Source organism: Rhodococcus sp. P4_E4 (assembly GCF_056401575.1).
Window position 1 is genome coordinate 228,438 of the sequence record NZ_JBFUJB010000006.1, and the last position, 56,832, is coordinate 285,269.

At 63.1% G+C, this 56,832-nt stretch carries 58 protein-coding genes and 1 riboswitch (2 of these 59 running past the window's edge); of the genes, 23 read left to right on the forward strand and 35 right to left on the reverse strand.

Annotated elements, in window-relative coordinates:
* Positions 1–1,027, forward strand: the 3' portion of a protein-coding gene (locus tag AC1DVN_RS09845) for a serine/threonine-protein kinase (protein ID WP_477993761.1). It extends 512 nt beyond the left edge of the window; the window shows 1,027 of its 1,539 coding nt (coding positions 513–1,539); its start codon lies off the left edge, out of view; the stop codon is at positions 1,025–1,027.
* Between the two features lie 13 nt (positions 1,028–1,040).
* Here the strand turns inward: AC1DVN_RS09845 and AC1DVN_RS09850 are convergent, their stop codons facing one another.
* Positions 1,041–2,339 carry a deoxyguanosinetriphosphate triphosphohydrolase gene (locus tag AC1DVN_RS09850; protein ID WP_019748992.1) on the reverse strand — a complete coding sequence of 433 codons (1,299 nt, stop codon included), beginning with the start codon at positions 2,337–2,339 and terminating at the stop codon, positions 1,041–1,043.
* A gap of 5 nt (positions 2,340–2,344) precedes the next feature.
* A complete protein-coding gene (locus AC1DVN_RS09855; RefSeq protein ID WP_007731109.1) occupies positions 2,345–3,034 on the reverse strand; it encodes a YdcF family protein in 690 nt (229 codons plus the stop codon).
* A gap of 69 nt (positions 3,035–3,103) precedes the next feature.
* Between AC1DVN_RS09855 and AC1DVN_RS09860 the strand changes: the two genes are divergently transcribed.
* Both AC1DVN_RS09860 and AC1DVN_RS09865 read left to right on the forward strand, forming a co-directional pair.
* Positions 3,104–5,170, forward strand: a complete 2,067-nt coding sequence (locus AC1DVN_RS09860) for a TPM domain-containing protein (RefSeq protein ID WP_477993762.1) — start codon at positions 3,104–3,106, stop codon at positions 5,168–5,170.
* 99 nt (positions 5,171–5,269) lie between these two features.
* The gene (locus AC1DVN_RS09865) at positions 5,270–6,007 is read left to right on the forward strand and encodes a polyprenol monophosphomannose synthase (RefSeq protein WP_003944487.1); all 738 of its coding nucleotides are present in this window, start codon (positions 5,270–5,272) and stop codon (positions 6,005–6,007) included.
* Here AC1DVN_RS09865 and AC1DVN_RS09870 read toward each other — a convergent pair.
* Positions 5,982–6,788, reverse strand: a complete 807-nt coding sequence (locus AC1DVN_RS09870) for a helix-turn-helix domain-containing protein (RefSeq protein WP_477993763.1) — start codon at positions 6,786–6,788, stop codon at positions 5,982–5,984. The genes AC1DVN_RS09865 and AC1DVN_RS09870 overlap by 26 nt on opposite strands.
* A 137-nt stretch (positions 6,789–6,925) precedes the next feature.
* Between AC1DVN_RS09870 and AC1DVN_RS09875 the strand changes: the two genes are divergently transcribed.
* Positions 6,926–7,291 (forward strand): nuclear transport factor 2 family protein, encoded by a 366-nt coding sequence (locus AC1DVN_RS09875; protein ID WP_477993764.1) that lies wholly within the window; start codon positions 6,926–6,928, stop codon positions 7,289–7,291.
* A 48-nt stretch (positions 7,292–7,339) separates the two neighbouring features.
* Positions 7,340–7,801 carry a MepB family protein gene (locus AC1DVN_RS09880; RefSeq protein WP_477847009.1) on the forward strand — a complete coding sequence of 154 codons (462 nt, stop codon included), beginning with the start codon at positions 7,340–7,342 and terminating at the stop codon, positions 7,799–7,801.
* Here the strand turns inward: AC1DVN_RS09880 and AC1DVN_RS09885 are convergent.
* Both AC1DVN_RS09885 and AC1DVN_RS09890 read right to left on the reverse strand, forming a co-directional pair.
* On the reverse strand, positions 7,776–8,357 hold the full coding sequence (locus AC1DVN_RS09885; RefSeq protein WP_019748997.1) for a dihydrofolate reductase family protein: 582 nt from the start codon (positions 8,355–8,357) through the stop codon (positions 7,776–7,778). The two genes, AC1DVN_RS09880 and AC1DVN_RS09885, sit on opposite strands and share 26 nt — an antisense overlap.
* A gap of 92 nt (positions 8,358–8,449) precedes the next feature.
* On the reverse strand, positions 8,450–9,841 hold the full coding sequence (locus AC1DVN_RS09890; RefSeq protein WP_003944491.1) for a glycine--tRNA ligase: 1,392 nt from the start codon (positions 9,839–9,841) through the stop codon (positions 8,450–8,452).
* 198 nt (positions 9,842–10,039) lie between these two features.
* Between AC1DVN_RS09890 and AC1DVN_RS09895 the strand changes: the two genes are divergently transcribed.
* Positions 10,040–10,423, forward strand: a complete 384-nt coding sequence (locus tag AC1DVN_RS09895) for an ArsR/SmtB family transcription factor (protein ID WP_003944457.1) — start codon at positions 10,040–10,042, stop codon at positions 10,421–10,423.
* An 11-nt stretch (positions 10,424–10,434) separates the two neighbouring features.
* On the forward strand, positions 10,435–10,866 hold the full coding sequence (locus AC1DVN_RS09900) for a Fur family transcriptional regulator (protein WP_020908177.1): 432 nt from the start codon (positions 10,435–10,437) through the stop codon (positions 10,864–10,866).
* A gap of 5 nt (positions 10,867–10,871) precedes the next feature.
* Here AC1DVN_RS09900 and AC1DVN_RS09905 read toward each other — a convergent pair whose 3' ends face one another.
* Genes AC1DVN_RS09905 through recO form a run of 3 tightly spaced genes read right to left on the reverse strand, consistent with a single transcriptional unit; the run spans position 10,872 to position 12,881 of the window.
* Positions 10,872–11,294 (reverse strand): YbjN domain-containing protein, encoded by a 423-nt coding sequence (locus tag AC1DVN_RS09905; RefSeq protein WP_019749000.1) that lies wholly within the window; start codon positions 11,292–11,294, stop codon positions 10,872–10,874.
* Entirely contained in the window at positions 11,291–12,109 is an 819-nt protein-coding gene (locus AC1DVN_RS09910; RefSeq protein WP_019749001.1) for an isoprenyl transferase, read from the reverse strand. The genes AC1DVN_RS09905 and AC1DVN_RS09910 overlap by 4 nt, the downstream gene beginning before the upstream one ends.
* The gene (recO, locus tag AC1DVN_RS09915) at positions 12,066–12,881 is read right to left on the reverse strand and encodes a DNA repair protein RecO (protein ID WP_029255636.1); all 816 of its coding nucleotides are present in this window, start codon (positions 12,879–12,881) and stop codon (positions 12,066–12,068) included. The genes AC1DVN_RS09910 and recO overlap by 44 nt, the downstream gene beginning before the upstream one ends.
* A gap of 96 nt (positions 12,882–12,977) precedes the next feature.
* Between recO and AC1DVN_RS09920 the strand changes: the two genes are divergently transcribed.
* A complete protein-coding gene (locus tag AC1DVN_RS09920; RefSeq protein ID WP_007731095.1) occupies positions 12,978–13,727 on the forward strand; it encodes a TetR/AcrR family transcriptional regulator in 750 nt (249 codons plus the stop codon).
* Here AC1DVN_RS09920 and AC1DVN_RS09925 read toward each other — a convergent pair.
* Positions 13,724–14,713 (reverse strand): AurF N-oxygenase family protein, encoded by a 990-nt coding sequence (locus tag AC1DVN_RS09925; RefSeq protein WP_019749004.1) that lies wholly within the window; start codon positions 14,711–14,713, stop codon positions 13,724–13,726. The genes AC1DVN_RS09920 and AC1DVN_RS09925 overlap by 4 nt on opposite strands.
* 104 nt (positions 14,714–14,817) lie before the next feature.
* On the reverse strand, positions 14,818–15,258 hold the full coding sequence (locus tag AC1DVN_RS09930) for a DoxX family protein (RefSeq protein ID WP_020908179.1): 441 nt from the start codon (positions 15,256–15,258) through the stop codon (positions 14,818–14,820).
* Positions 15,259–15,396: 138 nt separating this feature from the next.
* A riboswitch (TPP riboswitch) is annotated at positions 15,397–15,490 on the forward strand.
* A gap of 17 nt (positions 15,491–15,507) precedes the next feature.
* On the opposite strand from AC1DVN_RS09930, the gene AC1DVN_RS09935 reads away from it, so the two are divergent.
* Both AC1DVN_RS09935 and AC1DVN_RS09940 read left to right on the forward strand, forming a co-directional pair.
* The gene (locus AC1DVN_RS09935) at positions 15,508–16,272 is read left to right on the forward strand and encodes a 3-oxoacyl-ACP reductase (RefSeq protein ID WP_029538325.1); all 765 of its coding nucleotides are present in this window, start codon (positions 15,508–15,510) and stop codon (positions 16,270–16,272) included.
* Positions 16,272–17,552 (forward strand): LLM class flavin-dependent oxidoreductase, encoded by a 1,281-nt coding sequence (locus AC1DVN_RS09940; protein WP_477993765.1) that lies wholly within the window; start codon positions 16,272–16,274, stop codon positions 17,550–17,552. Before AC1DVN_RS09935 ends, AC1DVN_RS09940 begins: the two co-directional genes overlap by 1 nt.
* Here the strand turns inward: AC1DVN_RS09940 and dinB are convergent.
* On the reverse strand, positions 17,549–18,847 hold the full coding sequence (gene dinB, locus AC1DVN_RS09945; protein WP_477993766.1) for a DNA polymerase IV: 1,299 nt from the start codon (positions 18,845–18,847) through the stop codon (positions 17,549–17,551). The genes AC1DVN_RS09940 and dinB overlap by 4 nt on opposite strands.
* A 121-nt stretch (positions 18,848–18,968) precedes the next feature.
* On the opposite strand from dinB, the gene AC1DVN_RS09950 reads away from it, so the two are divergent.
* Together AC1DVN_RS09950 and AC1DVN_RS09955 are read left to right on the forward strand one after the other, a co-directional pair.
* Positions 18,969–19,430, forward strand: coding sequence for a MarR family winged helix-turn-helix transcriptional regulator (locus tag AC1DVN_RS09950; RefSeq protein WP_141488778.1), 462 nt, complete (start codon positions 18,969–18,971; stop codon positions 19,428–19,430).
* Complete coding sequence (locus AC1DVN_RS09955) at positions 19,427–20,407, forward strand: zinc-binding alcohol dehydrogenase family protein (protein WP_205906358.1); 981 nt, start codon at positions 19,427–19,429, stop codon at positions 20,405–20,407. The genes AC1DVN_RS09950 and AC1DVN_RS09955 overlap by 4 nt, the downstream gene beginning before the upstream one ends.
* 23 nt (positions 20,408–20,430) lie before the next feature.
* Here the strand turns inward: AC1DVN_RS09955 and AC1DVN_RS09960 are convergent, their stop codons facing one another.
* From AC1DVN_RS09960 to kdpF, 6 genes are read right to left on the reverse strand one after another with little or no spacing between them, the layout of a single operon-like run.
* A complete protein-coding gene (locus AC1DVN_RS09960) occupies positions 20,431–21,111 on the reverse strand; it encodes a response regulator (protein ID WP_069146814.1) in 681 nt (226 codons plus the stop codon).
* A complete protein-coding gene (locus AC1DVN_RS09965; RefSeq protein ID WP_020908184.1) occupies positions 21,108–23,648 on the reverse strand; it encodes a sensor histidine kinase in 2,541 nt (846 codons plus the stop codon). The genes AC1DVN_RS09960 and AC1DVN_RS09965 overlap by 4 nt, the downstream gene beginning before the upstream one ends.
* Positions 23,649–23,655: 7 nt before the next feature.
* Positions 23,656–24,306, reverse strand: coding sequence for a potassium-transporting ATPase subunit C (locus tag AC1DVN_RS09970; protein WP_019749013.1), 651 nt, complete (start codon positions 24,304–24,306; stop codon positions 23,656–23,658).
* Positions 24,307–24,312: 6 nt separating this feature from the next.
* Positions 24,313–26,418 carry a potassium-transporting ATPase subunit KdpB gene (gene kdpB, locus AC1DVN_RS09975; RefSeq protein WP_477993767.1) on the reverse strand — a complete coding sequence of 702 codons (2,106 nt, stop codon included), beginning with the start codon at positions 26,416–26,418 and terminating at the stop codon, positions 24,313–24,315.
* On the reverse strand, positions 26,415–28,100 hold the full coding sequence (kdpA, locus tag AC1DVN_RS09980) for a potassium-transporting ATPase subunit KdpA (protein ID WP_113683712.1): 1,686 nt from the start codon (positions 28,098–28,100) through the stop codon (positions 26,415–26,417). The genes kdpB and kdpA overlap by 4 nt, the downstream gene beginning before the upstream one ends.
* Positions 28,100–28,198: a K(+)-transporting ATPase subunit F gene (gene kdpF, locus AC1DVN_RS09985; RefSeq protein WP_007731078.1), complete on the reverse strand. Its 99-nt coding sequence runs from the start codon at positions 28,196–28,198 to the stop codon at positions 28,100–28,102. Before kdpF ends, kdpA begins: the two co-directional genes overlap by 1 nt.
* Before the next feature lie 329 nt (positions 28,199–28,527).
* Here kdpF and AC1DVN_RS09990 point away from each other — a divergent pair, with 329 nt between their 5' ends.
* Entirely contained in the window at positions 28,528–29,946 is a 1,419-nt protein-coding gene (locus AC1DVN_RS09990) for an amidase (protein WP_042450174.1), read from the forward strand.
* 4 nt (positions 29,947–29,950) lie between these two features.
* Positions 29,951–30,505, forward strand: a complete 555-nt coding sequence (locus AC1DVN_RS09995; protein ID WP_256064289.1) for a TetR/AcrR family transcriptional regulator — start codon at positions 29,951–29,953, stop codon at positions 30,503–30,505.
* Between the two features lie 49 nt (positions 30,506–30,554).
* Here the strand turns inward: AC1DVN_RS09995 and era are convergent, their stop codons facing one another.
* From era to AC1DVN_RS10020, 5 genes are all read right to left on the reverse strand, one after another.
* On the reverse strand, positions 30,555–31,472 hold the full coding sequence (gene era, locus AC1DVN_RS10000; protein ID WP_019749018.1) for a GTPase Era: 918 nt from the start codon (positions 31,470–31,472) through the stop codon (positions 30,555–30,557).
* Between the two features lie 24 nt (positions 31,473–31,496).
* The gene (locus AC1DVN_RS10005) at positions 31,497–32,801 is read right to left on the reverse strand and encodes a hemolysin family protein (protein WP_256064288.1); all 1,305 of its coding nucleotides are present in this window, start codon (positions 32,799–32,801) and stop codon (positions 31,497–31,499) included.
* A gap of 21 nt (positions 32,802–32,822) precedes the next feature.
* Positions 32,823–33,365, reverse strand: a complete 543-nt coding sequence (gene ybeY / locus AC1DVN_RS10010) for an rRNA maturation RNase YbeY (protein WP_003944525.1) — start codon at positions 33,363–33,365, stop codon at positions 32,823–32,825.
* Between the two features lie 48 nt (positions 33,366–33,413).
* Positions 33,414–34,502: a PhoH family protein gene (locus tag AC1DVN_RS10015; protein ID WP_019749020.1), complete on the reverse strand. Its 1,089-nt coding sequence runs from the start codon at positions 34,500–34,502 to the stop codon at positions 33,414–33,416.
* Positions 34,503–34,614: 112 nt separating this feature from the next.
* Positions 34,615–35,310, reverse strand: coding sequence for a TetR/AcrR family transcriptional regulator (locus AC1DVN_RS10020; RefSeq protein WP_256064286.1), 696 nt, complete (start codon positions 35,308–35,310; stop codon positions 34,615–34,617).
* 128 nt (positions 35,311–35,438) lie between these two features.
* On the opposite strand from AC1DVN_RS10020, the gene AC1DVN_RS10025 reads away from it, so the two are divergent.
* Positions 35,439–37,043 carry an MFS transporter gene (locus tag AC1DVN_RS10025; protein WP_019749022.1) on the forward strand — a complete coding sequence of 535 codons (1,605 nt, stop codon included), beginning with the start codon at positions 35,439–35,441 and terminating at the stop codon, positions 37,041–37,043.
* Here the strand turns inward: AC1DVN_RS10025 and AC1DVN_RS10030 are convergent.
* The 5 genes from AC1DVN_RS10030 to hrcA all read right to left on the reverse strand — a co-directional run bounded on the left by AC1DVN_RS10030 (position 37,035) and on the right by hrcA (position 42,248).
* Positions 37,035–37,811, reverse strand: a complete 777-nt coding sequence (locus tag AC1DVN_RS10030; RefSeq protein ID WP_021333395.1) for an alpha/beta hydrolase family protein — start codon at positions 37,809–37,811, stop codon at positions 37,035–37,037. The two genes, AC1DVN_RS10025 and AC1DVN_RS10030, sit on opposite strands and share 9 nt — an antisense overlap.
* Before the next feature lie 14 nt (positions 37,812–37,825).
* On the reverse strand, positions 37,826–39,064 hold the full coding sequence (locus tag AC1DVN_RS10035) for a L,D-transpeptidase (RefSeq protein WP_020908192.1): 1,239 nt from the start codon (positions 39,062–39,064) through the stop codon (positions 37,826–37,828).
* A 143-nt stretch (positions 39,065–39,207) separates the two neighbouring features.
* Positions 39,208–39,969: a 16S rRNA (uracil(1498)-N(3))-methyltransferase gene (locus AC1DVN_RS10040; RefSeq protein ID WP_021333396.1), complete on the reverse strand. Its 762-nt coding sequence runs from the start codon at positions 39,967–39,969 to the stop codon at positions 39,208–39,210.
* Between the two features lie 2 nt (positions 39,970–39,971).
* On the reverse strand, positions 39,972–41,123 hold the full coding sequence (dnaJ, locus tag AC1DVN_RS10045) for a molecular chaperone DnaJ (protein ID WP_019749026.1): 1,152 nt from the start codon (positions 41,121–41,123) through the stop codon (positions 39,972–39,974).
* An 81-nt stretch (positions 41,124–41,204) separates the two neighbouring features.
* Positions 41,205–42,248, reverse strand: a complete 1,044-nt coding sequence (gene hrcA / locus AC1DVN_RS10050; RefSeq protein ID WP_019749027.1) for a heat-inducible transcriptional repressor HrcA — start codon at positions 42,246–42,248, stop codon at positions 41,205–41,207.
* A 157-nt stretch (positions 42,249–42,405) separates the two neighbouring features.
* On the opposite strand from hrcA, the gene AC1DVN_RS10055 reads away from it, so the two are divergent.
* Positions 42,406–42,729 carry a type II toxin-antitoxin system VapB family antitoxin gene (locus tag AC1DVN_RS10055; RefSeq protein WP_003944521.1) on the forward strand — a complete coding sequence of 108 codons (324 nt, stop codon included), beginning with the start codon at positions 42,406–42,408 and terminating at the stop codon, positions 42,727–42,729.
* 26 nt (positions 42,730–42,755) lie between these two features.
* Here the strand turns inward: AC1DVN_RS10055 and AC1DVN_RS10060 are convergent, their stop codons facing one another.
* Positions 42,756–43,376, reverse strand: coding sequence for a CG0192-related protein (locus tag AC1DVN_RS10060; protein ID WP_080910114.1), 621 nt, complete (start codon positions 43,374–43,376; stop codon positions 42,756–42,758).
* Positions 43,377–43,411: 35 nt separating this feature from the next.
* Positions 43,412–44,638: a radical SAM family heme chaperone HemW gene (hemW, locus tag AC1DVN_RS10065; RefSeq protein ID WP_378669536.1), complete on the reverse strand. Its 1,227-nt coding sequence runs from the start codon at positions 44,636–44,638 to the stop codon at positions 43,412–43,414.
* A 503-nt stretch (positions 44,639–45,141) separates the two neighbouring features.
* Here hemW and AC1DVN_RS10070 point away from each other — a divergent pair.
* The 7 genes from AC1DVN_RS10070 to AC1DVN_RS10100 all read left to right on the forward strand — a co-directional run bounded on the left by AC1DVN_RS10070 (position 45,142) and on the right by AC1DVN_RS10100 (position 52,413).
* Positions 45,142–46,872, forward strand: coding sequence for a nitrite/sulfite reductase (locus AC1DVN_RS10070; protein WP_019749031.1), 1,731 nt, complete (start codon positions 45,142–45,144; stop codon positions 46,870–46,872).
* A complete protein-coding gene (locus AC1DVN_RS10075; protein WP_021333398.1) occupies positions 46,869–47,612 on the forward strand; it encodes a phosphoadenylyl-sulfate reductase in 744 nt (247 codons plus the stop codon). The genes AC1DVN_RS10070 and AC1DVN_RS10075 overlap by 4 nt, the downstream gene beginning before the upstream one ends.
* The gene (cysD, locus tag AC1DVN_RS10080; RefSeq protein ID WP_020908199.1) at positions 47,609–48,544 is read left to right on the forward strand and encodes a sulfate adenylyltransferase subunit CysD; all 936 of its coding nucleotides are present in this window, start codon (positions 47,609–47,611) and stop codon (positions 48,542–48,544) included. Before AC1DVN_RS10075 ends, cysD begins: the two co-directional genes overlap by 4 nt.
* Positions 48,544–49,830: a sulfate adenylyltransferase subunit 1 gene (locus tag AC1DVN_RS10085; protein ID WP_020969973.1), complete on the forward strand. Its 1,287-nt coding sequence runs from the start codon at positions 48,544–48,546 to the stop codon at positions 49,828–49,830. Before cysD ends, AC1DVN_RS10085 begins: the two co-directional genes overlap by 1 nt.
* A gap of 4 nt (positions 49,831–49,834) precedes the next feature.
* Positions 49,835–50,590 (forward strand): sirohydrochlorin chelatase, encoded by a 756-nt coding sequence (locus tag AC1DVN_RS10090; protein WP_020969974.1) that lies wholly within the window; start codon positions 49,835–49,837, stop codon positions 50,588–50,590.
* 94 nt (positions 50,591–50,684) lie between these two features.
* Positions 50,685–51,461, forward strand: coding sequence for a DUF998 domain-containing protein (locus tag AC1DVN_RS10095; RefSeq protein ID WP_256064280.1), 777 nt, complete (start codon positions 50,685–50,687; stop codon positions 51,459–51,461).
* Positions 51,462–51,516: 55 nt separating this feature from the next.
* The gene (locus AC1DVN_RS10100; RefSeq protein ID WP_019749037.1) at positions 51,517–52,413 is read left to right on the forward strand and encodes a universal stress protein; all 897 of its coding nucleotides are present in this window, start codon (positions 51,517–51,519) and stop codon (positions 52,411–52,413) included.
* 126 nt (positions 52,414–52,539) lie between these two features.
* Here AC1DVN_RS10100 and AC1DVN_RS10105 read toward each other — a convergent pair whose 3' ends face one another.
* The 6 genes from AC1DVN_RS10105 to AC1DVN_RS10130 form a co-directional block, all read right to left on the reverse strand.
* Positions 52,540–53,589: a sulfate/molybdate ABC transporter ATP-binding protein gene (locus tag AC1DVN_RS10105; protein WP_269577833.1), complete on the reverse strand. Its 1,050-nt coding sequence runs from the start codon at positions 53,587–53,589 to the stop codon at positions 52,540–52,542.
* The gene (cysW, locus tag AC1DVN_RS10110; RefSeq protein WP_003944503.1) at positions 53,586–54,392 is read right to left on the reverse strand and encodes a sulfate ABC transporter permease subunit CysW; all 807 of its coding nucleotides are present in this window, start codon (positions 54,390–54,392) and stop codon (positions 53,586–53,588) included. Before cysW ends, AC1DVN_RS10105 begins: the two co-directional genes overlap by 4 nt.
* Positions 54,389–55,237: a sulfate ABC transporter permease subunit CysT gene (gene cysT / locus AC1DVN_RS10115; RefSeq protein ID WP_003944556.1), complete on the reverse strand. Its 849-nt coding sequence runs from the start codon at positions 55,235–55,237 to the stop codon at positions 54,389–54,391. Before cysT ends, cysW begins: the two co-directional genes overlap by 4 nt.
* 7 nt (positions 55,238–55,244) lie before the next feature.
* A complete protein-coding gene (locus AC1DVN_RS10120; protein ID WP_003944569.1) occupies positions 55,245–56,276 on the reverse strand; it encodes a sulfate ABC transporter substrate-binding protein in 1,032 nt (343 codons plus the stop codon).
* Between the two features lie 196 nt (positions 56,277–56,472).
* The gene (locus AC1DVN_RS10125) at positions 56,473–56,562 is read right to left on the reverse strand and encodes an Ms4533A family Cys-rich leader peptide (protein ID WP_309599318.1); all 90 of its coding nucleotides are present in this window, start codon (positions 56,560–56,562) and stop codon (positions 56,473–56,475) included.
* A 123-nt stretch (positions 56,563–56,685) separates the two neighbouring features.
* Positions 56,686–56,832, reverse strand: the 3' portion of a protein-coding gene (locus AC1DVN_RS10130; protein WP_003944489.1) for a hypothetical protein. 60 nt of this gene lie beyond the right edge of the window; 147 of the gene's 207 nt are visible here — the last part of the coding sequence; its start codon lies beyond the right edge, outside the window — the gene reads right to left on this strand; its stop codon occupies positions 56,686–56,688.

A 56,832-nucleotide genomic window follows, 5' to 3' on the forward strand; every position in this document is an offset into this window, starting at 1 on the left:
GAAGATCACCACCGAGGGAAGCGCAGTCGGTTCCTATGCGTACATGGCGCCGGAGCGGTTCGGAATCGAAACGCCGACGGCCGCAGCGGATGTCTATTCCCTGGCTTGTGTCCTCTACCAATCACTCACCGGAACAACACCTTTCAACACCACAAGCATCGAGCATCTGGTCAATTCGCACCTGAACGCTCCGCCGCCACGCCCCACGCTGACGGTTCCATCGCTCCCGCAAAGTTTTGACGCCATCGTGGCTCGCGGCATGGCAAAGGATCCCGCACACCGCTATCCGACTACGGGAGCGCTCGCACTCCAAGCGCGGCAGGCCCTCTCGACGACCGACACCCCCGGTGCCGCCGGCAAATTGCACCCCACGATCGTCGCGCCGCCCATCTACACCACGGCGAATCCCGCTCACGGGAACTACACGCACATCGCGACAAAGACCAAGCGAAACCGAGCCCCGATCGCGATCGGTGCGGCTGGAGTTGCACTCGTTCTGGCCGCAGGAGGCACGGCGGCCTGGGTGATGCGGGGGAACTCGGGACCCGAATCACCCACCACTGCAGCAGCTTCCATCGCCACGTCGGCACCGGCACCCACTCAGGAGCCGGCCAGAACGCCGAAGCTCGAGCCGCTACCCACCGCCGGACTGCAGGCGACCACGACCACCCGGGCGTCGAACCCGGGCGCGAGAAATGGCGACCTCGGGGTCAGCAAGCCGATCACCGTCCCCTCGTGCAAAGGAACCGGAATCGTGGTGTTGGCCAATGCCACCGATCCGGCAACGTACGCCAGCGAGATCCAGAACTACCTCGACGCGTTCCCCGGCTCGAAATACCTACGCACAGACCAGTCCTGCCCGTCACTGCGTCAAGTCTCCGATTCGGGGACGGCGATCTACACGGTGTATCGCGAATCCGGGAACACCGAGTCGAAGATCTGCAAGGACGTTCGCGCAGCAGGCGGCGACGCTTACGGCAAGTGGCTCGATACCACTACCGACCCGTCGACGCGGATGACCTGCTGAAGGCGTAAGCGGCTCAGCCCCAGCTGGCCTGCGCGCCCAGGCTCGCTTTGTCCACCCGTTCCAGCCGACTCTCCGTGTACGACGCGATCTGATCCACCACTACCCGGACCCGAGCACCGTCGTCCGCGGCGCGTTCCCACGCGGGCAGCAGGATCGGATCGAGCCCGGCCGGCGCAGTTGCCAGCAGCCATTCCGCGACGCGATGAACACGATCACGCTGCCGATCCTGACGCGCCTTGTGTCCGGCGTCGGACATCACGTAGTACAGCGCCACGGTCTTGAGCAACGCCACCTCGGATGCGACGGCCTCGGGTATGTCGAGGTCGGCTTGATACCGCGAGAGGGGTCGGTCACCGTGTGTCAGCCGGGTGCTGGCGATCGCCGCGGTGGCGAAGCGACCCACCAATTCACTCGTGAGATTCTTCAACGCGACGGAACTTCCGAGTGTGCCGTCGAAACTTCCGACCCCGCGTACGACGGGGAGTTCGGACAACCGTTGAGCGGCGTCGATCAGATCGTCGACTACCAATCCCCGAAACTCGGAGGCCCCCAGTTCTGCCAGTGCGCGCTGCTCGGACGGATCGGCAAGCGAGCGAAGGTCGATACGGCCTGCGATCACCCCGTCCTCCACGTCGTGCACGGAATACGCGATGTCGTCGGCCCAGTCCATGACCTGAGCTTCCAGGCATTGCCGACGCTCGGGCGCCCCCTCTCGAACCCAGGCGAGCACCTCTGCGTCGTCGTCGTATGCCCCGAACTTCGCGCCGGGCTGCGGCCGGGTCCAGGGGTACTTGATGGCTGCGTCGAGTGATGCCCTGGTGAGATTGAGGCCGGCACTCAGACCGTCGGGGCGCAGGATCTTGGGTTCGAGGCTGGTCAATATCCGCAGATTCTGCGCGTTGCCCTCGAAACCTCCGCAGTCCTTGGCGACTTCGTCCAGGGCCTTCTCGCCGTTGTGACCGTACGGCGGGTGCCCGATGTCGTGCGCGAGACCGGCGAGGTCCACCAGGTCCGGATCGCAACCGAGTCCGTCGGCGATCCCTCGCCCGATCTGTGCGACCTCCATCGAGTGCGTCAACCGCGTGCGAGGTGTGTCACCGTCGCGCGGGCCGACAACCTGGGTCTTGTCGGCCAAGCGCCGCAAAGCCGCGGAGTGTTGGACACGCGCCCGATCTCGCGAGAAGTCCGAACGATGCTGCGCCGCTGCGATCTGCGAACCCGGCAACCCCGCACGCTTCGGCGCCTCGACGACACGACGTTCGAGGTCGTGTTCGGAGTAGGTGCCGCCTCCGTAGGTGGTGTGAGCTGTCATGGTCTCTATTGCCCTGCCGTGTAGGGGAAGTCTGCGGAGAAGTGCGTGAGCTGATACCAGAGCAGCGCGCCGGTTTCGCGAGCGATTCCGTGCAACTGGGATTCGCGGGTGAAGACAGCCGGGCCCTGACGAGTAGGTGCGGTCCACGCCTGGAGTCCTGTGTCGCGGGCCATCGTCCGCGTTCGCAAGGAGTGCCACGGGTCACTGACCAGGACAGCGGAATTGATTCCCTGCGAGGACATCTCGGCGCTCACCGCGTCGATACTGAGCAGTGTGTCCGAACCGGTCTCCACAGCAGTGATCGCACTCGACGGAATTCCGCGATCGGTCAGATACATCTTTCCCGACGCCGCTTCGGTGTACTCGTCACCTTCTTGTTTACCGCCGACGGTGATGATCTGCGGCGCCACTCCGCGCTTGTACAGCTTGTACGCCTGCTCGAGTCGGGCCTCGAAGACGGACGACGGAGTGCCGGAATACTGAGCCGCGCCCAGAACGACTATCGCGTCGGCCGGCCGCGTGTCGTCGATGCGCGCCACCTGCCACACCCGGAACGCAGTACCCCCGACCAGAACCACGGCCATCAACACGGCACCGGCGATCAGTCGGCGCGTCCAGCGAGCCAATCCTGCCCCGAAGCCGCCCGCCCGTGAGGGTGATGGGTCGTGGGGGCGGTTACCGAAAGCAGGTTTCACTCCCGCAATTCTGCCAGTTCGCGGCGATCACCTCCGATGCCGACGCGCCACAACGGATAGATTTGCGTCATGGCCCTCGCACCACACTTCTCGCAGTTGTCCTCGGTAGAGCAGAGTCGGACAATCACCCGACCCGTTCGCCGTCGGGGAAGCGCCGCCGCCGTCGCTGCGATTTTCGCTTTGCTGGCGCTCGTCTTCAGTCCTGCGCTCGCCTCGGCAGACGCCCCGATGGTGTTGCCGAATCACATCACCGACACCTCCGGGGTTCTCGACGCCGGGCAACGCAGCGACATACAAGCCGCGATCGATCAACTCAGCGAGGACCACCAGATCGATCTGTGGGTCGCGTTCGTCCCCGATTTCAACAACCTGGGTGGCCAGGCGTGGGCACAGCAGACAGCCACGAAGTCGACGCTGAGTACCAAGTCCGTCCTGCTTGCAGTTGCCACGGCGGAGCGTGCTTACTACCTCGACGTCCCCGCTGAGCTGAGCAACATCACCGATTCCGACATCGAATCGATCAATTCCGACGCGGTGGAACCGGCTCTCGCCGAGGATGATTGGACCGGCGCGGCAATTGCCGCAGCTGGAGCACTCGGCGACGCGAACAACACGAGCGGCGGAATGGGAGTCGGAACACTCCTCATCGCGGGCGGCGCTGTGGTGGTCGGGACGGGCGGCGTGGTCCTGTACTCACGTAAGCGCAAGAACGACAAGAACAAGGCAAGCGTCGAAGCCGCGAAGAACATCTCCCCCGACGACATCGCCAGCCTCAACGCACTCCCGCTGCCGACGCTCGACGAACGCGCGAAGGAGATCCTCGTCGAGACGGACAACGCGATCGCCGGCAGCCAGGAGGAGCTCGATCTGGCCCGCAGCGAGTTCGGAGATTCCGCCGTCGCACCCTTCTCGGCAGCATTCGACAAGGCCAAGGCCACCCTCGCCGAAGCCTTCGCGATCAGGCAGCGACTCGACGACGCCATCCCGGAAACTCCCGATCAACGCCGCCAGATGCTGATCGACATCATTTCCTCGTGCGGTCGAGCCGACCAAGAACTCGAAGCTCGCGTCGAGGAGTTCGACGGGCTTCGCGACCTTCTCATCAACGCCCCCGCACGTCTCGATGCGTTGACGCAGAGTGTTGTTTCTCTCAGCGTGCGCTTGCCCGAATCCGAGGCGATTCTGACCAAATTGAAGGATCAGTTCCCCGCGCCGACGCTGGCATCTGTCGTGAACAACGTCACGATGGCCAGCGAACGCCTGACGCTCGCCGAGAAGTCGATCGAGGAAGGCCGCGATGCCACCGCGCTGCCGGCTGGTAAGCAAGGCGCTGCCGTCACCGCGATTCGCACTGCCGAAGCGGCTCTCGATCAGGCACGCAAACTACTCGACGGCGTCGATCACGCCGCCGACGACATCCGAAACGCCATCGCGACTCTTCCGTCCGCGATGGACGACGTCCAGCAGGGCATCACTGCTGCGGACGCTTACCTGGCGCAGGGCGGGCAGAAGTTGGCGGACGCGAAGGCCGCAGCCCAGGCAGCGTTGGCGAATGCTCAGACGTCGAAGGACAGCGATCCGCTGACAGCCTTCAACCAGATCGTCGCGGCCGACGCCCAACTCGACGCGCTGCTTGCCGACGCTCAGGAGCAGAAGCAGCAGCTCGAACGTGCACAGCAGCGCCTTGCCCAGGACATTCTGGCCGCACAGGCTCAGGTGACCGCTGCAGGCGACTTCCTCGGAACCAGGCGCGGCGCGATCGGGGCGGAGGCGCGCACTCGCTACGCAGAGGCTCAGCGGCACCTGCAGGCGGCCCAGCAATTGCAGGCTGCGGATCCGTCCAAGGCACTGCAACACGCCCAGGCCGCGACCACCTTGGCGACGCACTCACTTCGCGCCGCGCAGAACGACGTCAACACCTGGGAAGCAAACCAACGACCCCGCGGTGGCGGCGGAGATGCGACGGGAGCGATCCTCGGCGGCATCCTGATCAACAGCATTCTGCGAGGTGGCGGCGGGCCCCGCTCGTACGGCGGACCAAGCAGCAGTGGACGCTCCGGTCGCGGTGGCGGCGGCGGTGGTTTCGGCGGTGGCGGCGGCGGCCGAACCAGTCGAGGCGGCGGCGGCCGGTTCTGACGGATCCCGTCGAGGTAGTAAAATCCCTACTTTGTTCACGACCGCACTCGTCGTACGCTTCATCCGGCAAGTCGGGATCACAGATCATACGAAGGTGTTATGGAAAGCGTCGCCCCGCAGATAACCGTCGTTGTACCTACATACAACGAGCGTGAGAACCTGCCAAAGCTCGTCGATCGCCTCGCCGCGTTGAAGATCCCGAACCTGCACGTCCTCGTGGTGGATGACAACTCCCCCGACGGCACGGGCGAGGTTGCGGACAAGTTGGGTATCGATGGACCCATCCCGGTCGGAGTGCTTCACCGCACGGTCAAGGACGGACTCGGCCGTGCTTACGTCGCGGGTATGAGCCGGGCTCTGGCGGAGAACGCCGACATCGTCATTCAGATGGACGCGGATCTCTCCCATCCGTCCGAAGCGATCCCCGCCATGATCGAGATCCTCACCACTACCGATGCGGCAGTCGTTCTCGGCTCCCGTTACGTCGAAGGTGGCGCAGTTGCCGGCGACTGGCCGTGGCATCGCAAGGCTTTGTCCGCCTGGGCGAACTTCTACGTCAACGCTATTCTGCGACTGCACGTCAAGGATGCAACTGCAGGCTTCAAGGCGTGGCATGCAAAGACCTTGCGCGACATCGACGTCGAATCGGTGCAGAGCAACGGCTACGCGTTCCAGGTCGAGATGAACTACCGAGTTGTTCAGCGCGGCATGAAGATCGCCGAAACGCCAATCCGCTTCGAGGAACGCACCGAAGGTGTCTCCAAGATGAGCCTCTCGGTTCAGTTGGAGTCCGCTCTGGTGCCGTGGAAGCTCAAGTTCGGCAAGAAGTCTCTCTGACCTGCGCGGCTGATCGAAAATAATCGGCGGTCTGCGTGTCCGACGGGTAGAACGACTCTATCGCGATCTCTGCAAGCGTGACGTCGCGCGGCGTACCGAACACGGTGGTGGTGCTGAACATCGCCAATTCGGTATCGCCCGCGCGTACGCGCAACGGAACCAGCAGGGAATTCGCGCGGTCGTCGTGCCAGTCTCCGCCGCTCGGATAAGTGCGCAACTCGTCGAGCAACGACGCCAACTGCGCATCCGCACTGACCTCCACTTCCCGCGCCAACCTGGCGAGCAGGTGGGTCCGCCACTGCGCGAGGTTCACGATCCGCGGCGCCATGCCCGCGGGATGCAAGCTCAAACGCAATACGTTCACCGGTGGTTCCAGGAGGAATTCAGCGGCCCCCTCGGTCAGGATTCTCACGGCCTGGTTCCCGGCGATCATCTCCCATTGCTGATCGACCACCACGGCCGGATAAGGGTCATGCGCGTCGATGATGCGATCGATGGCCTCGCTCACCGCTGACATCGGCGCTTCCGCCAACGATTTTTGCGAGTACTCCGGCGAGTGGCCACTTGCCAGCAGAAGCGCATTCTGTTGTCGTAGAGGAACATCCAGGCATTCGGACAAGTGAAGGATCATGTCCCGGCTAGGTTTGGAGCGGCCGGTTTCGATGAAGCTCAGGTGCCTGGTCGACACTCCTGCCGCTGCCGAGAGGCCCAACTGAGTGAGCCTTCGCCGCTCCCGCCACCGCTTGAGTTCGGTGCCAACGTCCATCGTCTCGAAGGTCATTCTTTCAAGTTAGCGACCCGAGGTAGCCGAGACCATGACCTCGGAGGTAATCGACCCGAAGCAGTTTCGGAGGAACAGTGGTCTCAGCCGGCGAGACCGCCGGATGTTCACCACCGGAACTGATCAAGGGAGCGACCATGAGCGACTTCGACGCAATCACCGACGCCTATATCGACATGTGGAACGAAACAGATACCACCGCCCGTAGAGCACGGATCGAGCAATTGTTCGCACCCGGCGGCCGCTACACCGATCCGCTCGCGGACGTCACCGGACACGATCAGATCGACGCGATGATCAACGCTGCGCAGCAACAGTTTCCGGGCATGCACTTCACCCTCGTCGGGCCGGTGGACGCGCACCACCGACAGGCTCGATTCGGTTGGGCTCTCGGCCCGGCGGGGGCCGAGTCACTGATCGACGGGTTCGACGTACTCGAACGCGACGACGACGGCCGGGTGACGCTTGTCCTCGGGTTTCTCGACAAGGTACCTACGGCCTGAAGTGCGTCTACAACCGACAGCCTTCGCCACGAAGGCTGTCGGTGGTCCGTGGAATCATCGTTGCCGATGAACGCCGACGGATTTACCTGGTCCACACCGATTCCCGAGTCCGAGGGTGCTGAATACAGCGCTCACACGCTGACCGTCAACGGCCTTCCCTCCGTCTATCGAACCGCCAAGACGACGCCGACCAAGCTCGGTCAGTTCGTCACCCTGTGGCGCCGTTCCGAGGCCGGGCCCATCCGCCCATTCGACACCAGCGACGGCGTCGCGCTGTTTGTGGTGAAGGTCTGCGACGAAGAATATCTGGGTCACTTCGTCTTTCCCACCGAAACTCTCGTCGAACACGACATCGTGTCGACGAACTTCTCGGGCGGCAAGCGCGCTATCCGGGTCTATCCGCCCTGGGTCACGCCGACCAGTGTGCAAGCCGTCAGAACCCAGCGCTGGCAGAAGCAGCATTTCGGCGAGTTCCCTGATGTATTCAACTCACCTGATACGTCGCGATGATGACGCCTGTTGTCGTAGGAACACTTTCGGTGAGGGTAAACTGAGCGAGTGCAGCACCGTCGGGGAACAATCTGCGCCCGGTTCCGAGAACCAGCGGATGAATCAGCAGAGTGTAGGTGTCGACGAGACGCCGTTCGGCCAATGACGTGATCAGGTCGCCACTGCCCAGAATCACCAGATCCGGGCCATCGCTTTCCTTCAGCGCGGCGACCGCGTCGGCGGCATCGCCTTTCAACACAGTCGAGTTCTTCCACGGCAGCGGTTCACCCAAAGTCCTTGACGCGACGTACTTCTGCGTGTTGTCGAGCACCTCGGTAAACGGATTGTCCGTCTGAAACGGCCAGTACGAGGCGAAGTTCTCATAGGTTCGGCGTCCGAAGAGCAACTCTGATTTCTTCGCCATCCCCTCCCCCATTTTCTGTGCCATGACGGAATCGTTGAAGGGTGCCGCCCATCCACCGTGCTCGAATCCGCCACGACGATCTTCGTCCGGCCCGCCAGGTGCCTGCATGACACCGTCGAGAGTCACGCTGTTGGTCACGCTGAGTTTTCTCATAGCTTCGATCCTGCGCCTGAAGATCCACCATGGAAAGAGAAAACGGGCGGTCCTTCTCGAATGAGAAGAACCGCCCGTCAGCTTCGAACGAATCAGGAACCGATCAGCCGTGCAGCCAGGTAGCTTTCCACCTGATCGAGGGCGACGCGTTCCTGCGCCATGGAGTCACGCTCACGCACCGTCACAGCCTGATCTTCGAGAGTGTCGAAGTCGACCGTGATGCAGAACGGTGTGCCGATCTCGTCCTGGCGACGGTAACGACGACCGATGGCACCGGCGTCGTCGAACTCGACGTTCCAGTTCTGACGCAACTGCGCCGCAAGATCTTTTGCCTTCGGCGTCAGATCCGCATTGCGCGAGAGCGGCAGCACTGCGGCCTTGACGGGAGCGAGTCGACGATCCAGTCGCAGCACCGTGCGCTTGTCGACGCCGCCCTTGGAGTTGGGTGCCTCGTCCTCGGTGTACGCGTCGACCAGGAAGGCCATCAGCGAACGCGTGAGACCTGCCGCCGGCTCGATGACGTACGGGGTGTACCGCTCACCCGTCGTCTGGTCGTAGTAGTTCAGCTCGGTGCCCGAGTGCTTGGAGTGCGTCGAGAGATCGAAGTCGGTACGGTTCGCGATACCTTCGAGCTCGCCCCATTCGCTGCCCTGGAAGTGGAAGCGGTACTCGATGTCGGTCGTGCCCTTCGAGTAGTGCGAAAGCTTTTCCGGCGCATGCTCGTACAGCCGCAGGTTGTCCTTGTTGATGCCGAGGCCGGTGTACCAGTCCAGGCGGTAGTCGATCCAGTACTGATGCCACTGCTCGTCCTCGCCCGGCTTGACGAAGAATTCCATCTCCATCTGCTCGAACTCACGGGTGCGGAAGATGAAGTTGCCCGGGGTGATCTCGTTACGGAAGCTCTTGCCGATCTGACCGATGCCGAACGGCGGCTTCTTACGTGAGGTGGTCAGCACGTTGGCGAAGTTCACGAAGATGCCCTGTGCGGTCTCGGGGCGCAGGTAGTGCATGCCCTCTTCGCTCTCGACAGGGCCGAGGTACGTCTTGAGCATCATGTTGAAGTCGCGCGGCTCGGTCCACTGGCCGACGGTGCCGCAATCGGGGCAACCGATGACATCCATCGAGACGTCGTCCGGGTTGTCGAGCTTCTTCTTCTCCGCGTACGCCTCCTGCAGGTGATCCTGACGGTGACGCTTGTGACAGTTGAGGCACTCGACGAGCGGGTCGTTGAAGACACCGACGTGACCGGATGCGACCCACACCTCGCGGGGCAGGATCACCGAGGAGTCGAGGCCGACGACGTCCTCGCGGCTGGTGACCATGTTGCGCCACCACTGACGCTTGATGTTCTCCTTGAGCTCGACACCCAATGGGCCGTAGTCCCATGCGGACTTGGTACCGCCGTAGATCTCACCGCACGGGTAGACCAGGCCTCGCCGCTTGGCGAGATTGACAACGGCTTCGATCTTGGACTTGGGTGCCACTCGATTGCTCTCCATCTGGGTAATAGATGCATGATTTTCGTGCGCTTTTCGCACCATCAGCCTATCTGGCGGCTGCCACGCACTTCCGTCCAAGGTTGACATGCATACTTGTGCATATCAAAATGAAAGTGATTTGCAATAATGTGGTGAGATGGCTATGCCCGGACATCATGATCTACCCCTCGAAGGAGCCTCGCTGTGAGCATTGCGGATACCGGCGATCTCCACAAAAGCCATGATCATTCCGACCTCGGACACACGCACGACCCGTTCGAAGCCGCACCCCCCGCGCCCGTGCCGCCCAAGGAAACTTTGGCGGCCGCCGGCGAAATTCTGCGGGCGCTGGCTGCACCCGTTCGCATCGCGATCGTGCTTCAGCTCCACGAGTCGGAGCGTTGCGTTCACGAACTCGTCGGCGCTCTCGGCGTCACTCAGCCACTCATCAGCCAGCATTTGCGCGTTCTCAAAGCAGCGGGCGTCGTCCGCGGCGAACGCAACGGACGAGAAGTTCTCTATCGACTCGTCGACGATCACCTCGCACACATCGTCGTCGACGCTGTCGCCCACGCCGAAGAAGGATGAGATTCCACCGCATGAACACCCCGGGCAGTACGACCTCGAAACGTGGACCGGCCACCGTCGGCGTTCGTTCCACGAAACAGCGCAGCGCCATCTCCGCCCTGCTCGACGACATCGACGAATTCAAGTCGGCACAGGAACTGCACGACGAACTGCGCAAGCGCGGTGAAGGGATCGGCCTGACCACCGTCTACCGCACGCTGCAGGCACTGTCCGACGCCGGAACCATCGACGTCCTGCGCACCGACACAGGTGAGTCCGTCTACCGACGCTGCTCCTCCGGACACCACCATCACCTGGTGTGCCGCAACTGCGGATTCACCGTCGAGGTCGAGGGCCCGACGGTCGAGCAGTGGTCACAGACCATCGCCGAGGACAACGGTTTCACCGAAGTGAGTCACACCGTCGAGATCTTCGGCACCTGCCGCGACTGCGCCGCCAGCTGACAGCGTCAGGGAATCAAACCCTGACGCGCGGTATCGGCGCCGGTCAGCGCGAGTAGCAACATCGTGGTCAGTGCTTCGTCGTCCAGTCCGGCCGCCGGGAACGTGTATCGCAGGATCACGTCCGCCAGACTGCCGTGGCCGAATACCGCGATCGAACCGAATTGAATGGTCCGGTTCCGCTCGGCCACCTTGCGATGCAGTGCCGCGCTGACCGGTCGGTCCCACGCGAGGACACACGTCATGGACAGCACGTCCAGACCCTCGGACAAATTCATCGCCTGGATCGAGCACAGCGCGCCGGAGTACTGGAAACCAAGCGAGCCGTCCGCAGCCACATCGACCGTCACGAAATGCGCCAGCGAGGCGGCCGCGCGTTCTTGTAGGCGGGCTGCTTCGTCGGTGGTGTCGGTCATGTTCTCCCCTGTCATTTGACGCCACCGAATCTACGGTCGCGTGAGGCGTATTCGACGCAGGCGGCCCAGAGATCGCGGCGGTCGAAATCGGGAAACAGCTTCTCCTGGTACACCATTTCGGCGTAGGCGGATTGCCAGATCAAGAAATTGGACGTCCGCTGTTCCCCCGACGGACGCAGGAAGAGATCGACGTCGGGCATGTCGGGTTCGTCGAGGTACTTGGCAACCGTCGCCTCGGTGATCTTGTCCGGATTGATCTCACCGGCCGCGACACGCTTCGCGATTTCCTTTACCGCATCGGCAATTTCGGCCCGCCCGCCGTAATTCACACACATGGTCAAGTTCATGACTGTGTTGTTCTTGGTCAGTTCTTCGGCGATCTCGAGTTCCTTGATCACACTGGCCCACAGGCGCGGCTTACGACCGGCCCAGCGAACACGCACACCCATTTCGTTCATCTCGTCGCGTCGGCGGCGGATGACGTCACGGTTGAAGCCCATCAGGAATCGAACCTCGTCGGGACTGCGCTTCCAGTTCTCGGTGGAGAAGGCGTAGGCGGAGAGCCACTCGACACCCATCTCGATGCAACCGCAGACGGTATCCATCAGGACAGCTTCACCGCGTTCGTGCCCGGCGGTTCGCGGCAGACCGCGCTCCTGCGCCCACCGTCCGTTGCCGTCCATCACCAACGCGACGTGGCGCGGGATGAGTTCGGTTTGCAGGATCGGCGGGGTCGCCCCGGACGGATGTGGGTCCGGTGGCCGGATCACCCGTTCAGCAGCAGGATCAAGCGGAGTTCGCGGTTCGCGTCGTCGAATCACGGGTTCCATCCTGCCTCACGGGCAAGTCGACCTCGACGGCTGCATGCGGCCTCGAACGCTCGATCAGCGGCAACGTCCGCAATTGACGCTCGAGATGCCACTGCAGGTGTGCCGCGACCAGTCCGCTGGCTTGCGTCCGCAGCGTCGCGGGCGCCGAATCGGTGCCCTCCCACTCCCCTCGGAGCAGGGCTTCCATCAAGTCGAGCACTCCGGGCGACGGCGTCGCAGCACCCGCCGGGCGGCAGTAGGTACAGACGGCTCCGCCTGCGGCGACATGAAATGCACGGTGCGGTCCCGGAGCGCTGCAGCGGGCGCACTCTTCGAGGGCAGGCGCCCAACCCGCGTACCCCATGGCTCGCAACAAGAACGCGTCGAGCACGAACTCGACCGGCCGCGCCTGCTCGGCGATCGCACGCAGTGCTCCCACCGTCAATCGCTGGAGCTGCGGGGCCGGCGCGCGTTCCTCGCCGGCCAACCGCTCGGCAGTTTCGAGTACGGCGCAGGCCGTGGTGTACCGGCTGTAGTCGTCGACGATGTCAGTGGCGAAGGCATCGACCGTCTGCACCTGAGTGATGATGTCGAGATTCTTGCCCGGAAGTAGTTGCACGTCGATGTGAGCAAACGGTTCGAGTCTGGCACCGAATTTGGAGGTGGTCCGGCGGACACCTTTGGCCACGGCACGTACCAACCCGAACTGACGGGTGAGCAACGTGACGATGTGGTCGGCTTCGCCCAGTTTGTGCAGGCGCAGCACCACCGCCGTGTCTCGATACAACCTCACTCGACCAGTGTCCCACGTTGTACCGACGACCGATCCCGATGCCGCGCCCGATGACAAGTCGGAAATACGGCGGGTCCGTCCGGATAGACTGGCCCGATGCCGAGCGACGCAATTGCGCAACCTGTCACTGCAGAGTTGACCGGTCGCGAAGCGCGGTGGGAGCGACACAACTCCGAGCGTCAGAAACGGATACTCACCTCGGCTGTCGAACTGATCGAAGAGCGCGCGGCAGGTGCCGAGGTGTCCGTCCAGCAGATCGCCGACCGTGCCGGCCTCGCCAAGTCGGTGGTGTACCGACAATTCAGCGGCCGAGACGACCTCGATCGACGAGTCCGAGCGTTTGTGCTCGGCCAATTTGCGGCGGCCCTGGATGCGTCGATGAGCATTTCGGTAGGCACTCTCGACCAGATCCTGACCCGAACCATCAGCGCCGTCGCCGAGTGGATCACCGAGCATCCGCGGATTCACGAGTTCATGGGTACCGGCCCCACCGACTACGACGACGAGAGCATCGACGCGATCAGCAGCTTGAAGGCGACAATCGCCGACTCGGCCCGCACCACTATCACCGAAGTCGGTCGATCCGTGGGGATCGACTCCTCACCCTTCGATTCACTACCGTTCGCGGTGGTGACAATGGTCGAGGGCACGCTCACCCACTGGGTCCGAAGCACCGATCCGAAACCGAGCCGCGAAGAGATCGTCGCCGACCTCGCGAAATACACCTGGTACATGTTCGACGGCGTTGCACGCTCGAGCGGGCTACAGATCGATCCCCATGTCGAATTGTCCACGCTCATAGCCGAACTGGTGTCCTCCGACGGAGGAACTTCGCGGCCGGACTAGATCCGGGTCTTGTCGGAACGCTTCGGCTCGCCGCGGTAGCGGGCGTAGTCGCCGTCGATGCGCAGCTTTCGCCACGCACGCTTCGACACCGGATTCATCAATCCGAGTTCGTCTGCCAGGGCTCGCATTTCACCGAAGTAATTACCCAGGATGCGGCGTGAATGTGGGCTCCCCCAGAAGGCGCTCTTCATCACCTCGTCCGGGATTCCGAATTCTTCGGCGAATTCCTTTGGCGGTGACATGATTTCGCCCGCAAGCCAACGCATCGTGCCGGGGAAGGCGACCGATGTGATGGCTCGACTCGTACGACTGAGTCTGGGGACGTGATTGCGCAGGAACTCGTGAGCAAACGAGATGTGTCTCGCTTCTTCGGCGATGTGAATCTCCATGGTGCGGAGCATCGCCGGCGGCGTGTCCTTACCCTCGCGGATGAGATCCTTCTGGAAGTGGTCGATCGGTTCTTCACCAGCCAGAATGCCGATGAAGAAGATGACCGGGAACTTTGCTCCCAGCACTCCGATGATCGGCGACAGCCGCCGGAACATCGGACGCATACCCGGTACGTCGATGTCCATACGATTGACGAGTTCTTGGAACATCTGGATGTGATTGCACTCTTCGGTCATCTCGTGCAGGCAGTACCGGAACTCAGGCGACTGGTTGGGTAGCGCCATGATGTATTGCAGCATTCCCCGGATCAAGATGCTCTCGAATGCCGAACCCACCTTGGTCACATTCGCCTGACGCCACATTCCCATGGCGATTCGACGCTCCAACGACTGATCCTGGTACCACTGCGTCGCTCCGAGCGGATCCGACACGGATGAGAGCACCCACCTCGGATCATGCGGATCGATCGCGAACTCTGGTGAATCCCAGTCGATGTCGAGATAGGGATCGAAACTGCGGGCAACTGAGCCCTCGGACAAAGTCTGCAGTACCTGGCGGTACGGCTTTTCCACTTCGATCGACGCTGACCGAGCCATCGGTGTCTCCTCACGGCCAGTCCGTCGATTGGAGTCGACGGACTTGAATGAGGTCAAACATAATGGGACACCGCGTCCCACGCAACCCCTTCAGGGGCCTGATTTCAGGCCCGCCGCACCGGGATGATCTCGCGAACCTTCTCGTCTCGGAGATACAGACCCGCCCACATGACGATTCCGGTATAGACGGCAAACAGTGTCGTGCTCAGCAGAGGCTGTTCCGCTCGAAGGTTGGTCAACACGGCTCCGCCCAGGTAACCGGTGAGCAGAATCGCGCCGAGTATCGACGTTCGCGGAATCACGTACAGCGCAAGGCAGATCAGTTGCACCACCCCGGCCGTCAATGCCAGCGAGTCCGGCAACCCAAGTTCGGCGGAGGCGTCCTTGACGGTCTGAAGGTTGAGAATGTGAATGATGCCGTCGAAGAGCATGAAAACGACGAACAGCCCACTCAGGACGTATCCGACCTTGCGAGCCGTGGCCGAAGGTGTCGTCGTCGTGGCGTTACCGGAAACAGTTTCGTTGTGGACGGGCTGGGTGGTCATCGGATTCTCCTGGGGCGAAGGCGAGCGGCCTGTTGCCACTTCGCTTGCAATTACGACTCCCGAGCGATCGAAAACTCATCGCGCCGACCGTTACTGCACACCCGGCGTTCAGGACGATTCACCTCACGTGGTCTGATGGACGGTGACACGGGGTGCCGAAAAAGTCGGCTGAGATCAGACCCGATGAACCTGACCAGTTAGCACTGGCGGAGGGATGTCGACATGACCGAACAGCAATTTCAGCGCGCATTGAACCTCGACGAGCAGATCGTTCTGATCACCGGTGGCGCCCGCGGGCTCGGCGCCGCACTGAGCCGAGCATTCTTCCGCTCGGGCGCCCGCGTAATCGTGAACTACAACAAGAGCCGCGATGCCGCCGAGGCCCTGGTCGCCGAACTGGGTGAGGATCGCACCTTCGCAGTCCAGGCGGACGTGACGGACCGCAGTTCCGTCGACCAGTTGTTCTCCGCTGCACGCGAGAGATTCGACGCACCGATCTCGACCGTGGTCGACAATGCACTGGTCGACTTCTCGTTCAACGGCGATGCCCGGCCGAACGCGGACACGATCACCTGGGCCGACTTCGACTCTCAACTACGCGGAGCTGTTGCCGGAACACTCAATACCACCCAGGCAGGACTACCAGGCATGCGCGAACTCGGCTTCGGCCGAATCATCACTGTCGGAACCAATCTGGTCCAGAATCCGGTAGTTCCGTACCACGACTACACCGCTGCCAAGGCCGCACTGTTGGCACTGACACGGACGCTGTCCGCCGACCTCGGTCCGGACGGGATCACAGTCAACATGGTCTCCGGCGGCTTGCTCCGCACCACCGATGCGAGTGCCGCGACACCGGAAGCAGTGTTCGACATGATCGCGGCAAGCACTCCCCTGCGCCGAGTCACGACGCCGGACGAATTTGCCGACGCTGCACTCTTTTTCGCCTCCCCATGGTCGCGGGCCGTGACCGGCCAGAATCTGGTTGTCGACGGCGGACTCGTCAAGAACTGATGGGCGCACAGCTACGGATAGGTGCGTTCCTGCTCGGTTGCGGGCATCACAGTGCGGCGTGGCGACACCGCGACTCACCGGTCGAAAGTCTCGGTGACATCACGTATTACGAGTCGCTCGCCCAGATCGCCGAACGCGGCAAGCTGGACGCCGTTTTCTTCGCTGACGGTCACAGTGTTCGAGAACCCGAGTCTGGTGCGTCGTGGTTTCTCGAACCGATCACCGCGTTGACTGCCATGGCACGAGCGACGGCGAACGTCGGCCTGGTCACCACCATCTCCACGACCTTTTACACGCCATTCCACGCGGCACGACTTTTGGCATCGCTCGACCACATCAGCGGCGGACGGGCCGGATGGAACGTCGTGACCTCGATGTTCGACCAGGAGGCGCGCAACCACGGACTCGAGGCGATGCCCGATCACGCATCCCGATATGAACGAGCCGACGAATTTGTCGAAGTGGCCCTCGCATTGTGGGATTCGTGGTCGGAAGACGCGCTGATCCTCGACCGGGCGGGACGTTTTGCCGACGCAGGCGAGATTTCTCGCATCGATCACGACGGCAAGCATTTTCGTGTCGACGGCCCGTTGACGGTTCCTCGATCCCCGCAGGGCAGACCGGTTTTGTTTCAGGCCGGGGCGTCCGAGCAGGGTCGCGATCTGGCTGCGCAGCGCGCCGAGGCGATCTATTCGGTTGCCTACGACCTACCCAGCGCGCAGAGCTACTACGCGGACGTGAAGTCGAGAATCGAGCGCGCCGGCCGGGATTCGAACTCGGTCGCCGTCATGCCGGGGCTGGTCACCTACGTCGGAAGTACTGTCGCCGAGGCACGGGCCAAGAAGGCCGAACTTGATCGCCTGCTGCCCACCGAACAGTCGATACGCCAACTCTCGTTGTTCACCGGACAGGATTGCGAGGACTGGGATCTCGACGGGCCCGTGCCCCCGTTGCCTCCACTCGAAGCATTCAGCGGGCCGCAAGGACGCTACGCAACTATTCTGCGGATCGTCGAGAAGGACGCACCGACTGTGCGGGAACTCCTCGGGACGCTCGCTGCGGGTGGTGGCCACGCAACGATGATCGGCACACCGGAGTCGATTGCCGACGAGATGGAATCCTGGTTGAACGGCCGCGGTGCCGACGGTTTCAATCTGATGCCGCCGACCTATCCGCAGGGCCTGGAAGATTTTGTCGATCACGTGATTCCAGTGCTGCAGGCGCGTGGGTTGTTCCGACGCGAATACGAGGGAGCGACTCTGAGAGAAAACCTCACCTAGTCCGGCAGTAGCGGCACCGACAGGTCCGGATCGCGTCCCAGGAGCACTCCCCTCGTGAGAGCCGCCGAGCCGAACTTCTTCCGGACGCTGTCCATCGCCGAGTCGAGGGCGGCAGTGTCCGGACCCGCGAATCCTGGACCGTCGAAGGGCAATTCGAGTTGTTCGGCGCCGTCCCGATCCAGGTTGGAGACAGCGACACCGATCAACGTGATGCCCTTGTCCGCGATCATCGGTATCGCTTCGTCCAGCAGCACCATCGAGGCGTTCAGCAATTCCGCTGTGTCGGCGGTGGACCGGCGCAGTGTGTGAGATCGAGTTGCCCGCGTGAAATCCGCGAAGCGAAGCCGGAGCGTGACCGTGCGCCCCGTCCGCTGCGCCGAACGCATGCGTCGACTGGCACGATCGACAAGGGACATCAACGACGCATCGAGTTCTGCGCGGGAATGGGATCCGCGACCAAGCGCATGCTGAGCACCCATCGAACTGCGGCCACGATAGGCGCGGACGGGGCGCGGATCTCGATTGTGCGAGAGCGCGTAGAGATGGCGACCGGCGCCGCCCCCGAGAATCGAGACGATCGAGGATTCGTCGTGCCGAGCGATGTCACCCACCGTCACGATGTCGAAGTTTCGCAACTTCTGGGCCGTGATCTTGCCGACGCCCCACAGCTTCTCGACCGGCAACGGATGCAGGAATTCGGTCTCGCCCTCCGGCGGCACTCGCAGCAATCCGTCGGGTTTCGCGAATGCACTCGCGACCTTGGCCAGGAACTTGGTGCGTGCGATCCCGACCGTGATCGGTAGTCCCACCTGCTCGGCCACGTCGCGTCTGAGGTTGGCCCCGATCTGCAGCGGGTTTCCCACGATTTTGGCGAGCCCGCCGACCTCGAGAAAGGCCTCGTCAATGGAGATTCCTTCGACCAGCGGCGACGTGTCGTGAAAGACGTCGAACACGTCTTTGCTCGCCTGCGAGTACGCCGACATTCGCGGGGGAACGACGATTGCCTGGGGACACAGTGATCGAGCCTGACCACCACTCATCGCAGTTCGAACCCCGAATGCCTTGGCCTCGTAGCTTGCCGCCAGGACCACGCCACCACCGACGATGACCGGTCTGCCCGCCAGAGTCGGGTCGTCACGTTGCTCGACCGATGCGTAGAACGAATCGAGGTCCGCATGGAGGATCGTTGCGTCACCCGTAGGTCGACCACCCCCAGGATGATTACCGCCAGAACGGGCACCGCCAGGGTGATTACCTGGCGTTTCTCGATCCAGCGGTTCATGCGACACGAACATATGTTCCCATGCGCCACCGACACAACGAAAGGCCGCAAATAGATTCCATGGAATTAATCAAGAATCGGGTGTACGGTGAAAGAATGATTCCACGGAATGCATATCGGTTCGGGGTCTGCTCATGACGGGGTCGGACCTGAGCGGTCACTTCGACAACCTCGTCCGCTTCGAAACCGAACTGTGGACGGCCGTCGACCAGCGACTCCGAATCGAGCACGACCTGCCACTGAGTCGATTCGAGCCGATGCAGATCATCGACAGGCTAGGTTCCTGTCGGGTCTTCGACATTGCCGAAGCCCTCGCGATCACCGTCGGTGGCACGAGCAAATTGGTGGATCGGATCGAGTCCTCGGGGCACTGCCGTCGACAATCCAATCCCGCCGACAAACGATCCTCACTCATCGCGTTGACCCCCGACGGCATCGGCCTGTTGCAGCGGGCGAAGGCCACGTTCGACGACGAACTGGCACGCCGTCTCGGTTCCGTGCTGACGCCCGAGGCTCTCGATCGGTTCGGCGCCACACTGGCCACGCTGCGCGAAGCCAACCGTCGACTGACACTCATCACCGAGGAGAAAGCATGACCGACACAATGCGCGCAATCGTGCTCGACGCCCCCGGCCCGCCAGAAGCATTGACGATCAAGGAGATTCCCATACCGGCGCCTACCACCGGCTGGGTCCTCATCCGCGTGAAGGCCTTCGGTCTCAATCGATCCGAACTGCACACCCGCCTCGGCCTCGCCGAAGGCGTGACGTTCCCGAGGGTGCTGGGCATCGAGGCCGTCGGCGAAGTGGTGAACTGCCCCGGCGGGGAGTGGACCGAAGGGCAGCAGGTCGCCGCCATGATGGGCGGGATGGGTCGGGTCTTCGACGGCGGATATGCCGAGTACACATGCGTTCCCGTCAGCCAGGTCGTTCCCTTCTCCAGCAAACTGGACTGGTCGACAGTGGGAGCTGTTCCCGAGATGCTGCAGACGTCGTACGGCTCTCTGACGGTGGGACTGGATGCGAAATCCGGTCAATCCCTACTGATTCGAGGCGGAACCTCCTCGGTCGGCATGGCAACCGCAGTCCTGGCGAAGCAGTGGGGGCTCACGGTCCTTGCGACCACCCGCGATGCGAGCAAGACGTCATCGTTGACCGCGATCGGGGTCGACCACGTTGTCCTCGACGACGGTACCGTGGCAGGCCAGGTGCGAGACATTTTCCCGGACGGTGTTGATCTGGCTCTCGAATTAGTCGGAACACCAACACTTCCCGATACGTTGCGCGCCACTCGCGTTCACGGGACCGTGTGTTTCACGGGCATGTTGTCCAACGAGTGGACAGTCAAGGACTTCTATCCGATCGACTACATTCCACGCGGAGTGCGATTGACCTCGTACGGCGGGGACGCGTCCGACCTGCCTGCCGACGTACTGCAAGACTTCCTCTCCGCTGTCGCGTCAGGCGAGGCGGTGGTACCGATCGACGAGGTGTTCGCGTTCGAGGACATCGCGCAAGCACATGCCAAGATGGAAGCTGGTACGGCTCGTGGCAAATTGGTGGTGATGATCTGACCTGGTTTCTCACACCTGGTTTCTCACACCACGAATCGATAACCCATCCCCGCCTCGGTGATCAGATGCTTGGGGCTGGCCGGGTCGTCCTCGAGCTTGCGACGAAGTTGAGCCAGGTAGACACGCAGATAGTGAGTCTCGGTGTCGTAGGCCGGTCCCCACACCTCCCGAAGCAATTCCTTCTGCCCGACCAGCTTTCCGCGGTTGCGCACAAGCATCTCGAGCATGCCCCACTCGGTCGGAGTCAGGTGCACCTGTTCACCGCGCCGACTCACCGTTTTGGCAGCCAAGTCCACCGTGAACGACGCGGTCTCGACCGACGGTTCCGAGGTATCGGCCGCCGAGGTTCCACGCCTCGCCGCTGCGCGCACGCGGGCCAGAAACTCGTCCATCCCGAAGGGCTTGGTGACGTAATCGTCGGCACCGGCATCGAGGGCCTCGACTTTGTCCGCGGAGTCGGTGCGCGCCGACAGCACGATGACCGGCGCCGTGCACCAGCCACGCAGGCCTGCAAGTACTTCGGTGCCGTCCATGTCCGGCAGTCCGAGATCGAGAATCACCACGTCCGGCGGCCGTTCCGCTGCAGCGCGCAGGGCCCCTGCTCCGGTGGACGCCGTCACCACGTCATATCCACGCACAGTGAGGTTGATGCGTAGTGCCCGCAAGATCTGCGGTTCGTCGTCGACAACCAGTATCCGGCTCATGACTCGCTTCCATTCGTTCCTGCACCGGCCAGTTCGACCATCATCGTCAACCCACCGCCCGGAGTGTCGGTGGCACTGACCGTTCCGCCCATCGCGTCGACAAATCCACGAACCACGGACAGCCCGAGGCCCACTCCGCCGGTGTTGTCGCGATCTCCCATCCGCTGGAACGGCTCGAACATCGATTCGGCTTCACCACGGGGTACACCGGGGCCGGTATCTGCGACGGTGATGACGGTGCGGTCTCCGACGCGTGCTGCTCCCACTCGCACCGGTGTTGTGCCGCCGTACCGCAATGCGTTGTCGACGAGGTTGGCGATCACTCTCTCGAGCAAACCCTGATCGGCTTGCACGGCAACAGTACCCACGTCGACGATCACACTGTGAGACCGGGAGTCCGACCGGCCGCCGATGCCTAATCCAAGCAACGCCCGGTGAACAACTTCGTCGAGGTACACCGCTCGCAACGTCGGCTTGACCACTCCCGCAGCCAGTCTGGACGAATCAAGAAGGTTGCCGACCAGCGCGGTCAACTGATCCGCAGACTCCTCGATGGTGGCCAGTAGTTCTGCCGTGTCCTCAGGTGAGAACTCGATGTCGTCGCTGCGCAAGCTCGACACAGCAGCCTTCACGCCGGCGAGCGGTGTCCGAAGGTCATGGCTCACAGCCGAAAGCAATGCTCGGCGCAGTTGATCAGCCTCGGTCAATGCTGCCGCCTTGCTCGCTTCGACCGTGAGCTTGTCCTGACGGATCATGCCGACCGCCTGGTGCGCGACAACGGTCAACACCCGACGATCACGCGCACTCAACTCCGGCCCCGACAGCATCAGTGCGTATTCGCCGTCGTTTACCTCGCACACGGAATCCGCGTCAGCTTCACGTGCCGGCGGTTCTGCACCCACGGCCGCGACTACGCCATCCTCATGATGCACCACCGAAACCCCACGTTGACGGTAGATTTCACGAGCTTTCTCGAGCAGCGTGGACAGGTCAGCACCGCGGAGAACCGACCCCGCAAACAGTGTCAGAAGTTCCGCTTCCTCCGAAGCGCGCTTCGCTTCCCGAGCTTTTTTGGCGGCAGCGTCCACCAGAACGGCCACTGCCACAGCCACTATCAGCAGCACCACCGTCGTGATGAAGTTGTCGGGTTCGGCGATCGTGAAGCTGTACCTGGGGTCGGTGAAGAAGTAATTGAGCAGCAGTCCCGATAACAGAGCAGACAGCATTGCCGGCCCGACACCACCGAGCAGCGCGACCAGAACCACCACCACGAAGAACAACGCATTTTCGCCCTGCACGCCGGAGATCCGGTCGATCAGACCCATGAGTCCGGCTGCGGCCGTCGGAACCACCACTGCCGCAATCCACGACAGCAAGCGGTACTCGGAGCGGCCGAACAACGAGATCCGCCGACGGACGGTCGTTTCCTCATGGGTGACCATGTGAACGTCGATGCCGCCGGACTGCTGAACCACCGCGGCGCCGATCCCCTCGTCGAGGATGCGCGCCAGCCGAGAACGTCGAGACGTTCCCAGAACCAACTGTGTGGCGTTCTCCTCGCGGGCGAATTCGAGAAGCGTCGACGGTACGTCGTCACCGACAACGGTGTGAAGCGTGGCGCCGACCCCGACGGCCAACGCGCGCACCTTGCCCATCTCCGGAGCCGAGACGCCGGTGAGTCCGTCACCGCGCACGACGTGGACCACCATCAGCTCGGCACTCGATTTCGACGCGATACGGGATGCGCGTCGTACCAGCGTTTCCGACTCCGGTCCCCCGGTCACGGCAACGACGACACGCTCGCGAGCCTCCCAGGTATCGGTGATCTTGTTCTCGGCCCGGTACTTCGCCAGGGCGGCGTCCACCTGATCGGCCACCCACAGTAGAGCCAGTTCGCGTAGCGCCGTGAGGTTTCCGCGTCTGAAGTAGTTACCCAATGCCGCATCGACACGCTCCGGCGAATATACGTTGCCGTGAGAAAGTCTGCGGCGCAGCGCCTCCGGAGTGATGTCGACCAGCTCGACCTGCGCCGCACTACGCACTATCGCGTCCGGAACCGTCTCCTGCTGAACCACGCCGGTGATGTGCGCGACAACGTCGTTGAGGCTTTCGAGGTGTTGCACGTTGACCGTGGACAGGACGTCGATCCCGGCTTCGAGCAGTTCCTGCACGTCCTGCCAGCGCTTGTGATTCTTACTCCCCGGCGTGTTGGTGTGTGCCAACTCGTCCACGAGGACAAGGGCCGGCCGCCGAGCCAACACGGCCTCGACGTCCAGTTCCGGCATCCGTGTTCCGCGATAGTCCACCAGCTTCGGCGGAATGATCTCGAGGTCACCGATCTGCGCCGCCGTGCGGGCGCGGCCGTGTGTCTCCACAACGGCCGCGACCACGTCACAGCCACGATCTCGACGTCGATGAGCCTCACCGAGCATCGCGAAGGTCTTTCCGACGCCGGGGGCAGCGCCGAGGTAGATACGCAATTCACCACGTTTGCGTGCCCTACCGAAAGATTGACCGACCTTCTCCGAAGAACTCACGTGACAATCATCCACCAGTCGTCGGCGCAGCACACGTAGGTGCCGTCAATCCGAGTGCCAGGTTCAATTCCAGGACGTTGACTCGCTCGGCTCCGAGAAATCCGAGTTGCCGACCGTCGGTGTGCTCAGCCACCAAGTCCCGCACCTGGTCTTCCGAGATGCCGTTGTTCGCCGCCACCCTCGCGACCTGCAGCTCGGCGTACGCCGGACTGATGTGGGGATCGATACCCGAGCCCGAACCGGTGACTGCGTCGACGGGAACCGATGCCGGGTCGACGCCCTCACGTGCCGCGATGGCTGCCCGGCGCTCGATGATGAATCCGGCCAGAATCTCGCTGCTCGGCCCCTGGTTGGACGGCAGTGCCGCAGCGGGATCACCGGTGGCAAAAGGATCCTCGTCCGAAACGGATCCGACAACGCGGTTGTGGAAGAACGGGTCCTGCTGCCCTTCGGCAACCTGCGGATCAACACCCACCCAGGCACTGCCGACCACGCAACCGGCGGCATCAGTGACCGGTGAGCCTTCGGCAGATCCGGAGCTGATCCGGCTGACCCCCCACACCGCGGCGGGATAGATCACACCGAGAACGACCGTGAGTGCAAGTAATACGAGCAAACCCGCCCACACCTGTTTGGCAAAACCGATAGTGAAACGCATGTCAGGTCACCCAATTCCAGGAATCAAACGCACGACGAGATCGATCAACCAGATACCGACGAACGGTGTGATCACACCGCCGAGACCGTAGACGAGCAGGTTACGTCCGAGCAACTGCGATGCTGTCGACGGTCGGTATCGAACACCCTTGAGTGCCAACGGAATCAACCCGATGATCACCAAGGCGTTGAAGATCACGGCTGAGACGATCGCCGATTCGGGGGTAGCGAGCCGCATGATGTTCAACGCGTCCAGCTGCGGGTAGATGCCGCTGAACAATGCCGGCAGGATTGCGAAGTACTTCGCCAGGTCGTTCGCCAACGAGAATGTGGTCAAGGCGCCGCGGGTGATCAGCAATTGCTTGCCGATTTCCACTACCTCGATCAACTTGGTGGGATCGGAATCGAGATCGACCATGTTCCCGGCCTCTTTGGCTGCCGAGGTTCCCGTGTTCATCGCGACCCCGACATCCGCCTGGGCAAGGGCGGGCGCATCATTGGTCCCGTCACCGGTCATCGCGACGAGACGTCCGCCTTCCTGCTCCTTCCGGATCAGGGCCAGTTTGTCTTCCGGGGTGGCCTCCGCCATGAAGTCGTCGACGCCCGCCTCATCGGCAATCGCCTTCGCAGTCAACGGATTGTCGCCGGTGATCATGATCGTGCGAATACCCATCGCCCGGAGTTCGGCGAACCTGTCAGCCATTCCCGGCTTGACGACGTCGGACAACGCGATCACGCCGAGGATCGAGGTGCTCTCACCGTGCTTGACGGCAACTACCAGTGGTGTTCCGCCGGCTTGGGCGATGTCGTTCACGGTATCGGTCACCGCGGTCTCTGCATGTCCACCGCCACTGACGACCCAGTGCATCACCGCATCTGCTGCACCCTTTCGGATTTGGCGTCCGGAGTGGTCGAGTCCGCTCATCCGCGTTTGTGCCGTGAAGGGAACGAACTCGGCGCGTTCCTCGTCGAGCGTCGGTTCGGCCGCGAGAGAGAACTCTGCTGCGCACAACTCGACGATGCTCCGTCCCTCGGGAGTTCCGTCAGCCAGGCTCGACAAGCGCGCTGCCGCAGCAAGATCGTCGGCGGATACGCCGGGTGCCGGGTGGAGCGCGGTCGCCCGGCGGTTGCCGAAGGTGATGGTTCCGGTCTTGTCCATCAACAGGGTGTCGATGTCGCCCGCAGCTTCCACGGCACGCCCCGACATCGCGAGAACGTTGCGCTGGACGAGGCGGTCCATGCCCGCGATACCGATTGCCGAGAGCAGCGCTCCGATGGTCGTCGGGATCAGGCAGACGAGGAGTGCGATCAGCTTGATTGGATCCTGCTCGTGCCCCGCGTACAAGCCCATCGGGCCGATGGCTACGACGGCGAGGAGGAAGATGACCGTCAACGACGCGAGCAGGATGTTGAGCGCAATCTCGTTGGGTGTCTTCTGACGCGAGGCACCTTCGACGAGCGCGATCATCCGGTCCACGAACGAACTGCCCGGTGCTGCGGTGATTTCCACGACGATCCGGTCGGAGAGAACCGTCGTACCACCGGTGACGGCGCAGCGGTCGCCACCGGATTCACGGACTACCGGGGCGGATTCACCGGTGATCGCCGATTCGTCTACGGAGGCAATACCTTCGACCACGTCGCCGTCGCCGGGGATGACCTCGCCGGCAACCACGATCACCCGGTCGCCGACCACCAGTTCGGTGCCGGAAACCGATTCGATCGCGCCGCTCATCGTGATCCGATGCGCCTTGGTGTCCTGCTTGACCTTGCGCAGGCTGGCCGCCTGAGCCTTGCCTCGCCCTTCGGCCACGGATTCGGCGAGGTTCGCGAAGATCACCGTGAACCAGAGCCACAGGGTGATCACCCAGGAGAACACCGAGGGATCGGCGATCGCCATGACGGTGGTGATGACGGAACCGACGAACACCACGAACATGACCGGGTTACGCGCCAAGTGGCGTGGGTCGAGTTTGCGTACGGCCCCCGGCAACGCGGTGATCATCTGCCGCGGGTTGAATACGCCTGCGTGTACTTGACGGGACTGCCCTGGATCAACCTTGTCGGCAGCGTCTTGCGCTACCACGGGTTTCTCACTGATACGCACGGTCATTGAAGAGCCTCCGCTAGCGGGCCCAGCGCGAGGGCCGGGAAGAATGTAAGTGCAGCAACAAGAACGACGGTGCCGGTCAACAGGCCGGTGAACATCGGGCCGGATGTGGGGAGGGTGCCCGCCGTCGGCGCCACCTTCTTCTGAGAGGCCAGCGCACCGGCCAGAGCGAGAACGAAGATGATGGGCAGGAATCGGCCCAGAAGCATGCAGATTCCGAGAGACGACTGGAACCAGTCGCTGGTGACGGTCAGACCGCCGAACGCGCTGCCGTTGTTGTTCGAGGCGGAAGCGAAAGCGTAGAGCACCTCGCTGAACCCGTGGATCGATCCCGGCGTGCCCGGATCTCCCCCGTTACCTTGATAACCGGTGGTCGAACCAAGGATCACGGTGATGGCGGTACCGATCAGGACCAGTGCGGGCATGACCAGGATCGACAGCGCCGCAAGGGTTATCTCGCGTCGACCCAACTTCTTGCCGAGGTATTCGGGCGTGCGACCGACCAACAGTCCGCCGACGAACACTGCGATCAGCGCCAGCACGAGAATCCCGTAGAGGCCGGTTCCGACTCCGCCCGGCGCGATTTCGCCGAGCAACATGTTGAGCAGGACCGCGCCGCCGCCGAGGGGCGACATGCTGTCGTGGGCCGAGTTCACCGCACCCGTCGACGTTCCCGTGGTCGCCACCGCGAACAATGCCGATCCGGGGATTCCGAAGCGAACTTCCTTGCCCTCCATCATCGAACCTGCTGCTGTGGCGGCAACACCGCGTGCGCCGGATTCGGCAGCGAGCGTCACCGCGAGCAGTCCGCTCCACAGGATTCCCATCACTGCGAGCAGGGTGAGGCCTTGCCTACGATCACCGACGAGAGTTCCGAATGTTCGTGTGAGGCAGACCGGAATCAACAGGATCGCCAGAATCTCGACGATATTGCTCAGCGGGGTGGGGTTCTCGAACGGGTGCGCCGAGTTGGCAGCCAAGATCCCGCCGCCGTTCGTGCCGAGTTCCTTGATCGCTTCCTGGGACGCGACGGGAGCTAGTGCATTGGTCACCGCATTGCCGTCGAGGCCGGTGGAGGCGAAACCGTTGTGGAACGACTGAATCACTCCCTGGCTCAACAGGATCAGGGCGATCACGAAGGAGAACGGGAGGAGGATGCGCAGAGAACCACGCGTCAGATCGACCCAGAAGTTGCCGATCTCGCCGCCCCGGGCAACCCGAATGAAGCCACGAACCAATGCGATGGCCACCGCCATCCCGACTGCGGCAGAGACGAAGTTCTGCACCGCCAGGCCGACGGGCTGCACGAAGTTGCTCATCGTCGTTTCCGGCGTGTACGACTGCCAGTTCGTGTTCGCCACAAAGGAAATCGCGGTGTTGAAGGCAACGGCAGGGCTGACGCCGGACAGTCCGTCACTCAGCGGTAGTACACCCTGAATCCGTTGGAGAAAGTACAAGAACAATGCGCTCGCCAACGAGAATCCGAGAACGCTTGCGGCGTAACCGTACCACGTCTGCTCGGCCCGCGAGTCGATCCGGCCGACGCGGTAGATCACACTCTCGACCCGCAGATCCCGCGTCGACGAGTAAACGCGTGCCATGTAGTCGCCCACCGGAACGTAGGCAATTGCCAGAACGGCGAGGACAAAAGCGATCTGCAGGCCGGCTGCAAGAGCGGGCGACATCAGAACCTCTCAGGATCTACGAGTGCAACGAGCAGATAAATGACCAATGCCGCGGCGACGGCGATCAGAACCACGCTGACCACACCGGCAACCGTCATTTGGGAGCGCTCGCCTGTAGGGCGCGCAGCACCAGCGCGCACACGAGAAAACCACCGAGAATCAGAGCAACGTAGGCCAGATCGGCCATGAGCTTCCCTCTTCGAAATCTTTTGCCGTGCTGCTGTGCATCGCAGCCATGACGCTCGGTCGCCCTCGACCGGATGCGCTCTCTCAGCTTCGACCTCCAGAGAGGCCGATTCCGTGTCTCTGACGATCCACTTACGCACTGACCTGGCGTCTTGACGCGATCTTGACGCGGAACCCAAGTTCGCTAATACTGAAACAAGTTACTGTTCGTTCGAACGAACAGTTTTGCGAAGGGAACCTGATGACTTCTCGAACCGACCACGATCTCGCCCCCGGCCTTGTCGACCAGGTTGCGAGTCTGGCTTCGGGTGCTACCTCGTCCGTCGCGGCCACGGAGGCAACGCTGAGCCGGATCGAGGCCACTCAGCCTCACCTCAATGCGTTCAAGATCGTGCGGCGCGAGAAGGCACTCGAAGAAGCTGCCGAGGCCGACAGGCGTCTCGCACTCGGCGAGCGCCTACCTCTTCTCGGCGTGCCGATCGCAGTGAAGGACGACGTCGATATCACCGGCGAACCCACCGCCTTCGGTTGCCCTGGCGATTTCCCGGCCAAGACCGAGGACTCGGAGATGGTTCGACGCCTCCGCGACGCCGGCGCAGTGATCGTGGGCAAGACCAACAGCCCGGAACTGGGCCAGTGGCCGCTCACGAGCGGTTCAGCCTTCGGTTACACGCGCAATCCGTGGTCGCGTCACCACACTCCAGGCGGATCGTCGGGCGGCACCGCGGCGGCCGTCGCTGCCGGATTAGTCAGCGCCGGAATCGGTTCCGACGGAGCCGGTTCCATCCGAATCCCCGCGGCCTGGACCAACCTCGTCGGAATCAAGCCGCAGCGCGGGCGCATCTCCACCTGGCCCGACGCCGAAGCCTTCTACGGCCTGACGGTCAACGGCCCGCTCGCTCGCACCGTCGCCGACGCGGCACTGTTGCTCGACGTCGCTGCCGGCAACCATGACGGCGATCTCCACAAGCCGACACCTGTCACCGTCAGCGACGCGGTGGGACGCGACCCCGGAAAACTGAAAATCGCTCTTTCCCTTCGTAATCCGTTCACCGCCACTCCTGTGAAGCTGGACCCGGAAGTGCGCCTGGCGGTTCATTCGATCGCCGACACGCTGCGGGAACTCGGACACCACGTCGTCGTCGACGATCCCGCATACGGCCTGATCTTCGGCCTGAACTTTCTGCCCCGCTCACTCGTCGGGGTCCACGACTGGCTCGGACGCGTTCCCGACCCGACACTGGTCGATGCCAGAACACGCGGAAATGCACAGAACGGCAAGCTACTTCGTGGTGCGCCACTGCGCGCGGCCCGCGCGGCCGAACCGCGGATGCGAAAGCGGATCGGAGCGATCTTCGACACCTACGACGTCGTCCTGGCACCCACGACGGCAACTCCACCGATCATGGCGACCGCGATCGACGGCATCGGTGGCTGGGACACCGACAAGGTCATGACCGGCGCCTGCCCGTACGCGTGGCCGTGGAACGTCCTCGGCTGGCCCTCGGTCAACGTGCCGGCCGGATTCAGCAAGGCCGGCCTGCCCATCGGTGCGCAGTTGATGGGCAACGAGAACACCGAACCTCTGTTGGTCTCCCTCGCTTCACAATTGGAATCGGTCCTGCGTTGGGATCAGATCCGCCCCGAGCCGTGGTGGTGACCCGATGAGTAACCGGGACGTTCGCCAGCGAATACTCGACGCCGTTCTGCACGTCGTCGGTACCGACGGCATCCCGGGTGTGAGCAACCGGCGCATCGCCGCGCAGGCCGGCGTCTCACTCGGATCGATCACGTATCACTTCGCGAGCCAGTCGGACATGCTCCGCGCTGCTCTGTCTCGATTCGTGACAGACGAGACGACGCGCCTGCGCGCCTTGGCCGAGGAGTACCGCGACAAAGGTCTCAGCGTCGAGGATGCCGCGGCAATAGCTGAGAAGGTGACGCGAGATCTTTCGTTCTCGGCCGAGCGGATCGCGCCGTTCGAGATGTACATCGCCGCCGGCCGCGACCACGAACTCCACGAAGTTGCGGTCGAATGCTTTGCCGCCTACGACGATTTGACCGTCACGATTCTGACGGCACTCGGCGTACCGGATCCCGAATCGATTGCATCGACGCTCGTTGCCGTCATCACTGGACTCCAACTCCGACGCCTGGCCACCGGCGTCGACGAGCAGGACATCGGCGCGGCGATCCTCAGGGTCCTCCGGCCCCTGTGAGTGGTTAGGCAGTCCCGGGACTCCCTAACCGCTCACGGGGCCGGAGGCCCTAGAAGCCCAGCCGGCCGAGCTGCTTCGGGTCGCGTTGCCAGTCCTTGGCAACCTTGACGTGCAACTCCAGGAAGATCCGCACACCGAGCAGCTTCTCGATCTGCAGGCGCGCACTGGTACCGACTTCCCGCAGACGCGCTCCGCCCTTACCGATGACGATGCCCTTCTGGCTGGGCCGCTCGACGTAGAGCAATGCGTGGACGTCCAGCATCTCGCCCTGCTTCTCGGTGCGTCCTTCGCGCGGGATGACCTCCTCGATCACCACGGCCAGGGAGTGCGGCAATTCCTCACCGAGACCCTCGAGCGCAGCCTCACGGATGAGTTCGGCCATGAGCACCTCTTCGGGCTCGTCCGTCAATTCCCCGTCCGGGTAGAAGGCCGGGCCCTCGTCCATCAGCCCGGCGAGGACGTCGACCAGGATCTCGACCTGTTCGCCCGACTTCGCGGACACCGGAACGACCTCGGATTCGGGGCCGAGCAGGGTGGACAGCGCAAGCAACTGCTTTCCGACGGCGTCGCGGCTGACCTTGTCGATCTTGGTGACGATGCCGACCAGCTTGGTCTTGGGCGCCATCTGACGGATCTGCTGCACGATCCAGCGGTCTCCGGGCCCGATGGCCTCGTCGGCCGGGATGCACAGGCAGATGACGTCGACCTCGGAGTACGTGTCACGAACCAGGTCGTTGAGGCGCTGCCCGAGCAATGTGCGCGGCTTGTGCAGTCCAGGGGTGTCCACCAGGATCAGCTGCGCATGCTCGCGGTGAACGATGCCACGAATCGTATGGCGCGTCGTCTGCGGGCGCGAGGACGTGATCGCGATCTTGCTGCCGACCAACGCATTGGTCAGCGTGGACTTACCCGTATTGGGTCGACCCACGAAACACACGAAGCCTGACCGGAATTCGTTCTTGCTCATAACTGCTCCTCGCTGAACACTCGCTCAGTCATCGGTGTCTTCTGTCTCTTCGTCTTCGGACCGCGGGATACGCTGCACGAACACCGTGCTGATGCGTACCCGACCTCGGCCCGTGTTGGTTCCCTCACCGCGCAGGATCAAACCGTCGTATTCCACCTCGGAACCAGGAAGCGGAACTCGGCCGAGCACGTATCCGATCAGCCCGCCGACGGTCTCCACCTCGTCGAGTTCGAGTTCGAGATCGAACAATTCGCCGAGGTCTTCGATGGGAAGCCTCGCGGATACGCGGAACATTCCGTCGCCGAGATCCTCGATGGGCGGCGTCTCGTCCTCGTCGTACTCGTCGGCGATCTCACCGACGATCTCTTCGATGACGTCCTCGATCGTGACCAGCCCGGCGATTCCGCCGTACTCGTCGACGAGGATCGCCATGTGATTGCGGTCGCGCTGCATCTCGGCCAGCAAGCTGTCGAGTGGCTTCGAGTCGGGAACGAAGACCGCCGGCCGCATGACCTCGCAGACGTTGACGTTCCGGCCGCCGTCGGGCAGGTGGTAGGTCTGCTTGACCAGATCCTTGAGGTAGACGACACCGAGCACGTCGTCGACGTTCTCCCCGATGACCGGCAAGCGCGAGTGACCACTGCGCACGGCCAACGACGTCGCCTGTCCGGCATTCTTGTCATTTTCGATCCACACCATGTCGGTGCGAGGCACCATCACCTCGCGTGCCGACGTGTCTCCGAGTTCGAAGACGGACTGGATCATTCGGCGTTCTTCGTCGGCGACGACGCCGCGTTCCTGCGCCATGTCCACGAGTTCACGCAACTCGATTTCCGAAGCGAACGGACCGTTGCGGAAGCCCTTACCCGGGGTCAAGGCGTTACCCACGAGGATCAGGACGCGACTGATCGGCCCGAGCAGAACACCGATCCACAGCAGTGGCAACGACGCGGCCATCGCGATGGAGTACGCATGTTGGCGCCCAAGCGTTCTCGGTCCGACGCCGATGACCACGTACGAGACGAGAACCATGATCACCGCGGTGACGGTCAGCGCCCAGCCCAACGAGAGGATGTCGATCAGACCGCCCACGAGTACGACGGTGGCCGTGATCTCGCACAAAATGCGAAGCAGGACCATCAGATTCACGTATCGCGGACGATCGGTCAGAATGCGCTGCACGCGCGCGGCGCCGGCTCGCTCTTCCTTTGCCATCTCGTCGATGCGCGCCGACGAAATGGTGTTGAGCGCCGAGTCGACGGCCGCGAAGACACCACCGACCGGGACAAGAGCAATCGCCAGAACAAAGAGCGCTATGGCGCTACTCACTACAGAACCCCCGGATGCCTGTTATCGGTCCACTCCGTCGACGAAACCGGTCTTGCCGAGCAGCTTCTGATCGCGTTCGGCCAGTGCTGCTTCGCGGTCGATACGGCGAAGGTCTTCGTACCACTCTTCGAGGAGGCTGTTCTGCAAGCCGAACATCTCCTTCTCCTCTTCCGGCTCCGCGTGGTCGTAGCCGAGGAGGTGCAACACACCGTGGACGGTCAGGAGGGCAAGTTCGTGGGCCAGTGAATGCCCGGCCTTGTCAGCCTGATCCGCGGCAAAAGACGGACACAACACGATGTCGCCGAGCATCGACGGTCCAGGCTCCGGGGAATCAGGACGGCCACCCGGCTCGAGTTCGTCCATCGGGAACGACATGACGTCGGTCGGGCCCGGCAGGTCCATCCAGCGAACGTGCAGATCCGCCATCGTCGCGGAGTCGACGAGAACCATCGACAGCTCGGCCGCCGGATGGACATCCATCCGAGCGATCACGAAACGGGCAACGCTGATCAACTCCGGTTCGGAGATGTCCATGCCCGATTCGTTCGAGACCTCGATGCTCATGTGCGACGCTCTTTCCTGGGAAAAGTAGGGGTTGATGCGTCGATCAGCCTACCGTCGCGGTGAATGAGCATGTGCAGCGCGGCGCTGCGCCCGGTTTCCGACGGCCAACTCGCCGGACCGATCCGATTCGTGACGCTCGTAAGCGTCGACGATGTGGGAGACCAGCCGATGACGTACGACGTCACTGCTGTCGAGGGTGGCGAAATGAATATCGTCGATCCCGGTGAGGATTTCTGATGCCGCACGCAGACCCGAACGGGCCCCACCAGGTAGATCGACCTGGGTCACGTCTCCGGTGACCACGATCTTGGAACCGAACCCGAGACGGGTCAGGAACATCTTCATCTGCTCGGCCGTGGTGTTCTGCGCTTCGTCCAAGATGATGAAGGCGTCGTTGAGCGTCCGGCCGCGCATGTAGGCGAGCGGAGCGACCTCGATGACTCCGGCCTGCATCAACTTCGGAATCGCCTCGGGATCCATCATGTCGTGCAATGCGTCGTGCAGCGGGCGCAGGTACGGATCGATCTTCTCGTGCAATGTGCCGGGCAGAAAGCCCAATCGCTCGCCTGCCTCGACTGCCGGCCTGGTCAGGATGATCCGAGAGACCTGCTTGGCCTGCAACGCCTGAACGGCCTTGGCCATGGCGAGGTAGGTCTTGCCGGTGCCGGCCGGGCCGACTCCGAACACGATGGTGTTCTCGTCGATGGCGTCGACGTAGCGTTTCTGGTTGAGGGTCTTGGGCCGAATCGTCTTGCCCCGACGGGAAAGAATGTCGAGGGAGAGCACCTCGGCCGGAGACTCGCCGACCTCGTTGGTGAGCATGCCGATGGTTCGTCGAACAGCGTCCGGTGCGATGGGTTGCCCCCGACCGGCCAGCGACGCCAATTCACTGAACACACGTTCTGCCAGCGCAACGTCTGCAGCCGTCCCCGACAATGAGACAGTTCCGCCACGTACGTGAATGTCGGCACGAAGCTCACGTTCGATCGCGGTGAGATTCTCGTCCGTCGCCCCCAGGATTTGGCGCACGGTCTCCGGCGCCAGATCCATACTCGAACGGACGGTGCGCTCTGCGGGCAGAGCGCGATCGGTGATGGTGGTTACACGGTTGCCGTCGAGTTCACTGTGTTCACTCACGTGGTGAATATGGCCTGCTTTCTGGTCCGATCAGCCCACTCGACTCGTGAGCCTCGATACTTCGAAGTCTAGCGCCAGAGTCGGACACGGCCCACTTGTTAATCGTCCCGGCCTAATCCGCGCGGCGACCGGACGGCAGCGATTCTCGGATCCATTCCGACGCTTCGGCGACGACCTCGGCGCTTCTGTCCGGACTGATACCCGCGATGACCAGGCATACGGCGGCAAAGGATTCACCAGAGTCGGTGATGAGCCCACTGTTGGCCTGATCGAACAAAGTGATCGTGATCGCCTCGGTCATCGCTACCAGAGTCTCGGCCGGCAGGTATGTCGAGAAGGTGCCCTCACGCTGACCTCGCTCGACGACGCTGATACTCACGGCGCGCGCGGGCTCCATCAAATCGAGAATCCGCTGCTCCCCCAACTCTTTGCGAGCAAAGCTGAGCAGCATCCGGAATCGATCACCGACCGGCCATGACAGCAATGCCAGTACGGCAGTCGCCAGATCGGGGCGCTCGGGCGGCTCACCGGCTTGGCTCAGCGCAGCAACGAGATCGGTCGACGCCTCGTCCACGATGCCGTTGATCAGCGCCTCACGGCTGTCGAAATGCGCGTACACGGTTCGTCTGACCACACCGGCAGCCTTTGCGACGTCGTCCATGCTCGCATCCGGATCAGCAGCGAACGCCGTGATCGCCGCCTCGATGATGCGATTGCGATTCGCCGCGGCCTGACTACGACGCTGCCTTCCGCCCGATTCGGCAGTTCCCGAAACGACTGTGCCCGAATGCGTCAACGCGCGTTCCACCTCTTTCGACTGCCCAACTGTGATCTAGGTCAATCATAGTTGCACATCGGTGTGCAAGTTATTAACTTACACATCAGTGTGCAAATAGATCGAGGAGTCTCTTCGATCATCAGGAACGGAGTCGCGTCATGACGACACTCATGAGCAAACCTGTCTCGGAGATGGACCAGCCGTACTCACGGCGGTGGGCCGCGCTCGGGGTGTTATGCCTGAGTTTGCTGATCGTCGTGATGGCGAATACCGCGTTGATCGTCGCGGCGCCGGACATGACCAGGGACCTCGGGCTCACCAGCACGCAACTGCAATGGGTCATCGACGGCTACACAGTCCCCTACGCCGCGCTGATGTTGCTGTTCGGCGTGATCGGCGACAAGTACAGTCGCCGCGGAGCGCTTCTGGCCGGACTCGCCGTGTTCGCCGGCGGCGCCGTCTTCGGCAGTATCGCGGACACCACCAACGCCGTCATCGCGGCACGAATGATCATGGGCGTTGGCGCCGCGATCATCATGCCCGCGACGCTCTCGCTTCTGGTCGCCACCTTTCCCAAAGCGGAGCGATCACGCGCCATCGCGGCGTGGGCGGCGACGTCGGGTCTGGCGATTGCCCTCGGTCCGCTACTGGCCGGCTGGATTCTCGACAGCCATTCCTGGAGCGTCACTTTCCTGATCAACGTCCCGATCGCCGCAGTCGCTGCCGTCGCCGCCGTAATCCTGGTGCCGCCGAGCAAGGCCGAGCACCTGGGCCGGATCGACTGGATCGGCGGAGCACTCTCGGTGGTCACCATCGGCTCGCTCGTGTACTCGATCATCAACGGATTCCACTTCGGGTGGACCGGCGGACCCATCGGCGCCGCCGTGCTCGCAGCGATCGGCCTCGTCTCGTTCGTCGTCTGGGAACTGCGTCACCCGCAGCCACTGCTCGACGTCCGCAAACTCGGCCAGCGCATGGTCGGCGGCGCGACACTCGCCGTACTTCTGCTCTTCCTGGCCGCCTTCGGTGCCATCTACTTCATCTCACAGCAGTTCCAGTTCATCCTCGGCTACGGCGCACTCGAAACCGGTGTTCGTCTGCTGCCCTTGGCAATTGCCGTTTCGATCGGCGCCGTGGTCAGTGGCCGGATCACTCCGCTGATCGGCGTCCGGGCATCCATCGTCGGCGGCATGGTCGTCGCCGCGGTCGGTGTTCTGATTCTCACGCAGGTAGACGGCGATTCGGGCTACTGGATGTTCGCTGTCCCACTGATCCTGCTCGGCCTGGGCATCGGCTTGAGTGAACCGCCGGCCACCGACGCCATCATGGACAACTTCTCCGAGGACGATCTCGGCGCTGCTGGTGGCCTCAACGACACCGCCATCGAACTCGGCGGCTCTCTGGGAATCGCGATCCTGGGCTCGATCCTGGCTGCGAGCTACAAGGATTCGATCGCAGGATTCATCAGCGGTATGCAGGTTCCGCAGTTGACGGGTGAGCTGGCGCAACAGGCCGCGTACGCAATGGAGGTGTCGGGAGAATCCGTCGGCGGCGCTTCGTTGGTCGCCGAAGAGATGGCAGGCAACCCCTTGGCTGCAGCTCAGGCAGGGCCGTTGCTCGACGCCGCCGGCAGTGCCTACGCCGACGCGATTTCGGCGGCCAGTTGGGCGGGCGGTCTTGCACTGTTCGTGGGGGCAGTTGTCGTGGCGTTCATCCTGCCGGGCAAGAAGGCCCCTGTGCAAGAAGACCCCGTGTCAGTCTGACGTGCTCGGAGCCAGCGGGTCTTCGGCGAGAACCAACTCGCGGGAGACCCGCCAGGACTCGGTCGAGGGTGAGAGAAATGCGTCGTGCCCTTCGCCCTCGATCACGCGCAGTGCCACGGGATCACCAGCCGCTTCGGCAGCCTTCGCATACCGGGAGCTCACCTTGGCCGGCACCTGCAGATCCTCCGCACCCGTGACGCACACAACGGGTACGCCGATCGGCAGTCGATGCTGTGGCGACGCATTGCGATACAGATCCGGGTCCGCTTCGAACGGAACGCCGAACAGATCCTCGATGAAACTGATCCGTCGTCCACGCTCGCCTGCCGACGCCAGATCGAGTGCGGCAGCCTGCGCGATGACCCGTTCAGGCCGGGTGAACGTGTCCTTCTCCCCCGCCAGCCACACTGCAAGATGTCCGCCGGCCGAATGCCCGAGCAGGCGAATCTGATTCAGATCGAATTCGGCCGAGGACTTCGCGGCAACCAGTCCGGGGATTTCGTCGTACGCCGTTTTCACGTCGGCGGACATTTCCGGCCAACCACCGCCCGCCCCGAGGCGGCGGTATTCGATGTTCCACACTGCGACGCCGTGCCGCGCGAGTTCGACGGCAAATGCGGTGCCCAGATTCAATCCGTACTGCCCGCTCCAGAAGCCGCCGTGGATCTGCATGACGATCGGGATCGGGCCGTCAACCGCCTCGTCGGGAACGTAGAGATGCCCGAACTGTTGCTCGTGTCGGCCGTACGGAATCTTGAATCGAGGCACCGAGGAAATCTATCTCAGGCGAGGGCGCTGCCTGCGGCCCAGTCTGCCCACGAGAGGGTCCAGTCGCCGTTCTGCCACACCTCCAGCGGAGCCCCGCCGGTGTTCTTGATCTCGACGACATCCCCTGGCTGCGAGAAATCGAAGAACCATTTGGCATTGGCCGCACTGAGATTGAGGCAACCGTGCGAGGTGTCGGTGTTTCCCTGCGCCCAGACGGTGCTCTCCAACTCGTGAAGATAGATACCGTCCGTGCTGATGCGGGTGGCCCAGTTGATGGATTCCTTGTAGCCCAGGCGCGAGTTGATCGGCAGACCGTAGGTCGACGAATCCATGATGACGGGATTGGCCTTGTCCATCACGGTGTACGTGCCGGGCTGGGTCCAGAACGAGAGCGTCGTGCCGCCGATCGTTTCGGTGCCGCCCATACCCATCGAGGTCGGCATTTCCTTGATCACCTGACCGTTTTCGTAGACGGTCACCATCTTGGTGTTGTCGTCGGCGACCGAGACGTGGGAGTCGCCGATCTTGAAGGACACGGTGTCGTCCTGTTGGCCGTACAGTCCGTTGCCGAGTTGCTTGCCGTAGATGTTCGCGTTCACCGAGACCGTCGTGCCTGGTGCGTAGTAATTCTGCGGACGCCAGTGAACGTTCTGACCGTCGACCCAGTACCACGATCCTTGTACGGGCGGATTGGTGGTGACCACCAGAGACTTCTCGGCCGCGGCTTTGTCACCGATCAACTCGTCGAAATGAACGGCGACGACAGTACCGACGCCGTACGTGCCACCGTCCGAAATCGAGGCGCCACCGGTGGTGTTGATGTACGCGCGAGTCTGATTACTCGGCGCGACGGTGGTCAGCGTCGTGTTCTTGGTCGTGGCAACACCATTCGCGTCGACGGCATCGACGACAAGCTTGTAGGTCTTGCCGTATCCGAGTGGTTCGCTCGGCTTCCAGGACGTCTTGTCAGGCGTCGTGATACCGGCGACTTCCTTACCTTCGGGATTGGTCAGCGCGACGGTCGTCAGTGTTCCCTTCGCGACCTGGACCTCGATGGGATCGAGGGGGCTCACGGGGGTTCCGCCGTCGGCGGGAGTGACGGTGACGAGCGCCTCGCTGGTCGGTGTGGTGGTGACGGCATTACCGGAAGAGCCAGGATTGTCTCCGGTGGAGACGGTGCACCCCGCAACCAGCATCATCGCCGCCGCGGCACACACCGCTCCGGCAATTCGCATATGCGCACGTGACAACATCTGGCCTCCTGAAATCCCCGAACCAACTCACGCCGAAGGCGACCCCCGACGTCCTTACGATAGTGCGCAAATCTGACACTTCGCTGAGCGCCGGATCCGATTCAGCTCGGGATCACACCAACGTCAGTGCAGTCACAACAAGATCAGTGCAGTGGCCGTGGTCCCCAGCGATCGGTCAGCACTCCGATGGCGCCCAGAGCGACGGCTCCGGCAGTCGACGTGCGCAGGACCGTCGGCCCGAGAAGCACCGGAGTGGCCCCGGCCTCCGACAACGCACTGATCTCCGAATCGTCGAGCCCACCTTCGGGACCGACAACGAGAAATACCTCGTCCGCGCTCGCCAACGGCAAGCCGGCCAACGGCGTCGTCGCCGATTCGTGAAGCACCGCAACCACAGCGCCGCGGGCAACGGCGTCGCGAACCAACGCGATCACCGCCGCCGTCTTGTGCAGATCCGAAATCTCCGGGACGAACGCGCGTCTGGACTGCTTCGCCGCAGACACTGCGGCACTTCGCCAGCGTGCGACGCCCTTGGCGAGCTTCGGGCCTTCCCATTTGGCGACACAACGCAGGGACTGCCACGGAATCACGGCGTCGATACCAGCCTCGGTGGCCAGTTCGACGGCCAACTCGGAGCGCTCGGCCTTGGGCAGTGCCTGAATCAGGGTCACCAACGGCTTGGGCTGCTCGAGAACCTGAACGTCGCTGACCAACAGTTCGAGGCGATCCTTGCCGACGCTCGTCACCTCGGCGTCGGCTACCCGGCCACGGCCGTCGGCCAACACCAAACGCTCGCCGACACCGATCCGGCGGACAGTGGCCGCGTGGCGACCCTCCTGCCCGTCCAGAACTGCGATTTCACCGACGCCGGGAACCGGGTCGAGAAAGAAGACCGTTGCGGCCACCGTCAGCGGCCGCTGAATGCTTCGCGAAGACGCGAGAACAGACCACCGCTGTTCTGCGACGTCGTCGAAACGACCTCGGCCTCGTCACGATCGCGGAGCAGCTTGAATTCCTTGAGCAGCTTGGACTGCTTGTGATCGAGGCGGCTCGGGATGACCACCTCGAGGTGAGCGTGGACGTCGCCGCGCACTCCCGACCGCAGTTTCGGCATACCGTGACCGCGAAGAACAGCAACGTGCCCGGGCTGGGTGCCTGGCTCGATGGTGATTTCCTTGGGGCCGTCGATGATGGTGTCGACGGTGACACTGGTACCCAGTGCTGCGTCGACCATGGGAACACGGATGGTGCAGTGCAGGTCTTCACCGTCCCGAACGAAGACGTCGTGCTGCTGCTCGACGATCTCGACGTAGAGGTCGCCGGGGTGTCCGCCGCCTGGGCCGACTTCACCCTGCGCAGTCAAACGGATGCGCATGCCACCGGCAACGCCCGCCGGAACCTTCACCGTGATGTCGCGCTTGGCCCGCACTCGGCCGTCGCCGCCACACTTGTGGCAGGGATCCGGGATGGTCTCACCGGCACCGCGGCACGTCGGGCAGGGACGCGAGGTCATGACCTGGCCGAGGAACGATCGCTGGATGGACTGAACTTCGCCGGCACCGTTGCAGGTCTCACAGCGGACAGGCTTGGAGTCGCCGTTGGTTCCGGCTCCGGTGCAGCTGTCGCACAGAATGGCCGTCTCGACGGTCACGTGCTTGCTGACGCCCGTCGCACATTCTGCGAGGGTCAGCTTGGTGCGAAGCAACGAGTCGGCTCCGGGCTGAACGCGACCGCGCGGCCCACGACCTGCGCCGCCACCGCCGCCGAAGAAGGCTTCGAAGACGTCGCCGAGGCCACCGCCACCGAATCCGCCGCCGAAGCCACCACCTCCGCCGCCACCGGACTCGAGCGGGTCTCCGCCGAGATCGACGATGCGACGCTTCTCCGGGTCGGTCAGGACCTCGTAGGCCGTCGAGATCTCCTTGAACTTGGCCTGCGCCGCCTCGTCAGGGTTGACGTCCGGGTGCAGTTCGCGTGCCAGCTTGCGGTAAGCGCGCTTGAGCTCCTGGTCTGTCGCGTTCTTGCCGACGCCGAGCAATCCGTAGTAATCCCGTGCCACGTTGAGTCTCTCGTCCTTCTCTTACTTCTAGGTTTTCCTCAGTCCTCGCGAGGAGGTGTGCCGACCAAATGTCGACGTCCGTCATCGCTCGGAGAGAACTTCGCCGATGTATCTGGCAACGGCGGCAACCGATGCAATTGTTCCCGGATAGTCCATCCGTGTGGGTCCGAGCACACCGACACCACCGAAAACGGTACCGGCCGCGCCGTAGCCAGTCGAAATCACGGAGGTTCCGCGCATCTGTTCGACCTGCGTCTCTTCACCGATCTGGACGGTGACCGTGCCGGAATTCTGCGTCGCGGCGAGCAGTTTGAGGACCACTACCTGCTCTTCCAGTGCTTCGAGCACTGCGCGCAGCGAACCGGGGAAGCCGGCCAGACCGGAGAAATCGGCGGCGTTGCGCGTGAGGTTGGAGGTTCCGCCCAGAACGAGGCGATCTTCCGGATGTTCGACCAGGGTCTCGACCAGAACCGTTGCCGACCGGATCACGGCGTCGCGCAGGTCGGCCGGAGACTCGTCGGCCAGTTCCGCCACGGCAATCGACGCGGCGGCCAGGCGCTTGCCTTCCAGGGCCCCGCCGAGAAGCGCGCGCAACCGGGAAAGGTCTTCGTCTTCGAGGACGTCCCCGAGTTCGACGATTCGCTGATCGACTCGCCCGGAATCGGTGATGAGAACGAGAAGCAGGCGCGCCGGCGTCAATGCGACCACCTCGAGGTGGCGAACCGACGACGCGGACAGCGACGGGTACTGGACAACCGCGACCTGACGGGTCAGTTGCGCGAGCAGTCGCACACCGCGGCGCAGAACGTCGTCGAGGTCGACACCCGACTCCAAGAACTCCAGGATCGCTCGTCGCTCGGGCCCGGACATGGGCTTGACGTCGGCGATGCGATCGACGAACTCGCGGTATCCCTTGTCGGTGGGGACGCGGCCGGAACTGGTGTGCGGTTGGGCGATGTAGCCCTCGGCCTCGAGGAATGCCATGTCGTTGCGCACAGTGGCGCTCGACACTCCGAGGTTGTGACGCTCGACCAGGGCCTTGGATCCCACCGGGTCCTGGGTGGAGACGTAATCGGCCACGATTGCACGTAAGACCTCGAAACGCCTGTCGTCGGTACTCGACATCGTTGCCACCTCCGTTTCCTGAACAGAACGAACACCGACATTTACACATCGGTTCCCACTGGCAGTCTAATCGCCCGAGCGCCAGAGACGGCTGTTGCCCTTACTGTGGAGTGAGATCGGCGAAGGGTCGATCGCACAACCATGGACTAGGCGGCACATGATCTTCAAAGGCGTGATGGACGGCAAACCGTATCCCGATCACGGACTGTCTCTACGCGACTGGTCGAAGTTCCCTCCACGTCAGGTTCGACTCGACGAGATCGTGACCACCACGAAGGTCCTCGAACTCGATCGCCTGCTGTCGGAGGACTCGACCTTCTACGGCGATCTGTTCCCTCACGCAGTGCAGTGGCGCGGCACTCTCTACCTCGAGGACGGCCTGCACCGAGCGGTTCGTTCGGCCCTGCGAAACCGCGTCGTGCTGCACGCGCGTGTCTTCGACTTCGACGCGATGCCCGGTGTCATCGAGGGCGTCCGCTGACGCTCACGCGACTCAGGCGCCGAGACTCAACCGACGAACGCGAGCAGTGCGGGATTCGGCTGCCCCGGCCAGGTTCCGGTGAGCGTCGCCGAGCCTGACACTCGATCTGCGTCGATCACTCTCACCACGGTCAATTCCAGTTCTCCCGCGCTGATGATCGTGTCGGTGCCGACTGTCGAGCAGGTCACCGATTCGACGTCCGGTACGGAAGCGCCAGCCTTACCGCTGCCTACTACGTGAGCCGTCACCGGGATGTGATCGGCGGAGTCCGCGAAAACCAGATCGACTCCGGCCCCACCGGTCAGAATCGCGGTCGCCACCGCGCTCACGTAGACCGGATCGCAGCAAGCGTCGTACACCCACCGCTCGCCCAGTACCGAATGATCCATGGTTGCGATCAGCGCAGTCTCCGCCCCGTCCAGCGGAGCACCACGATAAGTGAGCGGGACCTGAAGAATTCGACCGTCGGCAGAGCGGAGCAGATGCGTCTCGACTCCGACCTCGCCGTCCGGGTCGTCGAAACGATAGGCGTCGACGCGTTCGAGCGTCGAACAGTCGACCGACCCGATCCATGGCTGCTTGGGCACCCACGCTCGGAGCAGGTCGTTCTTGGACGGATTCAGCTGCGCACGATGAATGATGGCCACCACGGCCACATTACGCGGCGAAGGATGGTGCCGCGTCAGGTCAGGATCGTGCGAATCACCGCATCAGCGAGCAGGCGGCCACGGTCGGTGAGAACCACGTGATCGTTCTCGATCACGGCCAACCCGTCGACTACCACCTGTTCGGCCGAAAGGCGTTCGGATGCAGACAGTTCCGACAACGGAAGTCCCGTACGCAACCGCGCGGTCAACATGACGCGCTCCATGTGTTCGTCCTCGGCGGTCAAGTCTTCGCTGCCGCCGACGGGAAGTTCACCGAGGGCCAACTGTTCCGCGTACCGTGCCGGGTGCTTGACGTTCCACCACCGCACTCCGCCGACGTGACTGTGCGCGCCCGGTCCGGCGCCCCACCAGTCACCACCGTCCCAGTAGCCGAGGTTGTGACGGCACCGGGTGTCACCGGAGTCCGCGGTTTCCGCCTTTGCCCAGTTGGAGACCTCGTACCAGTGCAAGCCGGCCTCGGACAGGCGTGAATCGATTCGTTCGTATCGTGAGGCCAGCACGTCGTCGTCCGGCGCGGGCAGCTCGCCGCGCCTGACCTTGCGAGCCATGGCGGTGCCGTCCTCGACGATCAACGCGTAGGCCGAGACGTGGTCGACATCGGCGGAGAGAACCGCGTCGAGTGAGGCGTCCAGATCTTGGTCTCGCTCCCCCGGCGTTCCATAGATCAAATCCAAGTTCACGTGCGAAAAACCAGCTGCGCGAGCCTCTTTCGCGGCAGCGACGGCGCGGCCGGGAGTGTGGGTGCGGTCGAGGATCTTCAGGACGTGCTGAGCCGCGGACTGCATGCCGAGGGAAATGCGGGTGAATCCCGCACTGCGGAGGGCGTCGAAGAATTCCGGCGACGTCGATTCGGGGTTCGATTCCGTGGTCACTTCGGCGCCGGACGCCAAGCCGAAGCTGCTGCGAACCGCCGACAGCACGTCGGACAGCCCGTCGCCACCGAGCAGCGACGGCGTTCCACCGCCCACGAACACCGTCTCGGCCGCCGGGGCGCCCGTCATCTCGGCCGCGAGATCGAGTTCGCGTCGCAAACCCTCCAGCCACGACTGCGGCGACGCCGAGGTTCCGAGCTCACCGGCCGTGTAGGTGTTGAAATCGCAGTACCCACACCTGGTGGCACAGAACGGGACGTGGATGTAGATCCCGAACGGCCGTTTCCCGACACCCTCGAGCGATCGCGCGGGCAAGGCGAAGGGCGTCGCCTCGCTCTGTCGAGTGGGAGTCGTGCTGGTGGCATTCACGCCTCCAGTGTCCCAGCATCCGGAACGCACACCTATTCAGCCTGCGATGCAGGTCGGCGCGTGGCCTGAACTCGATATTTCCCCCGTTTTTCGTGGAAATATGCGCCCGAGTCGGAATTATCGAGTTGACGTGGCACAATGGTCCGCATGACCGGACTCGGAGTGCGACTTGTGGCGCGTCGCCATGTCGACTTCAAGCGTGTGTGCAGCTCGTCGTGTCTGCACCTGTGTAGCTGTTGATCTTTCACTGATCTTCCAGCCTTTCCCGCTCATCTCCATCTGCTTCACCGAAACAACTCTCTGCAGAGACACGTCGTTTCAGAGATACAGCTTCTCCAGCTGTTCGTTTTCGTGAGCACACCTGCCGGCCGCGAGCTTTCCGAGACCGAGGACAGCCCCCTCGATTTCCGACACGGACCGGTGCGTCCCGATCAGACACCGCCACAGTTCGTCGATAGTGCGTGCCGCGTGCCGATCAACCGCCCAGATCCAGGAGTTCATCGATGACGTCGACCACCGACGCCGCCACACCCGCCGATTCGGCAGCACCTGCCGAAGCCCGGCCCGCACGCGCTGCGCGTCCCGCCAAGCGTCGCGCCGAAGGTCAGTGGGCCCTCGGTTACCGCGAGCCGCTCAACGCCAACGAGCAGGCCAAGAAGGACGACAACCCGCTCAACGTTCGGGCCCGCATCGAGAACATCTACTCCAAGCAGGGATTCGACAGCATCGACAAGGGCGACCTTCGCGGCCGCTTCCGCTGGTGGGGTCTCTACACCCAGCGCGAAGAAGGCTACGACGGCACCTTCACCGGCGACGAGAACATCGACCTGCTCGAGGCCAAATACTTCATGATGCGCGTGCGTTGCGACGCCGGCGCTCTCAACGTCGAGCAGCTGCGCACCATCGCCGGCATCTCGAAGGAATTCGGCCGGAACACCGCCGACCTGTCCGACCGCGAAAACGTCCAGTTCCACTGGATCGAGGTCGAGAACGTTCCGGAGATCTGGAAGCGCCTCGAAGCCGTCGGACTCAAGACCACCGAAGCGTGCGGTGACTGCCCCCGCGTCGTCCTCGGTTCTCCCCTGGCCGGCGAATCGCTCGACGAGGTCCTCGATCCCACCCCGGCGATCGACGAGATCGTGCGCCGCTACATCGGCGACCCCAAGTACTCCAACCTGCCGCGCAAGTTCAAGACCGCCATCTCCGGTCAGCAGGACGTCGTTCACGAGATCAACGACATCGCCTTCATCGGCGTGAACCACCCCGAGCACGGCCCGGGCCTCGACCTCTGGGTCGGCGGCGGACTGTCCACCAACCCGATGCTGGCGCAGCGCGTCGGCGCCTGGATTCCGCTCGACGAGGTCCCCGATGTCTGGGAGGGTGTCGTCTCGATCTTCCGTGACTACGGCTACCGCCGTCTGCGCGCGAAGGCAAGGCTCAAGTTCCTCATCAAGGACTGGGGCATCGAAAAGTTCCGCGAGGTTCTCGAGACGGAGTACCTCAAGCGCCCGCTCATCGACGGCCCCGCGCCGGAGAAGCCCAAGCGCCCGATCGACCACGTCGGCATCCAGAAGACCCGCAACGGCCACAACGCAGTCGGCTTCGCTCCGATCGCCGGCCGCGTCTCGGGAGACATCCTGGCTCAGGTCGCCGACGCCGCGGAGAAAGCCGGCAGCGACCGGATCCGCTTCACGCCGTACCAGAAGCTGATCATCCTCGACGTCGCCGACGAGACCCTCGAGCCGCTCATCGCCGATCTCGACGCGCTGGGCCTTCCCGCCCGACCGTCGCACTGGCGCAAGAACCTGATGGCCTGCTCCGGCATCGAGTTCTGCAAGCTCTCGTTCGCCGAGACACGCAAGCGTTCGCAGGTGCTCGTGCCCGAACTCGAACAGCGTCTCGCCGACATCAACAGCCAGCTCGACGTGCCGATCACCATCAACATCAACGGTTGCCCCAACTCCTGCGCTCGCTCGCAGATCGCCGACATCGGCTTCAAGGGCCAGCTCGTCGACGACGGTGAGGGGAATCAAGTCGAGGGTTTCCAGGTTCACCTGGGAGGCAGCCTCGGATTCGACAGCGCCTTCGGACGCAAGCTGCGCCAGCACAAGGTCACCAGCGTCGAGATGGGTGACTACATCGACCGCGTCGTACGTCAGTTCGTCAAGAACCGCAACGAAGGTGAACGGTTCGCCGAATGGGCAGTGCGCGCAGACGAAGGAGATTTGCGATGACAGTGGACATTTCGCGAGCAACCGCCGACGAGCTTCGGTCCATCGCCGAGCGCGGTGCCGTAGAACTCGACGGAGCCAGCGCACAGGAACTGTTGCAGTGGACCGAGGACACGTTCGGTGACGGGGCGAGCGCAGCGACGGGGGATCGTAACGGTTACATTGTTGCGTCGAACATGCAGGATGGTGTGTTGGTTCACCTTGCCGCACAAGTTCATCCGGGCGTCGACGTACTCTTCCTCGACACCGGCTACCACTTCCCCGAGACCATCGGCACACGTGACGCGGTCGAGCAGGTCTACGGCGTCAACGTCATCAATGCACGCGCGCTGGCAAGCGTCGCCGAGCAGGATGTCGCCGAGGGCAAGGATCTGTTCGCCCGTGATCCCAACCGCTGCTGCGCATTGCGCAAGGTCGCACCCCTCAAGCAGACACTGTCCGGCTACAGCGCGTGGGTGACCGGCATCCGCCGCGTCGAAGCGCCCACCCGCGCCAACGCTCCCCTGATCTCCTTCGACGACGCCTTCGGCCTCGTGAAGATCAACCCGATCGCTCCGTGGTCGGACGAGGAGATGCAGAACTACATCGACACCAATTCCATCCTCGTCAATCCTCTTGTCGACGAGGGCTATCCGTCCATCGGCTGCGCACCCTGCACCAGCAAGCCAGCCCCCGGCAGCGATCCGCGTAGCGGTCGTTGGGCCGGTGCCTCCAAGACAGAATGCGGGTTGCACGCATCATGACAGTTGACTTGACACTTTCACGTCCTCAGCTCGACGGCACACAGTTCGATACTCTCGACGCCCTCGAGTCCGAAGCGATCCACATCTTCCGAGAGGTAGCCGGCGAGTTCGAACGCCCGGTCATTCTCTTCTCGGGCGGTAAGGACTCCACCGTGCTGCTGCATCTGGCGATCAAGGCCTTCTGGCCTGCGCCGCTGCCGTTCACCCTGCTGCACGTCGATACCGGCCACAACCTGCAGGAAGTTCTCGACTTCCGCGATCACGTCGTGGCCAAGTACAACCTGCGCCTGCACGTGGCCAGCGTCGAGGAGTACATCGCGGACGGTCGCCTCACCGAGCGTCCCGACGGTATCCGCAACCCGCTGCAGACCGTTCCGTTGCTGGACGCGATCTCCGAGAACCGCTTCGACGCCGTCTTCGGTGGCGCTCGCCGCGACGAGGAGCGCGCCCGCGCCAAGGAGCGGATCTTCTCGCTGCGCAACGCTTTCGGCCAGTGGGATCCCAAGAAGCAGCGCCCGGAACTGTGGAACCTCTACAACGGTCGCCACTCCCCCGGCGAGCAGGTGCGCGTCTTCCCGCTCAGCAACTTCACCGAGCTGGACATCTGGCGTTACATCGCCCGCGACAACGTCGAACTCGCCAGCATCTACTACGCCCACCAGCGTCCGGTGTACCAGCGCGACGGCATGTGGATGACCCCCGGAGTCTGGGGTGGTCCGGCTGACGGCGAAGAGCTGCAGACCCTTTCGGTGCGTTACCGCACCGTCGGCGACGGTTCGACCACCGGTGCTGTTCTCTCCGATGCGGCTGACAACGAAGCGATTCTCGCCGAAGTTGCGGCATCACGTTTGACCGAGCGCGGCGCGACCCGTGGCGACGACCGAGTTTCCGAAGCGGCCATGGAAGACCGCAAGCGAGAGGGCTACTTCTGATGAGCGATCTGCTCAGACTGGCAACTGCCGGCAGCGTCGACGACGGAAAGTCCACACTCGTGGGCCGCCTGTTGTACGACACGAAATCCGTTCTCGCCGACCAGATCGACGCCGTGACCCGTGCGTCGGTGGACCGCGGTCTCGACACCCCTGACCTGTCGCTCCTGGTGGACGGACTGCGCGCCGAGCGTGAGCAGGGCATCACCATCGATGTGGCGTACCGCTACTTCGCGACCCCCAAACGCACCTTCGTGCTTGCCGATACACCGGGCCACGTGCAGTACACCCGCAACACGGTCTCCGGTGCCTCGACGGCTCAGCTCGTGATCCTGCTGGTCGATGCTCGCAAGGGCGTCATCGCGCAGACTCGTAGGCACGCAGCGGTTCTCGCGTTGCTCGGTGTCCCGAAGCTCGTTCTCGCCGTGAACAAGATCGACCTCGTCGAGAACCCCGAAGAGGTATTCACCTCGATCTCCGCCGAGTTCAACGAACTCACCAGCTCACTGGGCTGGGCAAGCGAAGACGTCGTCGAGATCCCGGTATCGGCACTGCACGGTGACAACGTCGCCATCCGCTCCGACAAGACCCCGTACTACACCGGCCCCACGCTGATCGAGCACCTCGAGTCGATTCCGGTCGACGCCGAGCCGCATCGCGTCGGCCTGCGTTTCCCGGTGCAGTACGTGATCCGTCCGCGTACCGCCGAGTTCCTCGACTACCGCGGATACGCCGGCCAGGTTGCCGCCGGTTCCGTCGTACCCGGCGACGAAGTGGTGATCCTGCCCTCGGGTACGCGCACCACCGTCACTCGTATCGACACGGCCGACGGCGAACTCGACGTCGCCCACGCGGGGCGCAGCGTCACGCTGATCCTGGCCGACGACGTCGACGTCTCTCGCGGCGACACCATCGCCTCGCCGTCTGACGCACCCGAGCCGATCGGCGAATTCGACGCCACCGTCTGCTGGTTGGCCGAGAAGTCGCTGCGCCCCGGCGCACGTCTGCTGCTCAAGCACGGCACGCGCACGACGCAGGCCATCGTCGGCAGCTTGGTGGAGCGCTTCAACGAGCAGGATCTCACCACGGATCAGGGCCCGGACACTCTCGAGCTCAACGAGATCGGCAAGATTTCGATCCGCGTGGCCGAGCCGATCGTGGCCGACGACTACGCAGTGAACCGCCACACCGGCAGCTTCCTGTTGATCGATCCCGCTGGTGGAAACACTCTCGCAGCCGGCTTGGTCGGCGACGTCATTTCCGCTGTCGAATTGGGCGAGCGCGTCTAAGTCGATGGTTCCGCTCATTGCTGTTGCGCACGGCAGCCGTGATCCCCGTTCTGCTCGGGTGATCGCGGCTGCCGTGGCGGCTCTTCGTGAAGCCCGGCCAGACCTCGATGTCCGGCTGGCGTTTCTCGATCTCAATGCACCGTCCATCGATCAGGTCCTGGACGGAGTTGCACACGACGGCCACACTCACGCCGTTGTTGTTCCGATGCTGCTGGGCAACGCCTTCCACGCTCGGGTAGATCTGCCCGGGCTCTTGGCCGCTGCCGCGACACGCCACCCCCAACTGACCGTGTTCCAAGCAGACGTACTAGGTCGCGATGCTCGGCTTATCGAGGCAGTGCGCGAGCGAATCCTCGAAGCGGGCGCCCGGCCGGACGATCCGTCGGTCGGTGTCGCTCTTGCGGCAGTCGGCTCGTCCGACGCGCGTGCCAACGCCGCGACCGCAGAACTGGCGTCCACTCTCCTGAGCGGAACCAACTGGTCGGGCGTTCGAATCTGTTTCGCGACATCCGCGGAACCAACAGTTGCCCAGGCGATCTCCGCTCTCGAGCAGAACGGCGCCGAACGCGTTGTCGTCGCACCCTGGTTCTTGGCTCCCGGCCTACTGACCGACCGGCTCAGCGCTGCAGCAGCAACGGTATGTCCGCGCGCGCGTTTCGCCGAAACGATCGGTGGGCACTCTCTACTGATCGAAACGATGATCGACCGTTACCGACAAGTCGCTGATGCACTACCCGACCGTCTGGTCCGCTCCGCCTAATCCGGTTTCACAGGCCGTTATCAGATTGTTACCGTAGTGTTGGATCTGTCCAGCCTGCGAAGGTTCATCCTTCGCCTGCGAAACAGATCTTTGGGTGCAATCCCCTCAGAGCGCCGCGAGAGGGAACACCATCACTCACAATCTTCGCCTCGGCACAGCCGGCACCGCCTGGGTCCTGTCGGTGCTCTACCTGCTTGTCGAGATCTTCACGGCCGGAGCCTGGAAGACGCCGTACAGCTTCGCGCGTGACTCCATCAGTTCGCTGGGCGTGACGACATGCAGCGTGGATTCGTGTTCGCCGATGCACGACGTCATGAACGCGGCCTTCATGATCCTCGGTGCGCTCACCATCCTCGGTGCAGCCTTGCTGCACAAGTACATTCCGGACGGTCGTGCGAAAAAGTGGATTCTCGGCCTTGCCGTCGTCGTTGCACTGAGCACCGCGGCTACCGGCCTCTTCCCGGCCAACGACGGGACCTTCGTTCACTGGACCGCAGTACTTCCCGGCTTCGTCGCCCGCCATGCCGTTCTCGTACTCATGGCAATTCAATTCTGGAAGCACAGCAAATGGATCGCAGTATGGTCGGGACTGTGCGCGGCCACCGGAATCGTCGGCGCCGTACTGCTTCTCGGACGAACCCTCACTTTCGGCTTGGGTGAACGCTTGACGCTGTACCCGCTGCCGATGTGGATGGCAGTCACCGGCGTCGCAGCCCTGCTCGCGTTGATGCGCCGAACCGTGTTGAAGAACGTGGAATTGACACTGCCCGGTAACGGATTCATCACCGCTCTGTCGTCGTTGCGCCCGCGTCGAACTCGCGCAGCAGTGCCTACCGACGTTCTCGCACCGCGGGAGCTGACGAGTTTGTAGCGAACCCGGGGTGACCAGGGACACACTGGTAGGGAGGCGACGCGAGGAGACTTCCATGACCAGTGCATCTGTTCGACACGGAATCGTGGCCGGCATCGACGGCTCGGCAAGCGCGGTCAACGCCGCGAGGTGGGCAGCATCGGCTGCAAAGAGATTCGACGAACCATTGCGACTGACCCACGTTCTGCCGGGACAACCCGAGTCAGGTGGCGGTACCAACGTCACTGACGAAGAGATGTTCGACCATCACCTTCGCGTCGAGGGTGCAAAGTTACTCGACGAGGCCGAGGACGCCATTCGCGACGATCACACCGACGTCACCGTCGAACGCGGCCTCGTGACCGGCACTCCCGCAACCACACTCGTCGAACTTTCGAAATCCGCTCGCATCGTTGCACTCGGTCAGGCCGGTACCAGCGAAATGCAATCGGTGTTTCTCGGTTCCGACACCATTCGGGTGGTCAACCGGGCGCACTGTCCCGTGGCGGTGTTCCGCGGTACCGGCGAGCACGCGGTAGCCGACACCAGGCCCATCGTCGTCGGCGTCGACGGAAGCAAGCTCAGCGAACTCGCCGTCGCGCATGCTTTCGAGTTTGCCGCGTTCCTCGGCGCTCCCTTGGTTGCGGTCCACACCTGGAACGAGCACGCCTCGCTCGGCGGGTACTCCGAAGCCAGGCGCTTCGTCGACTGGGGACCGTACGAACAGCATGAGCACGCTCTGCTGTCCGAGTGCCTCGCCGGCTGGACGGAGAAGTACCCCGATGTCGAAGTCACCCGGAGTGTCCAGCGCAGCGGACCGATGAAGGCACTGCTCGAGCACTCGGCGGAAGCGCAACTCGTAGTCGTCGGTAGCCACGGCCGCAGCCCGTTCATGGCGTCGATAGTCGGATCGACCAGTCAGAGCCTCATCCACCACGCCCAATGCCCGGTCCTCGTCTGCCGAGAGGGCTGAACTCGTCTCGGTGTTGCACCGACCCCCAACTATGAGCGAACGGCACTTTCGGCGCCATCAGGAGACCGAAAGTGCCGTTCGCTCATACAGGCGTGGGGGTGAAACAGGTCAAACAGGGCTAGCGGGTCATACCTGGCCGACGACGCTCACCGTCACCGGCTCCTGCTCCGGCGTCACCACCGGAGTCTCCGGCAGATCCGGCACCCGGGTAGCCCGGGCGTAGACCGTCTCCCCCGCCTCGAGGTGCAGAGCTGCACTGTCACCGCGGGTGACCTGAGCCGAGAACAACTCACCGGTTGCCTCGTTGCGCAGGTCGACTCGAACCTCGAAGCCGAGATACACGACGCGCTCGACGGTTGCGCGTGTGACGCCGAGGGACTCGGCCGTACCCGATTCCTGAGCGAGAGCCATGCTCGGATCGCGGCCGAGACGGATGTCATGAGGACGAACAAGCTGCCCGTTGAGCTTCGCGACGGATCCGAGGAAGGACATCACGAAGTCGTTGGACGGGCGGTCGTACAGGTCGGCAGGTTCACCGATCTGCTCGATCCGCCCCTTGTTCAGCACCGCGATGCGGTCGGCGACGTCGAGAGCCTCTTCCTGGTCGTGTGTGACCAGGACGGTGGTGACGTGCACCTCGTCATGCAGGCGACGCAACCACGTGCGCAGGTCGGCACGGACCTTCGCGTCGAGCGCGCCGAAGGGCTCGTCGAGCAGGAGCACCTGCGGATCCACCGCCAGAGCGCGCGCCAACGCCATGCGCTGACGTTGACCACCGGACAGCTGCGCGGGGTACCGATGCTGAAAGCCGTCGAGGCCGACGATCTCGAGAAGTTCGTTGACCTTCTTCTCGATCTCCGGCTTCGGGCGCTTGCGGATCTTGAGCCCGAACGCCACGTTGTCTCGCACCGTCATGTGCTTGAACGCCGCGTAGTGCTGGAACACGAAACCGATGTCACGCTTCTGCGGCGAGACGCCGGTGACGTCCTTGCCTGCGATGGTGATGGTTCCCGAATCGAGCTCTTCGAGCCCTGCGATCGAACGCAGCAACGTCGACTTTCCCGAGCCACTTGGCCCGAGCAATGCCGTCAACGAACCCGAGGGAATGTTGACCGTCACGTTGTCGAGCGCCGCGAAGTCACCGTAGTTCTTGCGGGCCCCGGTCACTGTGATCATGTGGTGCTCCTCTTACGGTCCAGCAGCGTCATCAGCAACAGGACAATGATGGCGATGCCCATCAGCAGCGTTGCCGCCGAATACGCACCAAAGGTGTTGTGGTCGTCGATGTATCGCGAATGCACCAGCAATGTCAGTGTCTGGGATACCCCGGGGAAGCCGGAAGAGACCATGATGACTGCGCCGAATTCACCGAGCGAACGCGCCACCGTCAACACGATTCCGTATGTCAGGCCCCAGCGGATCGCGGGCAAGGTGATCCGCCAGAACGTCTGCCAGCCCGAGGCACCGAGCGTCGCGGCTGCTTGTTCCTGCTCGTCGCCGATCTCGTGAAGTACGGGTTCAACTTCCCGGACGACGAAGGGCAGCGTCACGAAAATCGTCGCGATCACCATGCCTGGCAAGCCGAAGATGACCTTGAACCCCAACGATTCGATGCCGCCGAACCAACCGTTGGCACCCCACAGAAGAATCAACGACACACCGACGACGACGGGCGAGACTGCGAAGGGCAGGTCGACCACCGACTGCAGTACGCCCCGCCCCGGGAAACGCCCACGCACGAGTGCCAGAGCCGTGACAACACCGAACACCACGTTGATCGGGACCACGATCGCCACGATGATCAGCGAAAGATTCAGCGCGGAGATCGCTGCCGGTGTCGTGATCGATTCGAGGAACGGGCCGATTCCGTTCTCGAACGTTCGCGTCAGGATCACACCGATCGGCACGACCAACAACACGAACAGGTAGACGAGAGCGATGGTCCGCAGACCGATCTTCGATCCTCTGGACACGTTCATCGGGAACTCTCCTCACGTCGCTGTCCCCGCGAGGCGAAGATTCGCAGGACGAACAGCGTCACGAATGCGATGGCCAGCAACGCTACCGAGACGGCAGCGGCGTTGGTCGGACGATCGATCTCGATCTGCTGCTGAATGTACTGCGACGTCATCTGTGTCACGCGTGGGATGTTGCCGCCGATCAGAACGACCGAGCCGTATTCACCGATCGCTCGGGCGAATGCGAGCCCCGCGCCGGAGATGACGGCAGGCGCCAGCGTCGGAAGAACGACGGAACGAAAGATCGTCCAGTTGGAAGCCCCCAACGATGCAGCGGCTTCCTCGACTTCGCGGTCGACCTCCATCAGCACCGGCTGCACCGAGCGAACCACGAACGGCAAGGTCACGAAGGCCAATGCCACGATCAGTCCGGGCTGGGTTGCATTGAGGTGGATGTCGATCGGTGACTGCGGGCCGTAGAGAGACAGCAGCACGATCGACGCCACGATGGTGGGTAGCGCGAACGGCAGATCGATCATCGAGTTGACGATGCGCTTGCCCGGGAAGTCGTCCCGGACCAGCACCCACGCGATGATCGTGCCCATCACGACGTTGATCAATGCCACGATCACCGAGACCAACAACGTCACGCGCAACGACGCCAAGGCGACGGGTGCGGTGATGGCGTCCCAGAATCCGGAGATCCCCTCGTCGAACGCGGTGGCGGTCAACGCGGCGAGCGGAAGCAGAACGATCACGGAGAGCCACAGGGTGGCCACTCCGATTCCGAGCGGCCCCACACTCCCCGTGACCCGCGCGAGTTTTCGCCGACGAGCCACGGGGGTGGGGTCAATAGTGTCAGTCACGTCAGTCTTACTTGGTCGCGTTGTCGTAGATCACTGCGATCGAACCGGTGTCCTTGGTGAACAGAGCGCTGTCCACGGCCTTCCAGCCGCCGAGGTCTGCGATGGTCCACAGCTTGGTCGGCTCGGGGAACTTGTCGGTGAACTTGGCAGCGACGGCGGGATCAACGGGACGGAATCCTGCTTCGGCCCAGAGCGTCTGACCCTCGGTCGTGTACAGGTAGTCCTTGAACGCGGTCGCCTTGTCGAGGACCTTGCTGTTCGAGATCACGGCAACCGGGTTCTCGATCTTGAAGGTCGTGGGCGGGGTGACGTGCTCGACCGGGTCGCCGTTGCCTTCGATGAACAGTGCCTCGTTCTCGTAGCTGATCAGAACGTCACCGCTGCCCTGCAGGAAGGCTTCCGAAGCCTCGCGTCCCGACTTGGGCTGGATCTTGACGTGATCGTTGACCAAGGCGGTGACGTAGTCGAGACCCGCCTGCGGGTTCTTGCCACCGTCGCTCTTGGCGGCGTACGGCGCCAAGAGGTTCCACTTGGCCGAGCCGGAGCTGAACGGGTTCGGCGTGACGACCTCGAGGCCGGGCTGAAGCAGGTCGTCCCAGTCCTTGATGCCCTTCGGGTTCCCCGGACGCGTCACGATGGTGACTACCGATCCGAACGGAATTCCGTTGTAGGCGTCCTGGTTCCAGTTCTGATCTACCAGACCGGCATCGACCAGGCGGGTGATGTCGGGCTCGACGGAGAAGTTGACGAAGTCTGCCTCGGCGCCGTCCTTCACCTTGCGCGACTGGTCGCCCGAGGCGCCGTACGAAGGATTGAAGTTGACGTTCTTGCCCTCGTCTGTCGCCTGGAAGGCTGCGGTGAGCTTGTCGAAGCCGGGCTTCGGCACGGCGTAGGCGAACAGGTTGATCGTGCCGGCGCTACCGTCGCTGGCGGCGCTGTCACCACCCACGGTGTCGCTCGAGCCACCACTGCACGCTGTGAGTACCACGGCCCCCATGGTCGCGATAGCAGTGAGAAGTGTGCGGGAACGGCGTTTCATTGCAGATACCTTCCTGAAAGGACTGACAAACGAGGGTTGGTCAAACGACAAGTCCGAGACCTCTGGGGCTGATTCCATCGGGATGTTCAGACATGGAGAGCCGACGGGCAATGAGCCCTGAATCGGGGGCGCGAGTTACGCGCAGAGAAGTTCGAGTGGGGTGCGCAGCACCACCGGAGAGGTCGAACTCAGGAAATCAACAACAGGCGACGTCAGCGACGTCGAGCATGCCGACAGCAATCAACGCCAACTGGTGGCGGATTACGGGAGCTGTTGCTTCGGACACGCGGTGGACTTTAGCAGAGCACCGGCGCCCGCTCTAATCGGGAGAACTAACGGGTGAGAAGCCACGCGACGATCACGAGGAGAATCAGGGCGATCAGGGCGAGAGTGACCCGTGAGCGGGGCATCAGCTTTCCTCTACTTCTCGAGAATTCCTACGCAACCAGCCGAAGAGCGGCAGAGCGAGAACGGCGGCCAACGCGCGATCCAGACCGATGGCCACCAGGCGGCACAGCGGAACGACGACGATCAGGACCAACGCGACCTGCGGGAT

Bases quoted from the DNA above. Each gene is read 5' to 3' on its own strand.
- AC1DVN_RS10105 (WP_269577833.1), bottom strand. From the start codon at position 53,589: ATGATCACAGTGACCGGGGCCCGCAAGAACTACGGTGACTTCGCGGCG.
- ybeY (WP_003944525.1), bottom strand. From the start codon at position 33,365: ATGAGCATCGAGGTCTCGAACGAATCGGGCATGGACATCTCCGAACCG.
- AC1DVN_RS09970 (WP_019749013.1), bottom strand. From the start codon at position 24,306: ATGCGTTTCACTATCGGTTTTGCCAAACAGGTGTGGGCGGGTTTGCTC.
- AC1DVN_RS09850 (WP_019748992.1), bottom strand. From the start codon at position 2,339: ATGACAGCTCACACCACCTACGGAGGCGGCACCTACTCCGAACACGAC.
- AC1DVN_RS10035 (WP_020908192.1), bottom strand. From the start codon at position 39,064: ATGTTGTCACGTGCGCATATGCGAATTGCCGGAGCGGTGTGTGCCGCG.
- AC1DVN_RS09900 (WP_020908177.1), top strand. From the start codon at position 10,435: ATGAACACCCCGGGCAGTACGACCTCGAAACGTGGACCGGCCACCGTC.
- cysD (WP_020908199.1), top strand. From the start codon at position 47,609: ATGACAGTTGACTTGACACTTTCACGTCCTCAGCTCGACGGCACACAG.
- AC1DVN_RS09960 (WP_069146814.1), bottom strand. From the start codon at position 21,111: ATGAGCCGGATACTGGTTGTCGACGACGAACCGCAGATCTTGCGGGCA.
- cysW (WP_003944503.1), bottom strand. From the start codon at position 54,392: ATGAACGTGTCCAGAGGATCGAAGATCGGTCTGCGGACCATCGCTCTC.
- AC1DVN_RS10085 (WP_020969973.1), top strand. From the start codon at position 48,544: ATGAGCGATCTGCTCAGACTGGCAACTGCCGGCAGCGTCGACGACGGA.
- AC1DVN_RS09950 (WP_141488778.1), top strand. From the start codon at position 18,969: ATGACGGGGTCGGACCTGAGCGGTCACTTCGACAACCTCGTCCGCTTC.
- AC1DVN_RS09995 (WP_256064289.1), top strand. From the start codon at position 29,951: ATGAGTAACCGGGACGTTCGCCAGCGAATACTCGACGCCGTTCTGCAC.
- kdpF (WP_007731078.1), bottom strand. From the start codon at position 28,198: ATGACGGTTGCCGGTGTGGTCAGCGTGGTTCTGATCGCCGTCGCCGCG.
- AC1DVN_RS10120 (WP_003944569.1), bottom strand. From the start codon at position 56,276: ATGAAACGCCGTTCCCGCACACTTCTCACTGCTATCGCGACCATGGGG.
- AC1DVN_RS10070 (WP_019749031.1), top strand. From the start codon at position 45,142: ATGACGTCGACCACCGACGCCGCCACACCCGCCGATTCGGCAGCACCT.
- kdpA (WP_113683712.1), bottom strand. From the start codon at position 28,100: ATGTCGCCCGCTCTTGCAGCCGGCCTGCAGATCGCTTTTGTCCTCGCC.
- AC1DVN_RS09875 (WP_477993764.1), top strand. From the start codon at position 6,926: ATGAGCGACTTCGACGCAATCACCGACGCCTATATCGACATGTGGAAC.
- AC1DVN_RS10025 (WP_019749022.1), top strand. From the start codon at position 35,439: ATGACGACACTCATGAGCAAACCTGTCTCGGAGATGGACCAGCCGTAC.
- AC1DVN_RS09860 (WP_477993762.1), top strand. From the start codon at position 3,104: ATGGCCCTCGCACCACACTTCTCGCAGTTGTCCTCGGTAGAGCAGAGT.
- AC1DVN_RS09940 (WP_477993765.1), top strand. From the start codon at position 16,272: ATGGGCGCACAGCTACGGATAGGTGCGTTCCTGCTCGGTTGCGGGCAT.
- AC1DVN_RS09865 (WP_003944487.1), top strand. From the start codon at position 5,270: ATGGAAAGCGTCGCCCCGCAGATAACCGTCGTTGTACCTACATACAAC.
- AC1DVN_RS09920 (WP_007731095.1), top strand. From the start codon at position 12,978: ATGCCGAGCGACGCAATTGCGCAACCTGTCACTGCAGAGTTGACCGGT.
- AC1DVN_RS09905 (WP_019749000.1), bottom strand. From the start codon at position 11,294: ATGACAGGGGAGAACATGACCGACACCACCGACGAAGCAGCCCGCCTA.
- AC1DVN_RS10100 (WP_019749037.1), top strand. From the start codon at position 51,517: ATGACCAGTGCATCTGTTCGACACGGAATCGTGGCCGGCATCGACGGC.
- AC1DVN_RS10055 (WP_003944521.1), top strand. From the start codon at position 42,406: ATGATCTTCAAAGGCGTGATGGACGGCAAACCGTATCCCGATCACGGA.
- AC1DVN_RS09885 (WP_019748997.1), bottom strand. From the start codon at position 8,357: ATGAGAAAACTCAGCGTGACCAACAGCGTGACTCTCGACGGTGTCATG.
- AC1DVN_RS10090 (WP_020969974.1), top strand. From the start codon at position 49,835: ATGGTTCCGCTCATTGCTGTTGCGCACGGCAGCCGTGATCCCCGTTCT.
- AC1DVN_RS09925 (WP_019749004.1), bottom strand. From the start codon at position 14,713: ATGGCTCGGTCAGCGTCGATCGAAGTGGAAAAGCCGTACCGCCAGGTA.
- dinB (WP_477993766.1), bottom strand. From the start codon at position 18,847: ATGTTCGTGTCGCATGAACCGCTGGATCGAGAAACGCCAGGTAATCAC.
- AC1DVN_RS09955 (WP_205906358.1), top strand. From the start codon at position 19,427: ATGACCGACACAATGCGCGCAATCGTGCTCGACGCCCCCGGCCCGCCA.
- AC1DVN_RS09990 (WP_042450174.1), top strand. From the start codon at position 28,528: ATGACTTCTCGAACCGACCACGATCTCGCCCCCGGCCTTGTCGACCAG.
- AC1DVN_RS09930 (WP_020908179.1), bottom strand. From the start codon at position 15,258: ATGACCACCCAGCCCGTCCACAACGAAACTGTTTCCGGTAACGCCACG.
- AC1DVN_RS09910 (WP_019749001.1), bottom strand. From the start codon at position 12,109: ATGGAACCCGTGATTCGACGACGCGAACCGCGAACTCCGCTTGATCCT.
- hrcA (WP_019749027.1), bottom strand. From the start codon at position 42,248: ATGTCGAGTACCGACGACAGGCGTTTCGAGGTCTTACGTGCAATCGTG.
- AC1DVN_RS09870 (WP_477993763.1), bottom strand. From the start codon at position 6,788: ATGACCTTCGAGACGATGGACGTTGGCACCGAACTCAAGCGGTGGCGG.
- era (WP_019749018.1), bottom strand. From the start codon at position 31,472: ATGAGCAAGAACGAATTCCGGTCAGGCTTCGTGTGTTTCGTGGGTCGA.
- kdpB (WP_477993767.1), bottom strand. From the start codon at position 26,418: ATGACCGTGCGTATCAGTGAGAAACCCGTGGTAGCGCAAGACGCTGCC.
- AC1DVN_RS10075 (WP_021333398.1), top strand. From the start codon at position 46,869: ATGACAGTGGACATTTCGCGAGCAACCGCCGACGAGCTTCGGTCCATC.